Source organism: Pseudenemella bisphenolivorans, assembly GCF_051133435.1.
In the GTDB taxonomy this organism is placed as follows: domain Bacteria; phylum Actinomycetota; class Actinomycetes; order Propionibacteriales; family Propionibacteriaceae; genus JAAYAO01.
Map to the genome: position 1 here is coordinate 112326 of NZ_JBPGNY010000003.1, position 55370 is coordinate 167695.

The 55370-nt window shown below is 67.5% G+C and carries 55 protein-coding genes (2 of these 55 cut by a window edge); 27 read left to right on the forward strand and 28 right to left on the reverse strand.

Going from position 1 to position 55370, the window contains the following annotated elements; all coding sequences use genetic code 11:
- On the reverse strand, positions 1-1837 hold the 5' portion of the coding sequence (locus ACR4XW_RS08005) for an NADP-dependent isocitrate dehydrogenase (protein ID WP_434760022.1). It extends 380 nt beyond the left edge of the window; 1837 of the gene's 2217 nt are visible here — the first part of the coding sequence; its start codon is at positions 1835-1837; the stop codon falls past the left edge of the window.
- A 191-nt stretch (positions 1838-2028) separates the two neighbouring features.
- Here ACR4XW_RS08005 and purU point away from each other — a divergent pair, with 191 nt between their 5' ends.
- The 3 genes from purU (at position 2029) to ACR4XW_RS08020 (ending at position 4784) form a co-directional block, all read left to right on the forward strand.
- Positions 2029-2886, forward strand: coding sequence for a formyltetrahydrofolate deformylase (gene purU / locus ACR4XW_RS08010; RefSeq protein WP_434760421.1), 858 nt, complete (start codon positions 2029-2031; stop codon positions 2884-2886).
- A 123-nt stretch (positions 2887-3009) separates the two neighbouring features.
- Positions 3010-4002: a malate dehydrogenase gene (locus ACR4XW_RS08015; RefSeq protein WP_434760023.1), complete on the forward strand. Its 993-nt coding sequence runs from the start codon at positions 3010-3012 to the stop codon at positions 4000-4002.
- Between the two features lie 149 nt (positions 4003-4151).
- The gene (locus tag ACR4XW_RS08020) at positions 4152-4784 is read left to right on the forward strand and encodes a DUF4190 domain-containing protein (protein ID WP_434760024.1); all 633 of its coding nucleotides are present in this window, start codon (positions 4152-4154) and stop codon (positions 4782-4784) included.
- Positions 4785-4836: 52 nt separating this feature from the next.
- On the opposite strand, the gene ACR4XW_RS08025 is transcribed toward ACR4XW_RS08020, so the two are convergent.
- From ACR4XW_RS08025 to ACR4XW_RS08050, 6 genes are all read right to left on the reverse strand, one after another.
- Positions 4837-5124, reverse strand: coding sequence for a DUF3017 domain-containing protein (locus ACR4XW_RS08025; protein WP_434760025.1), 288 nt, complete (start codon positions 5122-5124; stop codon positions 4837-4839).
- 2 nt (positions 5125-5126) lie between these two features.
- Positions 5127-6002: a bifunctional methylenetetrahydrofolate dehydrogenase/methenyltetrahydrofolate cyclohydrolase gene (locus ACR4XW_RS08030; protein WP_434760026.1), complete on the reverse strand. Its 876-nt coding sequence runs from the start codon at positions 6000-6002 to the stop codon at positions 5127-5129.
- A 13-nt stretch (positions 6003-6015) separates the two neighbouring features.
- Positions 6016-7581: a bifunctional phosphoribosylaminoimidazolecarboxamide formyltransferase/IMP cyclohydrolase gene (gene purH, locus ACR4XW_RS08035; protein WP_434760027.1), complete on the reverse strand. Its 1566-nt coding sequence runs from the start codon at positions 7579-7581 to the stop codon at positions 6016-6018.
- A complete protein-coding gene (gene purN / locus ACR4XW_RS08040) occupies positions 7574-8146 on the reverse strand; it encodes a phosphoribosylglycinamide formyltransferase (protein ID WP_434760028.1) in 573 nt (190 codons plus the stop codon). The genes purH and purN overlap by 8 nt, the downstream gene beginning before the upstream one ends.
- 84 nt (positions 8147-8230) lie before the next feature.
- Positions 8231-10030, reverse strand: a complete 1800-nt coding sequence (locus tag ACR4XW_RS08045) for an ABC transporter ATP-binding protein (RefSeq protein WP_434760029.1) — start codon at positions 10028-10030, stop codon at positions 8231-8233.
- Positions 10027-11817, reverse strand: a complete 1791-nt coding sequence (locus ACR4XW_RS08050; protein ID WP_434760030.1) for an ATP-binding cassette domain-containing protein — start codon at positions 11815-11817, stop codon at positions 10027-10029. The genes ACR4XW_RS08045 and ACR4XW_RS08050 overlap by 4 nt, the downstream gene beginning before the upstream one ends.
- A 55-nt stretch (positions 11818-11872) precedes the next feature.
- On the opposite strand from ACR4XW_RS08050, the gene ACR4XW_RS08055 reads away from it, so the two are divergent.
- Positions 11873-12502: a hypothetical protein gene (locus tag ACR4XW_RS08055; RefSeq protein ID WP_434760031.1), complete on the forward strand. Its 630-nt coding sequence runs from the start codon at positions 11873-11875 to the stop codon at positions 12500-12502.
- Between the two features lie 244 nt (positions 12503-12746).
- On the opposite strand, the gene ACR4XW_RS08060 is transcribed toward ACR4XW_RS08055, so the two are convergent.
- Complete coding sequence (locus ACR4XW_RS08060) at positions 12747-14030, reverse strand: cell division protein PerM (RefSeq protein WP_434760032.1); 1284 nt, start codon at positions 14028-14030, stop codon at positions 12747-12749.
- Between the two features lie 205 nt (positions 14031-14235).
- Between ACR4XW_RS08060 and ACR4XW_RS08065 the strand changes: the two genes are divergently transcribed.
- Positions 14236-16446 carry a hypothetical protein gene (locus ACR4XW_RS08065; protein WP_434760033.1) on the forward strand — a complete coding sequence of 737 codons (2211 nt, stop codon included), beginning with the start codon at positions 14236-14238 and terminating at the stop codon, positions 16444-16446.
- A gap of 233 nt (positions 16447-16679) precedes the next feature.
- Here ACR4XW_RS08065 and sucD read toward each other — a convergent pair whose 3' ends face one another.
- Both sucD and sucC read right to left on the reverse strand, forming a co-directional pair.
- Complete coding sequence (gene sucD, locus ACR4XW_RS08070) at positions 16680-17573, reverse strand: succinate--CoA ligase subunit alpha (RefSeq protein WP_434760034.1); 894 nt, start codon at positions 17571-17573, stop codon at positions 16680-16682.
- A 15-nt stretch (positions 17574-17588) separates the two neighbouring features.
- Positions 17589-18764: an ADP-forming succinate--CoA ligase subunit beta gene (gene sucC / locus ACR4XW_RS08075; protein WP_434760035.1), complete on the reverse strand. Its 1176-nt coding sequence runs from the start codon at positions 18762-18764 to the stop codon at positions 17589-17591.
- A gap of 566 nt (positions 18765-19330) precedes the next feature.
- Between sucC and ACR4XW_RS08080 the strand changes: the two genes are divergently transcribed.
- Positions 19331-20440 carry a M23 family metallopeptidase gene (locus ACR4XW_RS08080; protein WP_434760036.1) on the forward strand — a complete coding sequence of 370 codons (1110 nt, stop codon included), beginning with the start codon at positions 19331-19333 and terminating at the stop codon, positions 20438-20440.
- 94 nt (positions 20441-20534) lie between these two features.
- On the opposite strand, the gene pcrA is transcribed toward ACR4XW_RS08080, so the two are convergent.
- Entirely contained in the window at positions 20535-22985 is a 2451-nt protein-coding gene (gene pcrA, locus ACR4XW_RS08085) for a DNA helicase PcrA (RefSeq protein ID WP_434760037.1), read from the reverse strand.
- A 43-nt stretch (positions 22986-23028) separates the two neighbouring features.
- Between pcrA and ACR4XW_RS08090 the strand changes: the two genes are divergently transcribed.
- Positions 23029-24333 carry a phospholipase D-like domain-containing protein gene (locus tag ACR4XW_RS08090; RefSeq protein WP_434760038.1) on the forward strand — a complete coding sequence of 435 codons (1305 nt, stop codon included), beginning with the start codon at positions 23029-23031 and terminating at the stop codon, positions 24331-24333.
- Between the two features lie 61 nt (positions 24334-24394).
- Here ACR4XW_RS08090 and ACR4XW_RS08095 read toward each other — a convergent pair whose 3' ends face one another.
- Positions 24395-24739, reverse strand: a complete 345-nt coding sequence (locus tag ACR4XW_RS08095) for a hypothetical protein (RefSeq protein WP_434760039.1) — start codon at positions 24737-24739, stop codon at positions 24395-24397.
- 92 nt (positions 24740-24831) lie between these two features.
- Here ACR4XW_RS08095 and ACR4XW_RS08100 point away from each other — a divergent pair, with 92 nt between their 5' ends.
- Positions 24832-25107: a GlsB/YeaQ/YmgE family stress response membrane protein gene (locus tag ACR4XW_RS08100; protein WP_434760040.1), complete on the forward strand. Its 276-nt coding sequence runs from the start codon at positions 24832-24834 to the stop codon at positions 25105-25107.
- A 127-nt stretch (positions 25108-25234) separates the two neighbouring features.
- On the opposite strand, the gene ACR4XW_RS08105 is transcribed toward ACR4XW_RS08100, so the two are convergent.
- Positions 25235-25900 (reverse strand): response regulator, encoded by a 666-nt coding sequence (locus ACR4XW_RS08105; RefSeq protein ID WP_434760041.1) that lies wholly within the window; start codon positions 25898-25900, stop codon positions 25235-25237.
- Complete coding sequence (locus tag ACR4XW_RS08110) at positions 25897-27222, reverse strand: ATP-binding protein (RefSeq protein ID WP_434760042.1); 1326 nt, start codon at positions 27220-27222, stop codon at positions 25897-25899. The genes ACR4XW_RS08105 and ACR4XW_RS08110 overlap by 4 nt, the downstream gene beginning before the upstream one ends.
- Positions 27223-27357: 135 nt before the next feature.
- Here ACR4XW_RS08110 and ACR4XW_RS08115 point away from each other — a divergent pair, with 135 nt between their 5' ends.
- Genes ACR4XW_RS08115 through ACR4XW_RS08125 form a run of 3 tightly spaced genes read left to right on the forward strand, consistent with a single transcriptional unit; the run spans position 27358 to position 29413 of the window.
- The gene (locus ACR4XW_RS08115; RefSeq protein ID WP_434760043.1) at positions 27358-28875 is read left to right on the forward strand and encodes a PspC domain-containing protein; all 1518 of its coding nucleotides are present in this window, start codon (positions 27358-27360) and stop codon (positions 28873-28875) included.
- Positions 28872-29054: a hypothetical protein gene (locus ACR4XW_RS08120; protein WP_434760044.1), complete on the forward strand. Its 183-nt coding sequence runs from the start codon at positions 28872-28874 to the stop codon at positions 29052-29054. Before ACR4XW_RS08115 ends, ACR4XW_RS08120 begins: the two co-directional genes overlap by 4 nt.
- Positions 29054-29413, forward strand: a complete 360-nt coding sequence (locus tag ACR4XW_RS08125) for a PspC domain-containing protein (RefSeq protein WP_434760045.1) — start codon at positions 29054-29056, stop codon at positions 29411-29413. The genes ACR4XW_RS08120 and ACR4XW_RS08125 overlap by 1 nt, the downstream gene beginning before the upstream one ends.
- 108 nt (positions 29414-29521) lie before the next feature.
- On the opposite strand, the gene guaA is transcribed toward ACR4XW_RS08125, so the two are convergent.
- Positions 29522-31078: a glutamine-hydrolyzing GMP synthase gene (gene guaA, locus ACR4XW_RS08130; RefSeq protein ID WP_434760046.1), complete on the reverse strand. Its 1557-nt coding sequence runs from the start codon at positions 31076-31078 to the stop codon at positions 29522-29524.
- Between the two features lie 164 nt (positions 31079-31242).
- Here guaA and cysK point away from each other — a divergent pair, with 164 nt between their 5' ends.
- Genes cysK through ACR4XW_RS08145 form a run of 3 tightly spaced genes read left to right on the forward strand, consistent with a single transcriptional unit; the run spans position 31243 to position 33123 of the window.
- Complete coding sequence (gene cysK / locus ACR4XW_RS08135) at positions 31243-32172, forward strand: cysteine synthase A (RefSeq protein WP_434760047.1); 930 nt, start codon at positions 31243-31245, stop codon at positions 32170-32172.
- Entirely contained in the window at positions 32172-32774 is a 603-nt protein-coding gene (gene epsC, locus ACR4XW_RS08140; protein ID WP_434760048.1) for a serine O-acetyltransferase EpsC, read from the forward strand. The genes cysK and epsC overlap by 1 nt, the downstream gene beginning before the upstream one ends.
- A 46-nt stretch (positions 32775-32820) precedes the next feature.
- Positions 32821-33123 (forward strand): chorismate mutase, encoded by a 303-nt coding sequence (locus ACR4XW_RS08145; RefSeq protein WP_434760049.1) that lies wholly within the window; start codon positions 32821-32823, stop codon positions 33121-33123.
- Positions 33124-33213: 90 nt separating this feature from the next.
- On the opposite strand, the gene ACR4XW_RS08150 is transcribed toward ACR4XW_RS08145, so the two are convergent.
- On the reverse strand, positions 33214-34008 hold the full coding sequence (locus tag ACR4XW_RS08150; protein WP_434760050.1) for an SDR family NAD(P)-dependent oxidoreductase: 795 nt from the start codon (positions 34006-34008) through the stop codon (positions 33214-33216).
- 536 nt (positions 34009-34544) lie between these two features.
- Here ACR4XW_RS08150 and ACR4XW_RS08155 point away from each other — a divergent pair.
- From ACR4XW_RS08155 to ACR4XW_RS08165, 3 genes are all read left to right on the forward strand, one after another.
- Positions 34545-34952, forward strand: a complete 408-nt coding sequence (locus ACR4XW_RS08155) for a hypothetical protein (RefSeq protein WP_434760051.1) — start codon at positions 34545-34547, stop codon at positions 34950-34952.
- Positions 34949-35134, forward strand: coding sequence for a hypothetical protein (locus ACR4XW_RS08160; RefSeq protein ID WP_434760052.1), 186 nt, complete (start codon positions 34949-34951; stop codon positions 35132-35134). Before ACR4XW_RS08155 ends, ACR4XW_RS08160 begins: the two co-directional genes overlap by 4 nt.
- Positions 35135-35211: 77 nt before the next feature.
- Positions 35212-36045 carry a hypothetical protein gene (locus ACR4XW_RS08165; protein ID WP_434760053.1) on the forward strand — a complete coding sequence of 278 codons (834 nt, stop codon included), beginning with the start codon at positions 35212-35214 and terminating at the stop codon, positions 36043-36045.
- A gap of 62 nt (positions 36046-36107) precedes the next feature.
- On the opposite strand, the gene ACR4XW_RS08170 is transcribed toward ACR4XW_RS08165, so the two are convergent.
- Together ACR4XW_RS08170 and guaB are read right to left on the reverse strand one after the other, a co-directional pair.
- The gene (locus ACR4XW_RS08170) at positions 36108-37214 is read right to left on the reverse strand and encodes a GuaB3 family IMP dehydrogenase-related protein (protein WP_434760054.1); all 1107 of its coding nucleotides are present in this window, start codon (positions 37212-37214) and stop codon (positions 36108-36110) included.
- An 11-nt stretch (positions 37215-37225) separates the two neighbouring features.
- The gene (gene guaB / locus ACR4XW_RS08175; RefSeq protein ID WP_434760055.1) at positions 37226-38740 is read right to left on the reverse strand and encodes an IMP dehydrogenase; all 1515 of its coding nucleotides are present in this window, start codon (positions 38738-38740) and stop codon (positions 37226-37228) included.
- Positions 38741-38880: 140 nt separating this feature from the next.
- On the opposite strand from guaB, the gene ACR4XW_RS08180 reads away from it, so the two are divergent.
- Positions 38881-39729 (forward strand): DUF2510 domain-containing protein, encoded by an 849-nt coding sequence (locus ACR4XW_RS08180; RefSeq protein ID WP_434760056.1) that lies wholly within the window; start codon positions 38881-38883, stop codon positions 39727-39729.
- A gap of 24 nt (positions 39730-39753) precedes the next feature.
- Here ACR4XW_RS08180 and ACR4XW_RS08185 read toward each other — a convergent pair whose 3' ends face one another.
- The 5 genes from ACR4XW_RS08185 to ACR4XW_RS08205 form a co-directional block, all read right to left on the reverse strand.
- Entirely contained in the window at positions 39754-40170 is a 417-nt protein-coding gene (locus ACR4XW_RS08185; RefSeq protein WP_434760057.1) for a hypothetical protein, read from the reverse strand.
- Between the two features lie 297 nt (positions 40171-40467).
- The gene (locus ACR4XW_RS08190; RefSeq protein ID WP_434760058.1) at positions 40468-41280 is read right to left on the reverse strand and encodes a spermidine synthase; all 813 of its coding nucleotides are present in this window, start codon (positions 41278-41280) and stop codon (positions 40468-40470) included.
- A 77-nt stretch (positions 41281-41357) separates the two neighbouring features.
- On the reverse strand, positions 41358-41822 hold the full coding sequence (locus ACR4XW_RS08195) for a PTS sugar transporter subunit IIA (protein WP_434760059.1): 465 nt from the start codon (positions 41820-41822) through the stop codon (positions 41358-41360).
- On the reverse strand, positions 41822-43330 hold the full coding sequence (locus ACR4XW_RS08200) for a PTS galactitol transporter subunit IIC (RefSeq protein WP_434760060.1): 1509 nt from the start codon (positions 43328-43330) through the stop codon (positions 41822-41824). Before ACR4XW_RS08200 ends, ACR4XW_RS08195 begins: the two co-directional genes overlap by 1 nt.
- Before the next feature lie 31 nt (positions 43331-43361).
- On the reverse strand, positions 43362-43637 hold the full coding sequence (locus ACR4XW_RS08205; RefSeq protein WP_434760061.1) for a PTS sugar transporter subunit IIB: 276 nt from the start codon (positions 43635-43637) through the stop codon (positions 43362-43364).
- A gap of 340 nt (positions 43638-43977) precedes the next feature.
- On the opposite strand from ACR4XW_RS08205, the gene ACR4XW_RS08210 reads away from it, so the two are divergent.
- From ACR4XW_RS08210 to ACR4XW_RS08245, 8 genes are all read left to right on the forward strand, one after another.
- Entirely contained in the window at positions 43978-44763 is a 786-nt protein-coding gene (locus tag ACR4XW_RS08210) for a DeoR/GlpR family DNA-binding transcription regulator (RefSeq protein ID WP_434760062.1), read from the forward strand.
- Positions 44750-45202, forward strand: a complete 453-nt coding sequence (locus ACR4XW_RS08215) for a PTS sugar transporter subunit IIA (protein WP_434760063.1) — start codon at positions 44750-44752, stop codon at positions 45200-45202. The genes ACR4XW_RS08210 and ACR4XW_RS08215 overlap by 14 nt, the downstream gene beginning before the upstream one ends.
- 43 nt (positions 45203-45245) lie before the next feature.
- Positions 45246-45521: a PTS galactitol transporter subunit IIB gene (gene gatB, locus ACR4XW_RS08220; RefSeq protein ID WP_434760064.1), complete on the forward strand. Its 276-nt coding sequence runs from the start codon at positions 45246-45248 to the stop codon at positions 45519-45521.
- A gap of 84 nt (positions 45522-45605) precedes the next feature.
- A complete protein-coding gene (locus ACR4XW_RS08225) occupies positions 45606-46973 on the forward strand; it encodes a PTS galactitol transporter subunit IIC (protein WP_434760065.1) in 1368 nt (455 codons plus the stop codon).
- Between the two features lie 8 nt (positions 46974-46981).
- Positions 46982-48040 (forward strand): galactitol-1-phosphate 5-dehydrogenase, encoded by a 1059-nt coding sequence (locus tag ACR4XW_RS08230; protein WP_434760066.1) that lies wholly within the window; start codon positions 46982-46984, stop codon positions 48038-48040.
- A gap of 11 nt (positions 48041-48051) precedes the next feature.
- The gene (locus tag ACR4XW_RS08235) at positions 48052-48972 is read left to right on the forward strand and encodes a 1-phosphofructokinase family hexose kinase (RefSeq protein ID WP_434760067.1); all 921 of its coding nucleotides are present in this window, start codon (positions 48052-48054) and stop codon (positions 48970-48972) included.
- Positions 48973-48975: 3 nt separating this feature from the next.
- A complete protein-coding gene (locus ACR4XW_RS08240; RefSeq protein WP_434760068.1) occupies positions 48976-49830 on the forward strand; it encodes a class II fructose-bisphosphate aldolase in 855 nt (284 codons plus the stop codon).
- A 111-nt stretch (positions 49831-49941) separates the two neighbouring features.
- Entirely contained in the window at positions 49942-50706 is a 765-nt protein-coding gene (locus ACR4XW_RS08245; RefSeq protein WP_434760069.1) for a CPBP family glutamic-type intramembrane protease, read from the forward strand.
- Positions 50707-50730: 24 nt separating this feature from the next.
- Here ACR4XW_RS08245 and ACR4XW_RS08250 read toward each other — a convergent pair whose 3' ends face one another.
- The 5 genes from ACR4XW_RS08250 to ACR4XW_RS08270 form a co-directional block, all read right to left on the reverse strand.
- Positions 50731-50886 carry a lmo0937 family membrane protein gene (locus ACR4XW_RS08250; RefSeq protein WP_434760070.1) on the reverse strand — a complete coding sequence of 52 codons (156 nt, stop codon included), beginning with the start codon at positions 50884-50886 and terminating at the stop codon, positions 50731-50733.
- Positions 50887-50979: 93 nt separating this feature from the next.
- Complete coding sequence (locus ACR4XW_RS08255) at positions 50980-51585, reverse strand: response regulator transcription factor (RefSeq protein ID WP_434760071.1); 606 nt, start codon at positions 51583-51585, stop codon at positions 50980-50982.
- A complete protein-coding gene (locus ACR4XW_RS08260) occupies positions 51582-52745 on the reverse strand; it encodes a sensor histidine kinase (protein WP_434760072.1) in 1164 nt (387 codons plus the stop codon). The genes ACR4XW_RS08255 and ACR4XW_RS08260 overlap by 4 nt, the downstream gene beginning before the upstream one ends.
- Positions 52742-53698: a CPBP family intramembrane glutamic endopeptidase gene (locus ACR4XW_RS08265; RefSeq protein ID WP_434760073.1), complete on the reverse strand. Its 957-nt coding sequence runs from the start codon at positions 53696-53698 to the stop codon at positions 52742-52744. Before ACR4XW_RS08265 ends, ACR4XW_RS08260 begins: the two co-directional genes overlap by 4 nt.
- Positions 53699-53788: 90 nt before the next feature.
- Complete coding sequence (locus ACR4XW_RS08270) at positions 53789-55132, reverse strand: amidase family protein (protein WP_434760074.1); 1344 nt, start codon at positions 55130-55132, stop codon at positions 53789-53791.
- Positions 55133-55199: 67 nt separating this feature from the next.
- Between ACR4XW_RS08270 and ACR4XW_RS08275 the strand changes: the two genes are divergently transcribed.
- On the forward strand, positions 55200-55370 hold the start of the coding sequence (locus ACR4XW_RS08275; RefSeq protein WP_434760075.1) for a GyrI-like domain-containing protein. It continues 459 nt past the right edge of the window; 171 of the gene's 630 nt are visible here — the first part of the coding sequence; the start codon lies at positions 55200-55202; the stop codon falls past the right edge of the window.

Consider the following 55370-nt stretch of genomic DNA (forward strand, 5'->3'; position numbering starts at 1 on the left):
GATGGCGGAAGCTCTCGGCCAGGGCCATGAACTCACCCAGCGAATCCCAACGCAGGTGGTTCTCGGCCACCAACTGCTGGACGTGCTTGGGTGCCGAACCGCCGGCACCGGTCTCGAACAGGCCACCGCCGTTCATCAGCGGCACCACCGACAGCATCTTGGCCGAGGTACCCAGTTCCAGAATCGGGAACAGGTCGGTGAGGTAATCGCGCAGCACGTTGCCGGTCACCGAGATGGTGTCCTTGCCCTCGCGGATTCGGTCGACCGAGAACTTGGCGGCCTCCTCCGGGGTCATGATCCGGATGTCCAGGCCGTCGGTGTCGTGTTCGGGCAGGTAGGCGTTGACCTTCTCGATCAGGTTCGCGTCGTGGGCGCGGTCGGCGTCCAGCCAGAACACCGCCGGGGTGTCGGAGACCCGGGCGCGGGTCACGGCCAGCTTCACCCAGTCGCGGATCGGGGCGTCCTTGGTCTGGCAGGCGCGCCAGATGTCACCGGTCTCGACCTCGTGCGACATCAGCACCTCACCGGCGGCGTTGACGACCTGCACCTTGCCGGGGGCGGTGATCTCGAAGGTCTTGTCGTGGCTGCCGTATTCCTCGGCCTTCTGGGCCATCAGCCCGACATTGGGTACCGAGCCCATGGTGCGCGGATCGTAGGCACCGTTGGCCCGGCAGTCGTCGATGACGACCTGGTAGACCCCGGCGTAGCTGGAGTCGGGCAGCACCGCGAGGGTGTCGTGTTCCTCACCGTCGGGGCCCCACATGTGGCCCGAGGTGCGGATCATGGCCGGCATCGAGGCGTCCACGATCACATCGGAGGGCACGTGCAGGTTGGTGATGCCCTTGTCGGAGTTCACCATCGCCAGGCGGGGGCCGTCGGCCAGACCCTGCTCGATCGCGGCCTTGATCTCGGCGCCGTTGTCGACCTTGTCCAGGCCGGCCAGGATGCCACCCAGACCGTCGTTGGCCGACAGCCCGGCGGCGGCCAGATCGGCGCCGTACTTGTCGAAGACCTCGGGCAGGAAGGCCTTGATCACGTGGCCGAAGATGATCGGGTCGGAGACCTTCATCATGGTGGCCTTCAGGTGCACCGAGAACAGCACATCGAGTTCCTTGGCCTTGGCGATCTGCTCGGCCAGGAAGGCGTCGAGGGCCGCAGCCCGCATCACGGTGCCGTCGACGACCTCACCGGCGAGCACCTTGAGGTCGTCCTTCAGTGCGGTGACGGTGCCGTCGGCGGCCACGTGCTCGATGCGCAGCACATCGTCGGACTCCAGCACCACCGACTGCTCGTTGGAGCGGAAGTCGTCTGCGCCCATGGTGGCGACATTGGTCTTCGAGTCGGCGGTCCAGGCACCCATCGAGTGCGGGTGGTTGCGGGCGAAGTTCTTCACCGCGGCCGGGGCGCGCCGGTCGGAGTTGCCCTCGCGCAGCACCGGGTTGACCGCCGAACCCTTGACCTTGTCGTACCGGGCTTGGATCTCACGCTCTTCGTCGGTGCGCGGCTCGTCGGGGTAGTCGGGCAGGTCGTAGCCCTGCGACTGCAGTTCGGCGATGGCCGCCTTGAGCTGGGGCACCGAGGCCGAGATGTTCGGCAGCTTGATGATGTTGGCTTCGGGGGTCTTCGCCAACTCACCCAACTCGGTCAGCGCGTCACCGATGCGCTGCTCGTCGGTCAACCGGTCGGGGAACTGGGCGATGATCCGGCCCGCCAGGGAGATGTCCCGAGTTTCCAGATCGACCCCGGCCGTGGACGCAAACGCCTGCACGATCGGCAGGAAGGAATACGTGGCGAGCAGTGGCGCCTCGTCGGTGTGCGTGTAAATGATCTTGCCCATGTGGCGAAGCTCCCTCGTTGGATCGTCGAGGCGCGCGTCTTGCCGCGGCGCACGCCCGTCCCAGCTTAGCGGTGACCGGCGGCACGGCCGAAGTCGTCCGCGGTGCCGCCGGTACTGTCCGGGGGTGTGGTTCTGCGCACCGAACGCTGCCCGGAAAGGGCTGCCGACGCACTAGGCTCGGCCAAATGAGCATGAGCCCCAGCGACCGCCCGCAGCAGTGGGTGCTGTCCCTCACCTGCCCCGACCAACCCGGCATCGTGCATGCACTCACCGGGGCGATCGTGGCCGCCGGCGGCAATATCACCGAGCTGCAGCAGTTCAGTTCGGCCGACACCGGACGGTTCTTCACCCGGATCCAGGTCGAGGACGCCGGTCACGACGAGTTGCGCGCCGAACTGGAACCGGTCTGCGCCGGGCTGGAGGCCTCCTGGCATCTGGACGAGTTCGGACGTCCGGTGCGCACCCTGGTGCTGGCCTCCAAGGCCGGGCACTGTCTGAACGACCTGCTGTTCCGCCAGCGGGCCGGCCACCTGCCGATCACCATTCCCACGGTGCTGAGCAATCACGACGTGCTGGCACCGTTGGCCGGTTTCTACGGGGTGCCCTTCGAGTCGCATGTGGTCACCCCCGAGACCAAGGACGATGTCGAGGACCGGATTCTGCACCTGGTTGCCGAGCACGACATCGAACTGGTGGTGCTGGCCCGGTACATGCAGATTCTCTCGCCGCGGTTGTGCGAGGCCCTGGCAGGTAGGGCGATCAACATCCACCACTCCTTCCTGCCCGGCTTCAAGGGCGCCAACCCCTACCGGCAGGCCCACCAGCGTGGCGTGAAGCTGATCGGTGCCACCGCCCACTTCGTCACCAGCGACCTGGACGAGGGCCCGATCATCGAGCAGAACGTGGTACGGGTCGACCACACCCGCAGCCCGCACCAGTTGATGTCGATCGGGCAGGATCAGGAGTCGGCGACGCTGACCGAGGCGGTCAAGTTGTTCGCCGAACACCGGGTGCTGTTGGACGGCGTGCGCACGATCGTCTTCCACTAGCCGCCCGGACGGGACGGGTTCGTTGACCCGCGGGCACCCCGAGGAAGGCCGATCCGATGCTGCTAGCGTCGGATTGTGACGGCCGCAACCCGCGGCGCCCCTCGCCCACCAAGGAGACACCACGTGAGTAACACTCCAGTCAAAGTCGCTGTAACCGGTGCGGCCGGTCAAATCTGCTACAGCCTGCTCTTCCGCATCGCCAGTGGTGCGCTGCTCGGCCCCGACCAGCCGGTGCAGTTGCAGTTGCTGGAGATCACCCCCGCCCTGAAGGCCCTCGAGGGTGTGGTGATGGAACTCGACGACTGCGCTTTCTCGACGCTGGCCGGCGTGGAGATCGGCGACGACCCGAAGAAGGTCTTCGAGGGCACCAACCTGGCCCTGCTGGTGGGCGCCAAGCCGCGCGGCCCGGGTATGGAGCGCTCCGACCTGCTGCGCGACAACGGTGCGATCTTCACCGCCCAGGGCAAGGCCCTCAACGATGTGGCCGCCGACGACGTGCGGGTGCTGGTGACCGGTAACCCGGCCAACACCAACGCGCTGATCGCGCTGAGCAATGCCCCCGACATCCCGGCCGAGCGCTTCAACGCGCTGACCCGCCTGGACCACAACCGGGCGATCTCGCAGTTGGCCGCCAAGACCGGGACGACCGTCGACCGGATCAAGAAGATGACCATCTGGGGCAACCACTCCGCCACCCAGTACCCCGACCTGTTCCACGCCGAGGTCGACGGCAAGATCGCCGCCGAAGTCGTGAACGACCAGGCATGGCTGGAGAACGAGTTCATCCCGACCGTGGCCAAGCGTGGCGCCGCGATCATCGAGGCCCGGGGCTCGTCCTCGGCCGCCTCGGCCGCCAACGCCACCATCGAGCACATGCGCGACTGGGTGCTGGGCACCCCCGAGGGCGACTGGGTCTCGATGGCGGTGCCGTCCGACGGTTCCTACGGCGTGCCCGAGGGCATCGTCTCGTCCTTCCCCTGCACCGTGACCGATGGCAAGTACAGCATCGTCCAGGGTCTGGAGATCGACGACTTCTCCCGCTCCAAGATCGACGCCTCGGTGGCCGAACTGTCCGAGGAGCGCGATGCGGTGCGTGAGTTGGGTCTGATTTCCTGACCCATCACCGCCGGTGAGCACCCCGGCAAGCATCGATTCCCAGGTCCCGTCCGCACCCCGCGGGCGGGACCTGAATCGTCTTCACCAGCACCGTCGGGCCGATTCGGCCGTAGTTGGGACTGACCGGTTCTTGAGCCACAATGGAGCCCATGAGTTCGAACGCCTCCCCCCACCCGGATGCGGGTAATCCGAATCCCTACAGCCGTGAAGCGGCACCGGGGCAGGGTCTGGGCGAAGAGAACCGCGAATTGGGGCCGGACGAGATCGCGGCCGCGACGGCTTGGGCCGCTTCCCTGCAACAGCAGTCGAACCCCGCCGATTCGGCCTACGCGGCCGAGGCCTATGCCGATCCCTACGTGGCCTATGCCGACCCGTACCTGGATCAGCAGCCGTGGAATCCGTACAGTGCCGACCCCTATGCCGCGCCGCACCCTTATGCCGGCCAGCATCCGGCGACGAATCCCTACACCCAGGTCAATCCCTATACGGCAGTGACCCCGGCCCAGGGGTACGGGCTGTACACGCCCTACCCGCCGGTGCGGCCCAACCACCCGATGGCGGTGCCGTCGTTCGTGATCAGCCTGATCAGCTACATGGTGTGCCCACTGTTGGGCGTGGTCGGCATGGTGATGGGCATCAACGCGGTGAACGCGACCAATGCCGAACCGGAGAAGTACGGCGGCAAGGGCATGGCGATCGCCGGCCTGGTCCTGGGTGGGATCACCACCCTGATCAGCCTCTTCTTCGTCTTCTTCATCTTCCTGGGCGCGGTGGCTTGGTGACCACCATGCAGATGGGCCGGATGCAGTGACGCCCGAGGCGGTGCTGGTTGGATCAGAGCCGAGCCAGCACCAGCACCAGCAGGCCCACCCCGCACACCAGCAGGAAGATCACATCGAAGATCCGCCCGCGCACCGCCAACAGGCCCACCTCGCGCCGCGGTAACACCAGGCGCAGCAGGGCGCCCAACAACAGGCCGCCGGAAAAGACCAGCAACCCGACCGGCCACCACCACCAGGCCAGCACCAGACCGGTCAGCACCACCGCCAGCACCAGCAGCAGCGGCCACTGTTTCTGGGTCAGGGCGGCGGCTCGCGCGGCCAGTCGGGCTTCCTCGGGCATCGTCAGCCGTTCGCCTCGGCGGCGTCGACAACATCGTTCGCTTCAGCGGCGTCAACAACATTGCGCAGCAGCATCGCCCGGGTCATCGGACCCACCCCGCCGGGCACCGGGGCCACCAGCCGGGCCTTCTCCCACACACTCGGGTGCAGGTCACCGACCAGGCCATCATCAGTACGGGTGATACCGACATCGACCAGCACCGACCCGTCCTTGACCATGTCGGCGGTGATCAGCCCGGGTGATCCGGCGGCGGCGATCACGATGTCGGCGGCGCGGGTGTGGGCGGCCAGATCCCGGGTGCCGGTGTGGCACAGGGTGACGGTGGCGTTCTCCGAGCGGCGGGTCAGCAACAGTCCCATCGGACGGCCGACCGTGGTGCCGCGACCCACCACGCAGACCTCGGCCCCGTTGAGTTCCACGTCGTAGCGGCGCAGCAGTTCGATGATGCCGCGCGGGGTGCACGGCAGCGGGCCGGGCTCGCCCAGCACCAGCCGACCCAGGTTGGCCGGGTGCAGACCGTCGGCGTCCTTGTTCGGATCGATCAGGCCGAGCGCCCAGTTGTCGTCCAGATGGCCGGGCAGCGGCAACTGCACGATGTAGCCGGTGCAGGCCGGGTCGGCGTTCAACTCGTTGATCCGCGCCTCGACATCGGCCGCGGAGGCGTCGGCGGGCAGTTCGACCTTGATCGAGGCGATCCCGACCTGTTCGCAGTCGCGGTGCTTGCCGCGCACATAGGAGTGCGAACCGGGGTCGTCGCCCACCAGCACGGTGCCCAGGCCCGGCACCACCCCGCGTTCGCGCAGGGTGGCCACCCGGGCGGCGAGTTCGTCCTTGATCTGTGCGGCGGTTGCCTTGCCGTCGAGTTTCTCCGCGGTCATCGCGTCGCTCCAATCAGTGGAAGAAGTGGCGGGTGCCGGTCAGGTACATGGTGACCCCGGCGGCCTTGACGGCCTCGATCACCTCGGCGTCGCGCACCGAACCACCGGGCTGGACGACCGCGCGCACACCGGCGTCGAGCAGGATCTGCAGACCGTCGGCGAACGGGAAGAAGGCATCGGAGGCTGCGACCGAGCCGCGGGCCCGGTCGGCACCGGCACGTTCCACCGCGAGTCGGGCCGAGTCGACCCGGTTCACCTGGCCCATCCCGACCCCCACCGAGGCCCGGTCGTGGGCGAGCAGGATCGCGTTCGACTTGACCGCCCGGCAGGCCCGCCAGGCGAATCGCAGGTCGGCCAGGGTGGCCTCGTCGGCGGCTTCCCCGGCGGCCAGGGTCCAGCTCGCCGGGTCGTCACCGGGGGCGTCCAGTTGGTCGGGGGCCTGCAGCAGCGCACCGCCGGAGATCGGGTGCAGGGTGCGGTCGCGATGGGTGTAGGCCGGCACAGTGAGCAGCCGGATGTTCTTCTTGCGGCTCAGGATCTCCAGGGCGCCGTCCTCGTAGCCGGGGGCGAGCACCACTTCGGTGAAGATCTCGGCGACCGCTTCGGCCATCTCGACACTGACCGGACGGTTGGTCGCGATCACCCCGCCGAAGGCCGACACCGGGTCGCAGGCGTGCGCCTTGCGGTGGGCCTCGGCGATGTCTGCGCCGACCGCGATGCCACACGGGTTGGCGTGCTTGATGATCGCCACCGCCGGATCGTCGAAGTCATAGGCGGCGCGGTAGGCGGCCTCACCGTCGGTGTAGTTGTTGAAGCTCATCTCCTTGCCGTGCAGCAACTCGGCCTGCACGATGCCCGCGGGGCCGGGCGCGTAGTTGTACAGCGCGGCCGGCTGATGGGAGTTCTCGCCGTACCGCAGGGAGCCGATCTTGGTCCAGGACGCCCCCAGCCAGTCGGGGAACAGCGGGTCGTCGCCGGTGGCCACGGTCGACTTCATCCAGGAGGCGACCGCGATGTCGTAGTTGGCGGTGTGCACGAAGGCGTCGGCGGCCAGGGCGCGGCGCTGCTCCAAGGTGTAGCCGCCGGCGGCCAGCGCCGCGGTGAGCCCGTCGTACTGCTCGACCGAGGTCAGCACCGCCACCGAGGGGTGGTTCTTCGCCGCGGCGCGCACCATGGTCGGCCCGCCGATGTCGATCTGTTCGATGCATTCATCGGGGGCCGCACCGGAGGCGACGGTTTCGGTGAAGGGGTAGAGGTTGACCACCACCAGGTCGAAGGGGGTGATGTTCAGGTCGGAGAGTTGCTGCTGGTGATCATCCAGTCGACGGTCGGCCAGAATGCCGGCGTGGACGTGCGGGTGCAGGGTCTTGACCCGGCCGTCCAGACATTCGGCGAAGCCGGTGACCTCCTCGATGCCGGTGACCGCGATACCGGCGTCGGCCAGGGTGCGGGCGGTGGAGCCGGTGGAGACGATCTCCACCCCGGCGTCTGCGAGCAGCCGGCCGAGTTCGGTGAGGCGGGTCTTGTCGTAGACCGACACCAGGGCGCGGCGCAGCGGAATGATCATGTCCTCAGTCATTTTTCTCCTCGGCCAATGCGGCCACCGTGTCGACGAGCAGTTCTCGTTCCACAATCTTGATGCGTTCGTGCAGGCTTTCGACCGTGTCCCCCGGCCAGACCTCGACCGCCTGCTGGGCGATGATCTTGCCGGTGTCGACCCCGGCGTCGACATAGAACACCGTGGCGCCGGTGACCTTCACCCCGTGGGCCAGGGCGTCGGCGGGGGCCTGCATACCGGGGAAGGCCGGCAACAGGGAGGGGTGGGTGTTGATCATCCGGCCGTCGAACTCAGCCAGGAAGGTCTCCCCGACCAGCTTCATGAACCCGGCCGAGACCACCAGGTCGGGACGGTGTGCGGCCACCAGTTCGGTGAGTTCGGCATCCCAGCGGGCGCGGTCTTCGCCCTTGCGGTAGGGGTGGACGAAGGTGGGCACCCCGGCCTCGGTCGCCCGCACCAGCCCGTGGGCGTCGGCGCGGTCGGAGCCGACGGCAACCACCTCGGCCGGGTATCCGCCGTGGTTCACGGCGTCCAGCAGGGCTTGCAACAACGTCCCCGAACCGGAGACCAGCACCACGATGCGCACCCGGTCAGCCTATCCGGCCCACGGTGGGGTTGGTCGAATGCGCGGACGCGCGGACCCGGGTCACGACGCCGCCCTACCCAGCGATCACCGGTATCCGGCGGCCTGCAGTCCGTACAGCTCGGCGTACGTGCCCCCGGCGGCGAGCAGTTGCTCGTGCGTGCCCACCTCGGCCACGGCGCCGTCGGCCATGACCACCACCAGGTCGGCCGCCGAGACGGTCGAGAAGCGGTGCGTCACCAGCACCGTGATGCCACCGTTGTCGCGGGTCCGGCGGGCGGCCTCGGCGTACCCGTCGAACAGGGCGTGCTCGGTCGCCGGGTCGAGCGCCGAGGTCGGCTCGTCGAGAACGAGCAGCAGCGGATGACGGCGCATCATGCCGCGCGCGATCGCCAGACGCTGCCACTGACCACCCGACAGCCCGACACCGCCCCACTCCGGGCCGAGCTGGGTCTCCAGCCCGTTCGGCAGAGCCGTCAGAACGTCGCTCGCGGCCGCCCGCTCCAGCGCCCCGTGGACGACGTCATCGGTGGGCTCCTGCTGCAGGTCGCCCAAGGAGATCGCCTCCCGGGCGGTGAGCTCGAAGCGCGCGTGGTCTTGGAACGCCCCGGCACTGTGCTCGCGCCAGACGGCCAGGACGAGCGTGGTCAACGGCGTGCCGTCGACCGTGATCTCGCCCGCGTCGAGGTCGTACATGCCGGTCAGCACGTTGACCAGCGTCGACTTGCCGGCCCCATTCTCACCCACCACGGCGACCGTCGACCCGGCGGGCAGATCCAGTGAAAAACGTTGGAACGTCGGCGTGCTCGCACCCGGGTAGGTGAAGGTCACATCACGCAGCCGGATGCCATGCCGTAGCTTCGCCGGCGGTGACGCCGTGCCGGTGTAGCGCGCCGTGACCTCCTCGGCGTAGCGCTCCAGCCACAGCGCCCGCCGGCCGATGCGCGTCATCCGCGCGGCCAGCTGGGTCACCCACAGCATCGACCCCGACGACTCGCGCAGGGCGGAGACCACCAGCAGGGCGGCAGCCACCGTGCCGGCCGACACCCGGCCGGCCAGAGCGTCGGCCACCAACCACCAAAGCACGGCACCGGCGGCAAGCAGGTAGACGGTGCTCAAGATCGAGGCGAGCAGGCTGCTGCGCACGGCGGCGGATGCCTGAGGACGGCGCCAGGCCAGGACGGCGTGACCGACGCGGGCCGCCATCCGGTCGCGGGCGCCCATCACCCGCAGTTCACTCGCCGGCGCCGCCGTCGTGAGCGACTCCATCAGGTGGTTGCTCAACCGGCCGTCGGCCGCCGAGTCGGTCTCCGCCCGGGCATCCCACCGGGCGGTCAGGCGTACCGAGTACGCGATCGGAAGGACGACGAGCAGGAGCAGCAGCAGCCGGGGGTCAACCGCCCACGCCACGACGAAACCGGTGATCGGGGTGGCAAGGTTGTTGAGCACGTTGACGAACGACTGGAAGGCCATACCCATCGCGCCGCGGCGCTCGGTGAGGGTCTGCAGGCGGTCGCGGTGCGCCGGGTCGACGAGGTGGTCCATCGTGGGCGTGCCACCGCTGAGTCGGGCACTGCGCTGGTCGAACTCGAAACCCATCCGGTCGTTGACGATCATCCGGCTGTGCACGCCGAGCAACGTCACCAAGAAGACGAGGCCGTGCGAGGCGATCAGCCCACCGGCACCCCAGGCCACGGCAGGCAGCCGCTGCTCGACGACACCGGCGACAACCAGCCCCACGAACAGCGGGGTCAGCGATTCCAGCACCCGGCCGAGCACCTCGAGCAGGCTGATGAGGACGGCGAGCGGGCTGGAGCGCCAGCTGGCAGCGATGACGAAGCGCGTCGACGCCCAGGCCGACGGCTCGGCGACCGTGCGGCTGCTCATCGGGCGGCCTCCTCGTGGCGGAACCGGCTGGCCTGCAGGGTGAACATCTGCGCGTACTCGCCGCCGGCAGCCAACAGCTGCTCGTGCGGGCCGTCCTCGACCACGCCGTGCGGCCCCAGAACGACGATGCGCTCGGCGTGCCGCATGCTCGAGAGCCGGTGGCTGACCAGGATCGTCGTCATGCCACGGGTGGTGGCCAGAAAGTGCTCGAAGATCTCGGCCTCGACCCGCACGTCCAGCGCCGCCGTCGGCTCGTCGAGCACGAGCACCCCGGCCCCGGCCTCGACGGCAGCGAAAGCCCGCGCCAGCGCGATCCGTTGCCACTGACCGCCGGAGAGGTCGGTGCCGCCGGCATACCCCGGGTCGAGCGGGACGTCGAGCGAGCCCACCCGGTGCAGGACGTCGGTCGCCGCGGCTGAACGCAGCGCCGAGTGCGCCTGCTCGTCGGTGCCGCCGTCCACCCCGAGCAGCACGTTCTCACGCAGCGACAGGTGGTAGCGCACGAAGTCCTGGAAGATCACGGCCACCCGGCGTCGGGTCACGTCATCGGTGAACGGGTCGGCGTCGTCGACGCGCACCGTGCCCGATGACGGCGGGTACAACCCGGCCAGCAGCTTGATGAGCGTGGACTTGCCGACACCATTGACTCCGACTACGGCCACCGACTGACCGGCGGGGACCGTCAGCGACAGCCCCCGGAACACCGGCGTCCCCCGACCGGGGTAGGTGAACGAGACGTCGTCCAGCCGGATGCCGGCCGCGCGTCCGACCACGTCGTCCGGGAGATCGGAGGCCACGGGAACACTTGCTGCAGAGGCGGACTCGAGCTCTGCCAGTCGGACGGCGTATACGCGCGCCCGCGCAGCCTGAGCTGAGGTGTCGCCGAGCGGGCCGAACGAGCGCATCCCGGCCATCGCCTGCAGCGCCGCCAGCAGCACGGCGGTCGACACCCCACCCAGCCACGCCTGACGCACCAGCAGCCCGATCGCTGCACCGGTCACCAGCAGCACCAATAACCCGGCGGCGAGGGCGGGCCGCAGCGCCCGGTTGCGGCGGGCCTGCATACCGGCCTGCGCGGTCAACCAGATCGTGGCGTGCCGGCCGGCCAGGTGCTCGGTGAGCCCGAACAGCCGCACCTCCTTGCCGGCCGCCCGCTCGGTGAGCAGGTGGTGCAGGTACTGCGTGCGTCGCCCGTCGATCGAGGCGTTGTCGAGCAGGTCGCGCTGGATCGTCGAGATGTACCCGGTGAAGACGCGCCCGAAGAGCACCTGGACGGCGATCAGTGCGACGACGGGCACCCACGACCAGCGCGCGAGCAGCACGACGGCCGCCACACCGGTGGTGCGGACGTAGAGGCTGCGCCACACCTCCGGGATGCAGAACAGCCCGAAGTGCCCGCGCAGGTCGTCCAGCAGCGCGGTGAGCCGGCCGGACTCGGCGGGATCCTCCAGGTGGGCGATGCCGTGAGGAGCGTTGGCCAGCAACGCGATTCGCCGATGTTGGTCGGCGGAGACCTGACGCTGGTGCGCGGCCGCCAGGGCGATGAGCAGGTTGACCGCCACCGGCTGGACGACGAGCGCCGCCACCGTGAGCGCGAGCAGTTGGTGCACTCGGTCGGCCGTACCACCGGTGGCGAGTGCCCCGACAAGCTCGGCCGTCCCCCACATTGTCAGGTAGGTCGAGACACCGCTGAACAGCACGAGCAGCCAGCCGGTCGCCGTGAGCACGGGGGAGGCGGCCCACATGCCGGCCCAGAAGGTGCGTTCGCGACGCCAGGAGGAGTGCATGCGCAGAACGCTAGGAAGGCACCTACTTCGACTACCAGTGGCATAGTCTGAGTAGATGAAGAACGAGCTGCACGTCGACGACCCCGCCCTGGCCAAGGCTCTGACCGCTCAGGTGGGCTCGGACTTCCTGTCGCCGTACTTCGACCAGGCGCGCAGCGTGCGAGAGGCCTGTGACTACCTCGACCAGCCGATGGGCAAGGTGCATTACTGGACCCGCCGGTGGCACGACCTCGGGGCCTTGGAGATCGTCGAACGTGTGCCGCGCAAGGGCCGCGCGATCGCCCGATACCGTTGTGTGGCCCGCGAGTTCGTGATCACCCACGAGCTGCTGCCTGAGACCTTGCTCGCGCAGCAGTTGCAGCGCACCAACCAGCGGCTGCTCGACGGCCTGTTGACGTCGGTGCCGCAGATGGCCTACGAGGGCCGCCTCACGATCCACCAGCCGCCGGGGCAACGCAGCGTGACGCACGACCGGACCACACTCGACGGCAGCAATGAGAGCAGCTCGCTCAGCTCATCCTTCCAACTGCTGCTGACCGAGCAGGAGGCTCGGCAACTGCGCGCCGAGCTGAACGCCGTCCGAGACCGCTGGCTGGAGCGGGCCGGTGGCCGGGACCGCCGGCTGCGGCACCAGGGGTACACCCTCTCGCTCACCGTGCTGGCGACCACACCGCTCGATCGCTGACGGCGGAGCCGGCAGTCCCGGTGCGTGCCCAGGAACTGCCACGCCTTGTCCCAGTCCCACGCGGCGCCGCCGACATCCCACATCGTGCGTACCCCTCCTGCTGCAACCAGCCTGTTTGTTGCCCAGCATCGCCGTATGCAGCTTCGCGACGCGAAAACGGGCCAGTTCCAGCAGCCGGGCGCGCAGAGGTAAGTCCGGGGCTGCTCGAAGTCGAGCCCCGCAAGCCGCGGAGACCGGACGGTCCCTATTCCCGGGTTTCCTCGGAGTCGCTCTCCACACCAACCACAGTGCGCAGGCGTCGTAGGCGCAGCAGACCGATCACCAGGCCGGTGACCACCCCGCTGATGCCCAGCACGCCCAGCGACATGATCAGCAGTTCCAGTAGCCGGGGGCCGACCCCGACCAGGTGTTCGGTGCCCAGGTCACCACCGCTGACCGCGGCCAGGGCGACGAACACCAGAGCAGCGAGCAACCCGGCCAGGCCGCCGATCAGGGCGGTCTCGTCGAATCGTGCCCGGGGGCGTTGCCGGACGGTCCAGGTCGCGGCCACCACACCACCGAGGGCCCCGCCCAGTAGCCACCACAGCGGGTGAACCGAGTTGACCCCTTCGGACGGCAGGGCGCCCAGCACCGGAATCGCCGGCAACAGACCCAGGTCGGTCACCGCCGGGGAGACGACCGATTCGACGCCGAAGGTGAACCCGGCGCCGAGCATCCAGGAGCCGGTCCACAGCACCGCGTTGGGCAGGAAGAGTGCCTGGAGGACCCACAACAGGACGGTGCCGGCGGTGTTGGCCTCCAGGGATTGCGCCAGCTCATCGACCCGTTGCCAGTGCATGATCACCGCCGCGACCAGAATCGCCAGGCTCAACAGCAACAGGGTCGCGACCGAGGCCATCGTGCCGTGCACCACTGCCGGCCAGGGACGCGGCAGTCGCGACAGCCAGCGGTAACGGGCCCCGCGGGCAGCGCCCAACCAACCGAAGATGGCGGCCAGTACCGCAGCCCCCAGGAAGGCCCGGGCGGCCTGTTCCCCACCGCCGACCCACACCGCAGCCACGGCGGGCCCGATCACGTAGCCGAGAACCACCCACCCGGTCGCCCGCCGGGCGGCCCGGGCCCGATCGCGTTCGGTGGGGTCATTGCTGCCGGCCAGCTCCTGGCGGGCGGCGAAGGTCGCGACCGCGTGCACCATCACCGAGAAGAGCAGGGTGAGCCCCAGCGGAATCACCGTCCACTTCATCGGCCCGGCCTCGAACCCGCCGCCGTGGCCGGCCACCCAGGCTCCGGTGGCGATTTGGAGGGCATCGGTGAGGCTGCCCACCCGCGCGGTGAGCCAGGCGGCAACCACCAGTCCGGCAACCAGAATCCAGCCTCCGGCGGCGGCCACCAGACCGCCGAAGAAGCCGGCGAGAGTCGGCGGCATCACCCGATCGCTGATGGGTTCGTCGGGGCTGTCGTCATGGTCGGCGGTGGTGACCGCCAACGTGATCTGGGGGCCGCGACGGCGGCTGGAGCCGGTACTCATGTCGGCTCCATGCTCACCCCTGCCGGCACCCTGACTCGCAATGACACGCCTGATGCCGGTAAACTTCCGTGCGCTAGAGATCCAAGAGAGGTCTGGGCGGGCATTACCTTTGCCCTCTGTCGTCACACCAGGCACACTGGGGAACAACTCAGGCTGCTCGGGAGTTGTCCCTTGGTCGACTTCCACGCCGTCGAGAGGAGAAGCAGTGGTCGAAGGCAGCGAGACACCGCGCCCCCGGCGGGCGTTCTCGACCGACGACTCCTCCGGCAACGACCGTGAAGAGGTGCGAGGTCGCCGCGGCGTCTGGCCCGAGGCCGACCAGGACGAGGAGCCCGCACCGGTATCCCGGCGCGCGTGGACCGAACCCGAGCCCACTGCAGAACCTTCGATCCAACAGGTCTCTGCCCCGGCCCGCCGGGTGATGATCACCCCGGCTCAGACCGCCGACGATTCCGCCGAGCCCGACGACAGCACCCGGCTGCAACCCGACCGCTGGGACGATGCCGATGATGCGGCGCCCGTGGGCCGTCGCGGCCACTACGCCGTCCCGCCCACCGCGGCTGTGACCGGCCCCGAGGCCGGCGGCTCCCCGGCCGATGGGGCCCCGTCCGATCAGACGGTGCTGCGCGGTGGCGACCAGTCGGCGCAGGAGATCCCCGACGACCAGACCGTGCTGCGTTCGGCGCCCGCCCAGCAGCCGCGTGGTGGGCAGCCTCCGGCCGAGCAGGCACGCGCTCAGGAACCGCAGCATGTCGGGCCCACCGCACAGGGCCCCACAGCACAGAGCTCCCCAGCACAGAGCCCCGCGACCCCGGCCCGGCCCGGCACGCCCGCCTCGGCCGCCGGCCCCGCATCGGCTCCCACCCCCGCAGCCGCACCCGACGACGCGACCGTGATGCGGCCACCGCCGATGCCGACCCTGCAGCCGCCGACCTACGCCAATCAGCCCGCCCCGGCACCGCAGGAACCCGCCCCCGAGTCCGTGGGCCCGGTGCCGGCCGCGAAGATCGCCGGCCCGCCGCGTCCCCCGTCGATGCTGAAGAACAAGGGCAAGCGCGGCACCCCGACCCGGGCCAAGGAAGGGCACCTGGTCGAATGGGATGCCCCGACCGATTCGAGCCTCGACAAGCGCACCCGATTCTCGCTGTCCCTGGCCGGTGTCGCCGCGCTGGTGATCATCGCGGTGGCCATCGGCTATGCGGTGATCAGCGGACGGGATCCTGGCGTGGCGACCGAACCGCCGCAGGGTTCGGAAACACCCGGGGTCACCCGTCCGCCCGAGCCCTTCCCGTCCGAGCGGATGATGCTCACCGACACCGCTGCCAAGCAGATCAGCGATCAGCCCTGGAAGGTCTCGCTCACCCAGGACGGGTTGACCGACGAGTCCCCGCGGCCGACCTGTGTTCGGCTTTCGGTGGACGGTGCCCCGGTGCCCCGAGCGACGATGTTGCGCACCCTGACCACCGGTGACGACGGCGCCACCGCACTGCATGTGGTCGACACCTATGGCTCTGCCGAAGAGGCCGCCCAGGTGTTCGCCAGCCGGGCCACCCAGTTGGGTGCCTGCGACAAGGAACCCACCCTGATCACCGGTGGCTACACGGTCAGCGACGTCGGCAACGAGGCCACCGGCATCACCACCGAGGTGCAGGACGACAAGGGCATTCGGCACACGATTCTGATCACCCGCACCGGTACTGCGGTCAACATCATCGACATCGCCCAGCCCAAGCAGCCGGTGTCGATGTCCGGAGTGGTCAAGGCGATGGCCGGAGTGGTCGACGCCCAGTGCAATGCCGCGGTCGGGCTGTGCAGCCTCACCCCGAAGATCGCGCAGGCTCCCCCGCCGGCGGACGGCGGTGACCCCGGCTTCCTGAGCACCGCGGACATCCCCCGGATCACCTCCGGTGCGGGATCCTGGTCGGCGAACCCGGCCACCACCGAGGTGAACGTGATTGGCTCGCAGTGTGAGGGCGTGTCGTCGTGGAGCGCGGTGAAGAACGCCGACGACTCCCGGCAGACCACCTTCCTGCTGATGGACGACCCGGCCAGTCCGACCGCCTTCGGGATGGACGAGGTGCTGTTGTCGATGAACAGCCAGGGTGCGGCCAAGACTTTCGTCGCCGACTTCAAGAAGTCGATGGACAAGTGCAGCGACCGAATGCTCACCGCCAAGGTGTCCAAGGCCGAACCGATCACCGGTCACGGTGCCGGTGGCGCCGAGGTCTCGGGCTATGCCTACAACGTCACCCAGAAGTCCGGTAAGAACGATGTGAAGTACCGGGTCGGCATCGTGGCCTCCAACAGCACCGTCGCTTACCTGGTGCTGCCGATCGAAGGCGAGTTCGACTTCTCCGACGCCCAGTGGAAGCAGGTCGTCTCCCGCGCCGGCGAGCGCGCCTCCCAGGTGCGCTGAGGCGACCGCACCTCCCCCAGACCTTTGGGCCCGACACCGGGACACCCGGTACCAAAACCCCCAACTCACCCACCCGATTCGACCCCGAACCACCGAATTGCCGGGCTGAGTTGGCGATTTTGGTACCGGCACAGCAGTGGAGTGCCCCCGAATGGGCGAGTGCTCGCACATGGAGCCGAACATGAAAGTGCCCCCGCCCGGTTCATCCGGGGCGGGGGCACCTGTGGCTGAAATCAGCCGGCGAGGCCCTGCATGATCTCGCGCATCAGCTGCGCGGTCTCCGACGGGGTCTTGCCAACCTTCACACCGACGGCCTCCAGCGCCTCCTTCTTGGCGGCGGCGGTGCCGGCCGAGCCGGTCACGATGGCTCCGGCGTGGCCCATGGTCTTGCCCTCGGGCGCCATGAAGCCGGCCACGTAGCCGACCACCGGCTTGGTGACGTTGGCCTTGATGAACTCCGCGGCCCGCTCCTCGGCGTCGCCACCGATCTCACCGATCATCACGATCGCATCGGTCTCCGGGTCGGCCTCGAAGGCCTGCAGAGCATCGATGTGGGTGGTGCCGATAACCGGGTCGCCACCGATACCGATCGCGGTGGAGAAGCCGAACTCACGCAGCTCGTACATCATCTGGTAGGTCAGGGTGCCCGACTTCGACACCAGGCCGATCCGTCCCGGGCCGGCGATGTCGGCCGGGATGATGCCGGCGTTCGACTTGCCCGGGCTGATGATGCCGGGGCAGTTCGGGCCGATCAGGCGGGTGGTGCCCGAGGCCTGGGCGTGGGCGAAGAACTCCGCGGTGTCCTTCACCGCGACACCCTCGGTGATCACCACTGCCAGCGGGATCTTGGCGTCGATCGCCTCGAAGACGGCGTCGCGGGTGAACTTGGCCGGCACGAAGATGACCGACACGTTGGCGCCGGTTTCCTTCATCGCCTCGGCGACCGAACCGAAGACCGGAACCTTCACGCCGTCGTTGAACTCGACGACCTCGCCGGCCTTGCGGGGGTTCACGCCGCCCACGACATTGCTGCCGGAGGTGAGCATGCGCTGGGTGTGCTTCATGCCCTCCGAGCCGGTCATGCCCTGGACGATGATCTTGGAGTCGTTGTCAAGAAAAATAGCCATGGCTCTTCGTCTTCCTTACTTCGCGTTCGCGGCCAGCTCGGCAGCCTTGCGGGCCGCGCCGTCCATGGTCTCTTCGATGCTGATCAGCGGGTGGTTGAACTCGGCCAGAATGCGACGGCCCTCGTCGACGTTGTTGCCGTCGATCCGCACCACGATCGGCTTGCTCGCCTCGTCGCCGAGCATCTTCATCGCGGTGACGATGCCGTTGGCGACCGCATCACAGGAAGTAATGCCACCGAAGACGTTCACGAACACCGACTTCACCCCGGCATCGCCGATGATCACGCCGAGACCGTTCGACATCACCTCGGCGCTCGCGCCGCCACCGATGTCGAGGAAGTTGGCCGGGCCGGCACCGCCGCCGATGTCCTCACCGGCGTAGGCGACGACGTCCAGGGTGCTCATCACCAGGCCGGCACCGTTACCGATGATGCCGACGTTGCCGTCCAGCTTCACGTAGTTGAGGTCGAGCTCCTGGGCCATGATCTCCAGCGGATCGGTGGCCGAAAGGTCTTCCAGGGCCTCGTGGCCGGCCTGACGGAAGCGGGCGTTGTCGTCCAGCGAAACCTTGCCGTCGAGGGCGACGATCTTGCCGTCACCGGTCTTCACCAGCGGGTTCACCTCGACCAGGGTGGCGTCCTCGGCGGTGTAGACCTCACCGAGCTTCACCAGCACGTCGGCGATGGCCTCACGGTCGGCCTCGTCGAAACCGGCGGCGGCGACGATCTCATCGGCCTTGGCCCGGTCCAGACCCACCAGCGGGTCGACCTCGATGCGGGCCAGCGCGTCGGGACGCTCCTCGGCGAGCTGCTCGATCTCCATGCCGCCTTCCTTGCTGCACATCGCAAGGTAGGTGCGGTTGGCGCGGTCCAGCAGCAGCGAGAAGTAGTACTCCTCCTTGATGTCGGCGCCCTCGGCGATCATCACGGTGTGCACGGTGTGCCCCTTGATGTCCATCCCGAGGATTTCCTGGGCGCGCTCGGCGGCTTCGTCCGGGCTCTTGGCCAGCTTCACGCCCCCGGCCTTACCCCGGCCACCGGTCTTCACCTGGGCCTTGACAACAACTACCGGCGATCCGATCTGTTCGGCGGCGGCTTTGGCCTCCGCGGGCGTGGTGGCGGTGATGCCTTTAAGCACCGGCACGCCATGCGCCTCGAACATGTCGCGCGCCTGGTATTCAAAGAGGTCCACGACGGCTCCGTCCTGTTTCACTCGGGGCCTGGATGTGCCCCTGGGGTGTTCATTACAAAGGCAGGACGAGCCGCCCTGCCGTACCGGGGGAAGCCTAACCGGCTTACCGAACCACAGCCACAAGTGGTCCACTCACGAGACGTGACTCCCCTCACATCGAAATCGGGCCCGATGGCCGCCCTGGGGAGATCTCCGCAGTGCCTGGTTCGGCCGACCCCGACCCCTCGTCCGAGCTCGATCAACACCGGCGATTCCCAGGTGAGCGGGACAGGACCGGACGCAACTATGTCTCCGCGCGCGCTTCGACTAGGGTTGGTCAGCGGAGACCCTCGGGTTCGGACCGCACGGGGAATCCCGGCGCGTGAATCCTCACCGGGGGCGTGCGATCGAGTGCGATCCCGCTCGGCCGGCTCGGGGCCAGAGGGTGGTGTGCGTTACATCACTCTAAGATTCCCTCAGACTCGATTTGCCTGACAGTTACCCTTCCGTTATCTTCGAAACGTCGCTGCTCGCCGCGTCCATTTCGCGCGGGTGTGCGTCGAACGTTGTCAACTAGGGAGTGTTGGATGCAATCACCATTCCGGCGCGCACGGGCCAAGCGGGCTGCAGGCGCCGAATTGGACGGGTTGAAGCCCACGGCCATGATCGACGAGACCGTCCGCGGCTACCTGTCGCACGGACTGCTCGGAGTCGCCATCGGTGCCTTGGGGCTGGCCGTCGCCGGCGGGGTTGCGCTCACCGGTAGCGCACAGGCCACCGAGGTGAGCACCCAGTCGACCAGCATGATGGCGGGCACCGCACAGCGGGCCGAGCCGCTCCCTCAGGCTCAGGACGTCGATCGCGAGACCCAGGCCGAACGTCAGGCCCAGGACGCACCGCACAACGCCGAGGACGGCGAGAGCTCCGACGGCACTCTGGACCGTTACAACCGCGATGGCGGCACCAGCCGTACCAATGCGGTGCGGGCCGAGTTGCAGCGCGGGGTCTCCCAGCAGATCGCCAAGGAACGCACCAGCTCCCTGGAGGACAAGGGCGAGCAGGTCTCGCAGACCTCCCGCACCGCGGTGCAGAAGTCGCGCTCGGAGCAGATCGCCGAGCAGCGCAAGGCCATTCAGGCCGAGCAGCAGCGCTTGGAAGAAGAGAAGCGCCGCAAGGAAGAGGAAGCCCGCCGCAAGGCCGATGAGCGCAAGCAGGGCACCCTGACCAAGAGTTCGGCCCCGGTCGAGGGCTACTCCGCCCCGGTCTACTCCGGTGAGGCCACCGGCGCCGGTGGCGCCAAGCCGATCGCCCGCTACACCATCGCCGCGCGTTGGGGTCAGGTCGGTGCGTGGTCGCGGTACCACACCGGCATCGACCTGTCGGCCCCGATCGGCACCCCGGTGATGGCTGCCGCCGACGGCACCGTGAAGGCGCCCAACGGTGGCGGCTGGGCCGGTGTGCACGTGGTCATCCAGCACGGTGGCGACGCCACCCTGTACGCCCACCTGAACCAGGCCACCGTCCGCCCGGGCCAGACCGTCAAGGCCGGCCAGGTGATCGGCTTCGTCGGGATGACCGGCCGTACCTTCGGCCCGCACCTGCACTTCGAGTACTACCCGTCGGCCGGCGGCACCAGCAACCCCTACTCCACCAGCGATCCGTACTCCTGGATGCTGACCAAGGGCGTTCGCCTCTGACCGCACCCCAAGACCGACCGAAGCCCCCGGACGAGCACTGCTCCCGGGGGCTTCGTCGTTGCCGGGCCCGGAAGGCTCGGTTCCGTCCCGAGCCTCAGAGCTTCTCGAGCGGGGCGTGGGCCAGGGACAGCCGCTTGGTGCCGGCGGAACCGAAGTCGACGTCGGCGGTGGTCTTGTCCCCCGACCCGGCGGTGGCGAGCACGGTGCCCATTCCGAAAACCGAGTGCAGCACCCGGTCACCGACCTCGACCGAGGACAAGGTGTTCGGCCGGGGCTTGTTGCGCGCCGCCGGCATGCTGGGCACGGCCGGGGCGTTCCAACTCGACGAACCGCGTCCACCGGCGGCCGACCAGGAGGCCGAACTGCGCGACGCGGCCCGCGATGCCCAACTGGCCACCGCTCCCCCGGTACGGCGCCAGTCGATGAACCGGTCGGGCACATCGGACAGGAACCTGCTCGGCGGGTTGTACTGGGGTGATCCCCAGGCGGTGCGGGTCTGGGCCCGGGTGAGGTAGAGCCGTTGCCGGGCCCGGGTGATGCCGACGTAGGCGAGCCTGCGTTCTTCCTCGAGTTCCTTCGGGTCGGCCAGCGAACGCTGGTGCGGGAACACCCCGTCCTCCATCCCGGTCAGAAACACGGTGTCGAACTCCAGGCCCTTGGCGGTGTGCAGGGTCATCAGGGTGACCACACCCCCACCCTCGGCGTCGGCATCGGGAATCTGATCCGAATCGGCCACCAGGGCGATGCGTTCCAGGAAGGCCGCCAGGGAGTCGTCGGGTTCGGCGGCCGGTTCGGCCAACTCCCGGGCCAGGTCATCGGCCTCACCCGGTACGTCCGGCAGTTCGGTGACATGGGCCGCGGCGACGAACTCCGAGGCAACCGCAATGAGCTCGACCAGGTTCTCCAGCCGGGTCTCGTCCTGCGGGTCGGTGGAGGTGCGCAACTCCTCCAGGTAGCCGGACTCCTCCAGGATGGAGGTCAGGATCTCGTCGGCCGGCACCCCCTCGGCGACCATCGCCTCATGGGCGTCCATCAGTTCGGCGAAGCCGGCCAACTGTTTCGTCGACCGGGTGGCCAGGCCCAGTTCGTCCCCGCGACGCAGCGCATCGCCGAAGCTGATCCGGTGCCGGGAGGCGAACTCCTCCACCGCGGCCTCGGAGCGATCACCGATGCCACGTTTCGGCACGTTCAGGATTCGCCGCATCGAGACCTCGTCGTCGCGGTTGGCGATCGCGCGCAGGTAGGAGATTGCGTCGCGGATCTCCTTGCGTTCGTAGAACCGCACCCCGCCGACGACCTTGTAGGGCATGCCGACTCGGATGAACACTTCTTCGAAGGACCGGGACTGGGCATTGGTGCGGTAGAACACCGCGGCCTGCCCGTAGGTGGTTTTGCCCTCGTCGACCAGCCGGTCGAGCTCGGTGGCGATGAACTGGGCTTCGTCGTTGTCGGTGTCGGCCACCCAGCCGGTGATCAACTCGCCGTCACCGGCATCGGACCACAGCCGCTTGGCGGGACGGTCGGGGTTGTGCGAGATCACCGCATTGGCCGCCGACAAGATGGTTTGGGTGGAGCGGTAGTTCTGCTCCAGCACGATCGTGCGGGCGCCGGGGAAGTCGGCCTCGAAGTCGAGGATGTTGCGGATCGTGGCACCCCGGAAGGCGTAGATCGACTGGTCGGAGTCACCGACCACCATCAACTCCGGGGGCTCCACGGCGTGCTCGACCGGGTCGGTGGGTTCGCCACAGAGTTCTCGGATCAGCGCGTACTGGGCGTGGTTGGTGTCCTGGTACTCATCGACCAGCACATGCCGGAACCGCCGCCGGTACTGTTCGCGCACATCGGCGAAGGCCTGCAACAGATGCACCGTGGTCATGATCAGGTCGTCGAAATCCAGCGCGTTCGCGGCGGTCAGCCGCTGCTGGTAGATCCGGTAGGCCTCGGCCATCGTCTCGGCGATCGGGCCCTGGGCCTGTTGGCTCGCGGTCTCGTGGTCGACCAGTTCGTTCTTGTGGTTCGACACCCAGTTCAGCACCCCGCGCGGGGTGAACCGCTTGGGGTCGGCCCCCATTTCGCGCAGCACCAGCCCCATCAACCGTTTGGCGTCGGTGTCGTCGTAGATCGAGAAGGTGCGGGCCAGCCCGAACCGTCCGATCTCGGCGCGCAGAATGCGCACACAGGCCGAGTGGAAGGTCGACACCCACATCAGCCGGGCCCGATTGCCCACCAGATCGACCACCCGCGAGCGCATCTCGGCGGCCGCCTTGTTGGTGAAGGTGATCGCCAGGATCGACCCGGGGTGCACCTTGCGTTCGGCCACCAGGTGGGCGATCCGATGGGTGAGCACCCGGGTCTTGCCCGACCCGGCTCCGGCGACCACCAGTACCGGCGAACCGGCGTGGGTGACCGCTGCGGCCTGGGGTTCGTTGAGCCCTTCGAGCAGGTCGATCGGCCGGCGTCGCGAGGGGCCCTCGGACGGCTCGGCGGTGGGCAGGTCGGCCAGCGGGAACAGGGCCGGTGGCGTGCTGGATTCGGTTCCGGTCATGACGGGGCCAGCCTAATCGGATCGGCCCACTATCGTGGTACCCATGGCGTCGGCTGAGGAATCCTCCACCACGGTTCGCAGAACCGGGAACCGAGCGACCCGCGATTGGGGTTGGGTGCGCAGGGTTTCGGCGCGCACGATCGTCCGCCGCGTGATCGGTGCGGTCGCCGCGCTGCAATTGGCCGTGATCGCGGCCCTGCAGGTGGTGGCCTGGCGCCGTAAGCGTCGCCGGCCGGCGGTGACCTTCCCGTCCGTGCCACCGGTGCCCTTCGACGCCGGGGATACCGAGGTCGAGATCTTCACCTACGGTCAGGACCTCTACGACGACATGCTCGCCGAGATCCGCCGGGCGAAACGCACGGTGTTCTTCGAGACCTTCATCTGGAAGGACGATGCCATCGGTCGGGCCTTCAAACGCGAACTGATCGCCGCGGCCGACCGGGGCGTGCAGGTGCACCTGATCTGGGACGAGTTCGCCAACCTGGTGGTGCCGCAGCGGTTCTTCCGGTTCCCCGACAATGTGCACGCGATGAAGCACCCGCTGGTCGGCGGCGGGGTCGGCTTTCTGCATCCGGGCAATGTCGGACGTGACCACCGCAAGGTTCTGGTGATCGATTCCGAGGTGGCCTGGGTGGGCGGCTACAACATCGGCTCGCTGTATGCCACCGAATGGCGCGACACCCACGCGAAGTTCCGCGGCCCGGTGGTCTCCGACCTCGAGAACGCCTTCATCGACTTCTGGAACATGGTGCCCACCCGCCGTCCCAAGCCCCTGCCGGACGTGGCCAAGCGGCACTGGCACGCGAACATGCGGGTGCACCGCAACCTCCCCAGGCACTTCCTGTACCCGATTCGGGGCATGTACTTGGAGGCGATGGATCGGGCGACCCGCAACATCTGGTTGACCCACGCCTACCTGATTCCGGACGACGACATGCAGCGCACCTTGGCCGATGCGGTCGAACGTGGGGTGGATGTGCGGATCATCGTGCCGGCCGAGTCGAACCACATCGAGGCCGACTGGGTTTCGCGCAGTTACTACCGCACGCTGCTGGAGTCGGGGGTGCGGCTGTTTCTGTATCAGAACGCGATGGTGCACTCCAAGACCGCGACGATCGACGGGCAGTGGTCGACGATCGGCACGGCCAACATCGATTCCCTGAGCTTGTTGGTGAACTACGAGATCAACGTCGACATGACCTCGGTGGAGGTGGCCGAGAAGTTGGAGGAGATCTTCGAGGTCGATCTGGGCAACTGCGTGGAGCTCACTCTCGATGAGTGGAACAAACGCAGTCCGCTGCTGAAGCTCTCCGAAGCGTTGCTGCGCCCGTTGCGTCACTTCTTGTGAGGACGCCCCGGGCGCAGCGGATGGATGGGATCAGCAGGTCACCGCAAAGGTGCCGCGTTGATCACCAGAGCACTGCCAAGGCGGCGTTGGCCAGGGTGAGCACCAGCAGAATGGCCCACAACCCCTTGGGGATGAACTCCTTGCGCCGGTTGGCGATCACCAGCACGGTGATCACGATGGTGACCAGCAGCTTGACGCCGATCTTAATGTGGTTGAGGTCTTCGTCGAGGGCGGCCTCGAGAATGCCGACCAGGGCGAGGCCGGTGACCAACTGGGTCAACGCGCCGTGCAGCATGGCCGCGTTGACCACCGGTTGCCGGTCTTTGATTTGAACGAACAGGCCGCCGAAGAGTGCGGCCCAGCCGATGAAGTGCAGCAGAAGAACGATGCCGTGCAGGATTTGCATGGGGTGAAGCTTAGGGCAAGAAATGGACACGATTTGGCTGCAATGTCGACATGGGTACACGAAGCCGGGATTTCAGCGCTAGGCTCATTGGCATGTGGACGATTCTCTTTTATTTGGTCATTGGTCTCCTGGCCGGCGCGATCGCCAAGGCGATCATGCCGGGTAAGCAAGGTGGTGGCATCGTTGCCACCATCATCCTCGGCATCATCGGTGCCTTCGTCGGTGGTTTGCTCGGCAACCTGATCGCCAACGGCGAGCTGAGCTTCGAGTTGAAGTCCGGCTTCTTCGTCTCGTTGATCACCTCGGTGATCGGCGCTCTGATCGTGCTCTTCATCTACGGCAAGGTAACCAAGGGTCGCGCTGCCTGATCCCAACCATCCCTACGACACCGACGCCGGTCACTCCCCCGAGTGGCCGGCGTCGGCATATTCGGCCCCGATGTGTCCGACGTCCGACTGTGATCACCGGTGGACGCGGGCGGTCAGGGGCGGGTACTCAGATCAGGCGGCGGTCGGTGGCCCAGCGGGTCAACTGGTGCCGGTTCGACAGTTGCAACTTGCGCAGCACCGATGAGACGTGGGTCTCGACGGTCTTGACCGAGATGAACAGTTCCTTGGCGATTTCCTTGTAGGCGTAGCCGCGGGCGATCAGCCGCAGCACTTCCCGCTCCCGGTTCGACAGCCGGTCGAGTTCCTCGTCCACCTCGGAGATGTCGATCGCCCCGGAGAAGGCATCCAGCACGAATCCGGCCAGTCGCGGTGAGAACACCGCGTCCCCGTCGGCGACCCGGATGATCGCATCGACCAGTTCGCGCGACTTGATCGACTTGGTGATGTAGCCGCGGGCGCCGGCCCGGATCACCCCGATCACGTCCTCGGCGGCATCGGAGACCGAGAGGGCCAAGAACTTCTGCTCGGGGTTCTTGGCGTGTACCTGCTTGATCACCTCGGTGCCGCCGCCACCGGGCAGGTGGACGTCCAGCAGCACCACGTCGGGTTGGGTGGCCAGGATGGTCTCGACCGCGGTCGCCACGTCCTCACCTTCACCGACCACGCTCACCAGTTGGCCGATCTCGGCCTTCACCCCGGCCCGGAACATGCCGTGATCATCGACCACCACGACCCGAAGATTCGGCCGGGGTTGTTGTGCCTGCTCACTCATCTCGTCCACTCCAGTCGTACTTCGGTGCCCTCCCCGGGCGCCGAGCGAATCCGGGCCGTGCCGCCGTGGCGTTTCATCCGTTCGATGATGCTGCGGCGCACCCCCATTCGATCATGGTCGATGCTGTCGGGGTCGAATCCGCGGCCCCGGTCTCGCACGAAAATCTCCACCAGCGCGTCGCCCACCTCGGCATAGACGTCGATCAGCTCGGCTCCGGAGTGTTTCGCCGCGTTCATCATCGCCTCCCGGGCGGCACGCACCATCGCGGTCAGATCGGGGGTCATCTCCAGGTCACCGACCACCACGAGCTCGATCTCCACCCCGCGTTCGTCCTCGATCTCGGCCGCCGCCCGGGTCAGCGCAGCCTTCAGCGTCGCCTCGTCGGGAATGTCGCCGTAGAGCCAGGTGCGCAGTTCGCGCTCCTGTCGGCGGGCCAGGCTCTGGACGGTTTTCGGGTCGTCGGCGCGGCGCTGGATCAGCGCCAGGGTCTGCAGTACCGAGTCGTGCAGGTGGGCGGCCATGTCGGCGCGCGCATCTGCCCGGACCTTCTCCTCGCGGGCCTGTTGCAGTGAGGTGCGCACCCGAAACAGCCAGGGGGCGGCCACGACGCCGATGCCGGCGATGCCGAGGAAGGTCATCAGCAGTGCTTCGGGGAGTGCTTGGAGGCTGATCCGGCTGGCCAACACCAGGGCGAAGGATGCGCCGATCAGCCCCACGCCCAGGATCAGTCGCAGGATCGAGGCGAGTCGGCCGGGCACCGCCAGGCGGCCCAGCCAGGAGCGGTCGTGCAGGCGGGCGCGTCCCTCGGGCGGGGTGCCGGCGTCGGCCTGGCGCCAGATCAGGGCCACACCCACCCCGGCGAACATGATCGGCCACAGGATCTTGCCCGAGATGCCCAGCCCCACCAGTTGCAGCAGGGCGAACAGGCCGAAGGCGAAGACGATCAGGGCGATCGCCGGGCCCATGTCGGCCCGGCGCTGGGCCGGCTCGGGGGTGTCCTGGGGGGTGCGCAGACCCGAGCGGGTGGCCGAGGCCAGACCGGGTTGGGCAGGTACCGGGTCGCGGCCGGCCAGCGGGCGCATCAGCCACAGCAGGGCGTAGATCACCACGCCGACCATCTCCAGCCCGAGGGCGACGAACATGATCCGCACCACGAGTACCGGCCACCCCAGGTGCGCGGCCAAGCCGGTGCACACTCCACCCAGCCAGCGGCCCTCGGGGATGCGCACCAACCGGGCCGGCAGGCGCGCGGCGGCACCGCCATCGGCCGAGGCGGGCGGCGGCTCCGGCCGAGGCGCCGGAGGAACTACGGAGTGGCTCATGGTGCTTACCAGTCGATCATGCCGCGCGTGGGGACACCAGCGGGGACCTCCCCCGGGTTTCCCGGAACAAAGGCAGGGTCGGTTCAGGGTTGTGCCCCGATGGTGTGACCGCCTCCCCCGGGAGAGGATGGAATCGTGGATCAGATCTGGGGGCTGAAGCGATCGGTCACCGACGCCAAGGTGGTCGGTGTCTGCGCAGCCCTGTCCGAACGCTGGCGGCTGGATCCGCTGGTGGTACGGATGGCCACGGTGATTCTCATGCTCAGCGCCGGTATCGGCGTGGTGTTGTACGTGGCGGCCGGTCTGCTGCTGCCCCGCGAGGGAGAGAACACAGCTCCCCTGGAACGGGCCTTTCCGGTCGTCCGGACCTGGTCGAAGCGCAATCTGTTGGTCGGCACGCTGGTCGTCGCGGCGGTCTTCGCGGTGATGGGTGGCAGCGTCTTCCCGTTGTCGGTGATGCCGGTAATGGTGATCGCCGCTGCGTGGTACTTCGGCTACCAGTTGCCCAAGCAGCGCGCGGTGCAGGCGAGCACCCCGGCCGCTCTCCCAGCACCCGGGATGACGGCGTCCGCAGTGACGGCGCCGACCGTGCCCGTCCGGCCCGGGCCGCAGTTCGGCCCGCAATCGGGCCCGCCTCGGCCGGACCCGCACATCATGCCGCCGCCGCTGCCCGCCGCAGGGGTCGAACCTGCCGTCGCACCTCCGCGTCCACAAACTCCGGACGAGGAACCCAGCCTGGCCGAGATCGTCGCGGAGATGGAGCGCGCCACCGTCGAACAGCGGGTCGAAGATCAGACTCCCGCCCCGCTGGAGGCTGCGCCGGCCGATACCCCCGCGCCGGCAACCGAGGAACGCACGCTGGCCGACATCGTCGCCGAGATGGATCGGAAAACCACGACCCGACAGGCCGAAGATCCTGTCGGCGAACCGTGGCCTCCCGCCGCTCAGTACTCTCGACCGCCCGAAGCTCACTATGTTCCACCGCCCGTGGCTCCGTCCCCGCACGACGATGCGCCCCGCGGTGCTCGACCGTCTCGCAGCAGTTCGAAGGTTGCCCGGCGGCTCCGCCTGATCGTTCTGATCACGATGGTGCTGGCAGTGGGCGGGCTGGCCGCCCTGACGGCCGCCGGTGTCACGGTGGCGCCGGTGATGTGGGCCGCGGTACCGGCCGCAGTCGCGGCCGCTGGTCTGGTGATCTCGGGATGGTTGGGGCGACGTCCGCGCTGGCTGATGGCGATCACCCTGGTCACCACCTTGGTGGCGGTGGGCATCAACTCCTCGCAGTACCTGGCCCAGTTCGACGATCCCCGTCGCTTCGAGGAGCCGATCGTGATCACCGAACTGCCCGGCGACGACATCTCCTCGATGACCCACGACGTCACGGTCGACCTCACCGGGGTGGAACTGAACCAGGATGCCCATCTGGTGGTGCGGGCCAACCTGGGTGACGTCTCGGTGCAGTTGCCGCGTCACGTCAATGTTGTGGTGCACGCCGACTCGCGGATGGGCGAGGTGATCAACCGGGAGTCCGGGGAGAAGATCACCACCGAACCGGCCCGGGTCACCTGGCAGTTCCCCGCCGACCGGGAAGGTGCCCCGACCCTGACCCTCGACCTCAGCTCGGAACTGGGCGATGTGGAGGTACACCGATGAAGAAGGACATTTCGGCGGTGGTCGTCGGATTGATCTGTCTGATGACCTGCCTGGGCCTGATTCTGGGCCCCCCACGTTCCATAGTGACTATTGCGGTTCCCCTCGGGCTGATCGCAATCGGTCTGACCGGACTCTTTCTCGTCCCGGGGAAGAGCAACACCCCTCGAAAGGAAGCATGATGAACCCTCCTGCCAAGCAGCTCGTTCGTAGCGAAACCGACCGGATGCTCAGCGGCGTCTGCGGTGGGATCGCCGAGTACATGAACATCGACGCCACCCTGGTGCGTCTGGGTGTGGCGGTGATCTCGCTGTTCACCGGGGTTGGCATTCTGGCCTACCTGGTCGGTTGGCTGGTGATTCCGACCGCCTCGGGTGGTTCGGTGATCAATCCGTCGCAGAACCCACAGGCCTTCCCGGCCTACCGCGACGACGCGGCCGACAAGTCGCCGCTGGATGACATCTACGGCGATCAGCCGGGCACTCAGGGGCCGGGCTACCAGCAGTCGCCCAACCCCAACGACAAGCCCTTCGCCAACTGATCGCTCAGCTCGGCACCCCCACGTACTCGGCCTCTGTCGAGTCCGTCACCGGCTGAGTCCGGAGTCAACGGCCGCCGCGGTGGATCACCCCATTGCGGCGGCCGTTGCTCACTCCCATTCGATCGTGCCGGGCGGCTTGCTGGTGACGTCCAGCACCACCCGGTTGATCTCGCGCACCTCGTTGGTGATTCGGGTGGAGATCTTCTCCAGCACGTCGTAGGGCAGGCGTGCCCAGTCGGCGGTCATCGCGTCCTCGCTCATCACCGGACGCAGCACCACCGGGTGACCGTAGGTGCGGCTGTCACCCTGCACCCCCACCGATCGGACGTCGGCGAGCAGCACCACCGGGAACTGCCAGATATCGCGGTCCAGGCCGGCGGCGGTGAGTTCTTCGCGGGCGATGAGGTCGGCGCGCCGCAGCAGGTCGAGCCGTTCCCGGGTGACCTCACCGATGATCCGGATGCCCAGGCCCGGGCCCGGGAAGGGATGGCGCCACACCATCTCGGCCGGCAGGCCCAGTTCTTCGCCGACCGCACGAACCTCGTCCTTGAACAGCAGCCGCAGCGGCTCGATCAGGGTGAACTGCAGGTCGTCGGGCAGGCCGCCGACGTTGTGGTGGCTCTTGATCGTGGCCGCACCGCTGCCTTCCCCGGACTCGACCACATCGGGGTAGAGGGTGCCCTGCACCAGAAACTCGATCTCGTGGTCACTGCTGATCTCGCGGGCCGCGGCCTCGAAGGTGCGGATGAACTCCCGACCGATGATCTTGCGCTTGGTCTCCGGGTCGGTCACCCCGGCCAGGTGGCCGAGGAACTGGTCGACCGCGTCGGCCACGAACAGGTCGACCCCGGTTGCGGCGACGAAATCGTTCTCGACCTGTTCGGCCTCCCCGGCACGCAGCAGGCCGTGGTCGACGAAGACGCAGGTGAGTTGGTCACCGATCGCACGCTGCACCAGGGCCGCGGCCACCGCCGAATCGACCCCACCGGACAGCCCGCACAGCACCCGTTTGTCGCCCACCTGTTCGCGCACCGCGGCCACGGTGTCGGCGACGATATTGGCCGGGGTCCAGTCCCGCCGGCAGCCGGCCCAGGTCAGGAAGTTCTCGATCACCTGCTGGCCGTGTTCGCTGTGCAGTACCTCGGGGTGCCATTGCACCCCGGCGAGCATCCGGCCGTCGGTCGCCTCGAAGGCGGCCACCGGGGCGCCCGAGGTGTGCGCCAGGGCGGTGAATCCTTCCGGGGCACGCTGCACCGCATCACCGTGGCTCATCCACACCTTGCAGCCGTCACCGAGTCCCTTGAGCAGTTCGCCCTCGGAGACGACCGTCACCGGGGTGCGGCCGAACTCGCTGAGGCCGGTGCGATCGACTTCCCCGTCCAGGGCGGCGGCCATCGCCTGGAAGCCGTAACAGATGCCCAGCACCGGGATGCCCAGGTCGAACAGGCCCTTGGGCAGGCTCGGGGCACCGTCGGCGTAGACCGACGACGGACCGCCCGACAGCACGATCGCGGCGGGTTCGCGGGCGGCCAGATCCGCGGCCGAGGTCGTGTGCGGCACCACCTCGGAGTAGACCTTCGCCTCACGGACGCGGCGGGCGATGAGCTGGGCGTACTGTGCCCCGAAGTCCATGACGAGGACGGGATGGTGCTGTGCGGTTGTCATGTGCGGCATTCTACGGCCCCCGTCCCGGGGCCGATCCACACCTCGTCGGTGCGGCTCGGAGGCCCGGCTAGCACCGCGATCCGGCGTGATCAAGGGTGCTCAACAGGTGACAATTTCGGCCGATCGGTTACCGGAGGCACCGGTTCTCATGGTTCATTGGGCACATGCGCGTTTTCGAAGATGTCACGAAGGTCGTGGGCAACACCCCGCTGGTCAAGGTCAACCGTTCGGCCGAGGGTGCGGCGGCCAACGTCTACGCCAAGCTCGAGTATGTGAACCCCGGTCACTCGGTGAAGGACCGGATCGGGGTTTCGATCGTCGACGCCGCCGAGGCGGCCGGCGAGTTGAAGCCCGGCGGCACCATCGTCGAGGGAACCTCGGGCAACACCGGTATCGCCTTGGCGATGGTCGGCGCGGCCCGCGGATACCGGGTGGTGCTGGCGATGCCGGAGACCATGTCGGCCGAGCGCAAGGCCGTGCTGAAGGCCTTCGGCGCCGAACTGGTGCTCACCCCCGGCTCGGAGGGCATGAAGGGCGCGGTGGCCAAGGCCAACGAGATCGTCGAGCAGACCGAGGGTGCGATTCTGGCCCGGCAGTTCGACAACCCGGCCAACGTCGAGATCCACCGCAACACCACCGCCGAGGAGATCTGGAACGACACCGACGGTGCGGTCGACATCTTCGTCGGCGGGATCGGCACCGGCGGCACCATCAGCGGTGTCGGCCAGGTGCTCAAGGAGCGCAAGCCCGAGGTGCAGATTGTCGCGGTCGAGCCGGCCGATTCCCCGCTGCTGACCGAGGGCAAGGCCGGTCCGCACAAGATTCAGGGCTTGGGCGCGAACTTCCTGCCGTCGATTCTGGATCGTTCGGTGATCGACGAGGTGATCGACGTCCAGCTCGACGACGCGATCACCACCGCCCGCAGCGCCGGCCCCAAGGACGGACTGCTGATCGGGATTTCGGGCGGTGCTGCCCTGTGGGCCGCCCTCGAGGTCGCCAAGCGTCCCGAGAACGAGGGCAAGAACATCGTGGTGGTACTTCCTGACTTCGGCGAGCGTTACCTGTCGACGGTGCTCTACGCCGACCTGGTCTGATGCGTAACCAGAAGCGCTCCAAGCCCGAGTTGCCCGATTGGGTGGCTCGGGCTCGGGCGCGTTTCAACGAGGATCTCGAAACCGCCTTCGCCCACGACCCGGCCGCCCGCACCCGGATGGAGTTGGTGCTGGCCTACCCGGGGCTGCACGCGATCTGGTTGCACCGGGTGGCCCATGCGATGTGGACGAAGTCGCCGCTGCTGAGATTGCCCGCCCGGGTGCTGTCGCATCTGAACCGGGCCCTGACCGGTATCGAGATTCATCCCGGCGCCCAGTTGGGTCGTCGCTTTTTCATCGATCACGGGATGGGCGTGGTGATCGGTGAGACCGCCGAGGTCGGCGATGACGTGATGCTCTACCACCAGGTCACCCTGGGTGGTCGCACGATGAACCCCGGCAAACGCCACCCCACCTTGGAGGACGGCGTGGTGGTCGGGGCCGGCGCGAAGATTCTCGGGCCGGTGGTGGTCGGGGCCGGGGCGCAGATCGGGGCGAATGCGGTCGTGACGCGCAGTGTCAACTCCGGGCACACCGTGCTCGGCGTGCCGGGCAAGCCCCGCGACCCGAGTGAAATCTCGGTGGAACCCGAGTGGTTCATCTGATTGCGCACGCCGAGATCAGCGGTCAGCATGCCCTAGGCTGCCTGGCATGAGCGACCCCACCGAAGCGGCTCGGGCCGAATTGCTGCGGTTGCGCGGCACCATCGACAATCTGGACGCAGCCCTGGTGCACCTGCTGGCCGAACGGTTCAAGACCACCCAGCAGGTTGGCCGGTTGAAGGCCCGGCACGGTTTTCCGCCCGCCGACCCGGCCCGGGAGAGTCGTCAGATCGAGCGGTTGCGTCAGTTGGCGGCCGAGGCCGAGTTGGACCCGGAGTTTGCCGAAAAGTTCTTGAACTTCATCGTCCGTGAAGTGGTGCGACATCACGAGGCGATCGCCCGCGAACAGTGACTTCCGGCCGGTATGGATGTCGGCCGACCGAAAGGTCAGGGGCCTCCCCCGCGCAATGCGTGGAGAGGCCCCTGACCGGGTAGGGCTCGTTCAGTCCCGCGGCGGCAGCAACTTGAGGGAGTGCTCGTAGATCTGCTGCAGCACCTTCGCGCGGTCGGGGCTGCGCCGGGCGCTCATGCTTTCCTCGTTGCCGTCGGAGAACTTCACCGGGCTGGTGCCGAAGTTCTCGAAAGCGTCGCGGGCCACGTCCGCCGGGTCGGAGACGACCATGCCCGGAATATCGAAGTTCAGGCCGGCACGCTCCATGGCCGGGGTACGCACCACACCGAGCACCAGCTCCATCACGTCGACGTTGTACTTGCGCAATTCCAGCCACATGCTCTCGGTGAAGACACTCTTGAAGGCCTTGGCGGCGGCGTAGACGCTGATCTCGGCCGAGCCACTCAGGCCCGCGCCGGAACCGGACACCAAGATGCCGCCGCGGCCACGATCGGCAAGACGCTTGCCGAAGTACTGCATCAGACGCATGGTGGCGCCGATGTTCAGGTCGACGACCTTCTGGAACTTCTCGAGATCACCGGTGATGAACTCGTGGCCGTAGGTATTGGCGCCCGGGTTGTGGAAGTAGAAGCCGATGTCGAGATCCTTGGTGGCCTCGATGATGTCGTCCATCGATGCCGGGTCGGTGAGGTCGACCGAGACGGTACGGACCTCGACACCCTTGGCGCGCACGGCTTCGGCCGCCGCGGCCAGTGGTTCGGGCTTGCGGGCGATGAGGACGGAGTTGATCCCCACGTCAGCCAGCAACAGCGCGAACTCCGGACCCACACCTTCCGAGCCGCCGGCAATGACAGCCCACGGTCCATATTTTTCCACGTCGAACATGAACGATCCTTTCGATGGGTTGATTCGGGGTATTGGTGATATTCGGAGCGTGCAGGAAGTAATTCCCAGAGAGTCTCGAGTGCACCTCGACAACCTCATTACAGAAGGCGGATTCCCGCCGAAACAAATAGCGTCGATCCGGTGAGGTGACCTTGAGCGCATCAGCTCAACAGGCCCGCCACCAACCCTCCAAAGACTTCCTGGCGCATACGAAAGGGACCCTTCTCTGAACCACGTTGATCACCAAATCTCAACGGAAGTTAGCAGCGATACAGAAAGCTGGAAAGAAGTATTCCCAGTGGCGCGTCATTGCCATACTCATGAGCCCAACGGGATGATTTCCAGCAAACTCCGCAAGCCAGTAATGCTGTTCTCTACTGAATTCTTCGACACCGCAGAGCTTTTCAAGAGCGCGTGATCGGGGTGTCTGTGCGCCCAAGGGTTGTCCATCGCGGACTTCGGCCCAGCGCGTGCATCGGGCCTCTTGCTACAGTCAACCTCTCGATAGGCCCTTGGCATCGGAAGGGTGGGTACCTGTGAGCACACGCGCCGCCACACCGCCTGCTGCGGCGACCCCGGCGTCCAGTGCCCCGGACCGATTCATGCACCGGGTACTGCGTACCTCGAAGCCTACGAAAGCCGGTGATGCCGCGGCCCACCGAGCGTTTCGCATCTCACTGGTGATCTCCGCGGTGCGCTGCCTGGCCACCTACCTGCTGGTGCCGATCCTGATCCCGCTGGTGAACGTGGCCGGAGTCGTGGCCGCTCCGATCGGCATCGCGTTGTGTGCGGTCGCTGTGGTGAACGGCATCATCGCCCTGCGCCGATTCTGGACGGCCGATCACAAGCAGAAGTGGCTCTACACCTGGTTCATGGTGGCCGTGTTCGCGGTACTCGCCATTGCCCTGGTCGCCGACATCAACAGATTGGTCAACGGAGCATGACCCAGCACAAGAACGAGCCGCTCGAGACCGACCCCGACGACACCGTCGGCGAGGACGCCGAGGTCGATTCCCCCGCCGAGACCGCGTCCGATGACCTGTCGGCACGCGGCTGGGTCACCATCGGACTCTTCGTGGTGATCGCGGTGATCTTCCTCGTGGTGTGCCTACCGCTGATCGTGTGATGAACTCATCCAACCCGGCAGCCGCCCGCCCGTGGTGGACGGGGCTGGCGTGCGGGATCATCGCGGGGGTACTGGGCTTGGGGCCGTGGCTGTTTTCCGGCCGTCGGCTGCCCCTGCAGAATCTGTGGGCGGAACAGACCCTGCCCGAGGACATGCCCTGGGCGATGCTGCCCATCAATCAGTACTACCTGCTGTTGCTGGTCGCCCTACTGACTGTCGGTGGACTTCTGGCCGGTCTGGCGGGTCACCTGATCCGTGCCCCACGTTGGGCCGTGCATGTCGGCGTGTTGGTGATTCAAGGCGTCGCGGCGGTGCAATCGCTGATGGTGGTCGCCGGCGGACTCAATACCGCCGACACCCGCGCGCAGATTTATCTCTCCGCGATGACCTCCGTTGTGCTCTTCGGCATGGCCCTGACCCACATGGTCATCTGGCTGATTCTGCGCAACGGTCGCGCTTCGACCGCGATCGCTGTCGGCCTGGCAGCGTTTCCGATCACGGAGTGGATCACCGAATGGTTCCGGCTGGCCGCCGGACCGATTGGGGCCCCGGTGGAGGTGACCACCTGGATGCCGTGGCTGCCCGCCCTGATCGCTGGCGTCGCGCTCGGCTGGTGCGGGTGGCGACCTCCGTCCCGCCTCACCGCCTGGGTACTGAACCTGCTCGTGCTCTGGCTCGGATCGGCCCTGATCACCGCCGTACAGATGGTGGCGGGCAGCCGCGCCATCCTGGGTCGGGGCGCCGAGGCCGTCACCGCGTTCGTGGACTTCCTGCTGGCCGGGCTCGGCCCGGCGGGGACGGGCCTGTATCTACTCCTGGCGGCCCTGGCGATCGCCTTGATCGTGTTCGCGCTGCGCACTGTGTGGTTCCGACATCGGAACCAGTCCGGCCCGAACCCACGAGGGCGCTGAACGGCACAGCAAATATCGTCGCGGTAACTCGCTCAGCGCCCTCGTAGGACAGCTTCGGGAAACTAGCTGCGCAACACCACCTGCACCCGCTGGAACTCCTTCACCTCGGTGTAGCCGGTGGTGGCCATCGCCCGGCGCAACGCTCCGGCGAGGTTCATCGTGCCGTCGGGCACGTGCGAGGGGCCCAGCAGCACTTCTTCGATGGTGCCCAGGGCCTCGAACTTGACCCGCTCACCGCGCGGCAGGTTCGGGTGCCAGGCCTCGGCACCCCAGTGGTAACCCTTGCCGGGTGCCTCGGTGGCCCGGGCCAGCGGAGAGCCGACCATCACCGCATCGGCACCGCAGGCGATCGCCTTGGCGATATCGCCCGAGCGGCCGACCGCCCCGTCGGCGATCACGTGCACATAGCGGCCACCCGATTCGTCCAGGTAATCCCGGCGGGCCTCGGCGACATCGGAGATCGCGGTCGCCATCGGCACCTCGATGCCGAGGACGTCGCGGGTGGTGTGGGCAGCCCCACCACCGAACCCGACCAGCACCCCGGCGGCACCGGTGCGCATCAGGTGCAGGGCGGCGGTGTAGGTGGCCACGCCACCGACCATCACCGGCACCTCGATGTCGTAGATGAACTTCTTCAGGTTGAGCGGCTCCTGCTGCGAGGAGACGTGCTCGGCCGACACCGTGGTGCCGCGAATCACGAAGAAGTCAGGTGCGGCACGCACCACCACGTCGGCGAACTCCTGGGTGTTCTGCGGCGACAGCGCACCAGCCACCGGCACATCGGCATCGCGAATCTGCTTCAGCCGTTCGGTGATCAGCTCGGGCTGGATCGGCTCGAGGTAGAGCTCCTGCATCCGGGTGGTGGCGGCCACCGGATCACCGATGCCGGCCAGTTCCTCCAGCAGCGGGGTGGGGTCCTCGTAGCGGGTCCACAGGCCCTCGAGGTTCAACACCCCGAGCCCGCCGAGGCGGCCGACCTCGATCGCGGTGGCCGGGGACATGATCGAGTCCATCGGTGCGGCGACCATCGGGAGTTCGAAGGACTGCGCGTCGATCTGCCAATTCAGCGACACCTCCTCCGGGCCCCGGGTGCGGCGCGCCGGGACGATCGCCACCTCGTCCAGCGAGAAGGCGCGCTCGGCACGCTTGGATCTACCGATGTCAATCATGTGTCAGCTCCTCAGCCCGCGTAGTTCGGGGCTTCGACGGTCATTTGAATGTCGTGGGGGTGGGATTCGCGCAGCCCCGCCGAGGTGATCCGGGTGAACCGGCCACGGCTGTGCAGTTCGGGAATCGTGCGCGCCCCGGTGTAGAACATCGACTGCCGCAACCCGCCGATCAGCTGGTAGGAGACCTGCGACAGCGGCCCCCGGTAGGAGACCTGCCCCTCGATGCCCTCGGCGATGATCTTGTCATCACTGGTGACGTCGCCCTGGAAGTAACGGTCCTTGGAGTAGGACGTGCGGCCGCGGGCGGCCATCGCACCCAGCGAGCCCATGCCCCGGTACGACTTGTACTGCTTGCCGTTGATGAACACCAGCTCCCCGGGCGATTCCTCACAGCCGGCCAGCAGGGATCCGAGCATCACCGAGTCGGCCCCGGCCACCAGAGCCTTGGCGATATCACCGGAGTACTGCAGACCGCCGTCGCCGATCACCGGCACCCCGGCCGGACGGCAGGCCGCTGCCGCGGCGTGGATGGCGGTCACCTGCGGCACCCCGACCCCGGCCACCACCCGGGTGGTGCAGATCGATCCGGGCCCGACGCCGACCTTGACCGCGTCGGCACCGGCCTCGACCAGGGCCTTGGCGCCCTCGTAGGAGGCGACGTTGCCGCCGACGATGTCGACGTTCTTCGCGGCCGGTTCGGCCTTCAGCCGGCGGATCATGTCGATTTCACCGCGGGAGTGACCGTGGGCGGTGTCGACCACCAGCAGGTCGACGCCCTGTTCGATCAGTGCCATCGCGCGATCCCAGGCGTCGCCGTAGAACCCGATCGCCGCACCGACCCGCAGCCGGCCCTGGTCGTCCTTGGTGGCCAGCGGGTACTCGTCGGCCTTGACGTAATCCTTCAGCGTGATCAGGCCCTGCAGCCGGCCCTGTTCGTCGACCAGGGGCAGCTTCTCGATCTTGTGCTTGGCCAGCAGCCCCATCGCGTCCTCGCTGCTGATCCCGACCGGGCCGGTGACCAGCGGCATCTTGGTCATCACCTCGTGGACGGGACGTTCGGGGTCGTTCTCGAAGCGCAGGTCACGGTTGGTGATGATGCCGAGCAGCATCATCTCGTCGTCGACCACCGGTACCCCGGAGATCCGGAAGTGCCCACACAACTCGTCCACCTCACGCAGGGTCGCGTCCGGGGAGATGGTGATCGGGGCGGCAACCATGCCGGCCTCGGAGCGCTTCACCTGATCGACCATGCCGGCCTGCTGCTCGATCGACATATTGCGGTGCAGGATGCCGATGCCGCCCTGGCGGGCCATCGCCACCGCCATCCGGTGCTCGGTGACGGTGTCCATCGCCGAGCTGACCAGGGGCACTTTCATCGTGATGTTGCGGCTGATGCGGGTTTCGGTATCGACCTCGGACGGGATCACATCGGTTTCCTGCGGCACCAACAGCACGTCGTCGAAGGTCAACCCCATCGGGGCGAACGCCTCCGGCACGCCGGCTCCGGTCAAACCTGGCTCGGACATACTCACCTCTCGGCAGTTGCGGGACCCGGACCATGCTACCCCTCGGCACACCGGCCGCGAGCCGCCGATCAGCCACCTGCCGATCGGCCCACCGGGAAGTTCGGCGGTCTTTCGAGCCCGCGGCTATCTATCCTCGAACCATGAGCGCACCAGGATGGTTTCCCGACCCGGCCGGCACCCCGGGCCGGTTCCGGTACTGGGACGGGAAGACCTGGTCGCAGGTCACCACCGACAACCCGGCCGGCACCCCTCCCCCGCCCCCGTCCGGAGGGGCCGGTGGCCCCGGCGCACCGGGCGGACGCAGCAAGCTGTTGTGGCCGATTCTCGGTGTGGTGGTGGCCTTGGCCCTGATCGCCTCGGTGGTGTGGGTGGTCGGCAATCTGCGCGGTGGTGGCGGTGATGGCCCGGGAACCAGTGGCCGCAAACCCAGCCCCAGCCAGGATGTCTGCCCCCAGGACGACACCCCGATCGAGTCCCGCACGCCGCAGCCCAATGACGGCCGGGTCCACGGCGGACGATTGTCCTTTCCGAAACAAGGGCCGCCGTGGAGTGCGCCGAAGCCGGACAACCGGATCGCCTTCGGTCGCGACGCGACTCACCAGGACATCGTGATCGAGCAGGATCCGACCTGGGTGGCCGGCATCTTCGTCGCCGATCTGGTGGCCGGGGACGGTTTCTTCGGGCCGGAACAGGGCGCTGCGGTGGTGCTGAAGTGCATCACCGGAAGCTTCTACGGCGACACCGACATCAGCCGCGACGACCAGCGCAGCGAAGCCATCAAGGTCGACGGCCACGATGCCTGGGTGATCGAAACCTGGCTCGGGTTCGACGTGCCCGGGGTGGAGGCCAAGCGCGAGTACGTGATCGTGGTGATCGTGGAGACCGAACCGGGCGCGGCCGCGGTGTACTTCGCCTCGATTCCGGAGAACGCCGAGCAGTACATCAAACCGGCGCAGGATCTGATCGGACAGTTGAAGGTCAGCGACTGAGTGGTTGAGGGACGAAGCGGTAGTTCAGACACCGGACGCTGACCGGCCGTCCACGGGGTCGTCGTACCAGGCCGATGAGCTGGGCACCCACACCAGGGCCAGGCAGATGCCGATGTGCAGCACCGCGAAGGCCCACCACCACCAGTCGCCGCGCAGCCACCAGATCGCGAAGCCGACCGTGACCACGCCGAGCGCGGTGTACATCACCCGCATCGCGGCCTTGCGGTACAGCATCAGCACCGCCATCACGATCGCGGCGGTGGGCAGCAACAACAGCGGGATCGCCAAGCCCTGACTGAGCCGGTGGTTCGCCGCCGACATGATCCGGTACAGGCCGCCGGCAGCCAGATCCTGGGTGTCCAGCGCCCCGATGCCGGTGGCGATGAACAGCCAACCGATCAGCACCGCGAAGATCCATTCGATCGAGGCCACGACCGTCATCAGAATGCTCACCGTCATCGCGATCGGACGGGGTCGTGACGCGGGTGGCGGTGGTGGACGATGCCCCGGTGGCCGCTGCGGTGGCAGGCCGCGAACCCGGAGTTCCTCGGGGCGTTGCGCGGGCCTGCCTTGAGGCGGGCGTCCGGGTGCGGGTCGTCCGGGCGTCTGTCCGGGCACCGGACGAGGGGTGGGGGTGACCGGCGGGCGACCTTGGGGGTGTGGAGGTGGCGGCTGGGTCACCCGACCAGTCTGCCATGCACCACCGACCGGCCGGGACCACACCAACTCACACCCGGCTCAGAACCAACTGGTCGACCCGTTCGGCGGTTCGGGGGACGGCTCGGGGGCCGCGTCGCTGAACGGGGCGGCGTGGCCGACGAACCGGTCGAGGTGTTTGCCCGCCACGATCCGGTACGGGAACGCGGCCGAGGCTGCCTTGCGCTGCAGAGTCTGTTCCGGCAGCCCGGTGGCGGACGCGAAAACCAGCAGGTTGCCGAAGCGTTTGCCTTTCAGAGTGCCCGGTTCGGCACTGAGCAGTACGTGCCGCCACAACATCCGGGCCCCGGCCAGCACCCGGCGGGTGTAGCGCAGGTCGCGGTGATCGGTGAGGTTCACGATCGCCATCCCGTCCGGACGCAGTACTCGGCGCAGGTCGCCGAAGAAGCCGACGGTGGTGAGTTCGGCCGGTACCTGGGTGCCGGAGAAGGCGTCCACGATCACCACATCGGCGTAGTCGTCCGGCATCGCCGCGATCCCGGCCCGTCCGTCGATCGGGCGCACCTTGATGCCCGAATGCCTGGGCAGCGGAATGGTGGCGCGCACCTCCTCGATCAGTTCCACATCGGGCTCGAGCACGATCTGGGCCGAGGTGGGCCGGGTGGTGGCGACGTAGCGCGGCAGGGTCATGCCCGCTCCCCCGATGTGCACCACCCGAATCCGTTGCCCCTCGGGAGCGAAGGCGTCCACCGCGTCGGCGATGCGTTGGACGTAGTCGAACAGCAGCAGGTCGGGACGGTCGGGGTCGACGTAGGAGTGATCGGCGTGACCCAACCGCACCATCCACGCACCCGGGTTGTTCGGGTCCGCTTCGACGCGTGGGTGTTCGGCCATGGGGGAAACCATGCCGCAAATTGCCCGGTCCCCGCACCAGGACGGTGACGGGGACCGAGCGGTGATCGTGAACGGAGTCAGCTCTCGGCGCTGAACACCGCGGTGGCGCGGCGTTGCAGATCCTCACCACCGTGGGCTTCGAGCAGGCGGTTCATCGCCTCCTCGTCCTGCACCGCGGCGAGCACCGAGGTGAGGGCGTCCATGTGCCCGTCGGCCGATTGCACCAGCAGCATCACAACCAATTGGACGGCGACGGTGTTGCCCGAGCCACCCATTTCACCGAACTCGACCGGTTCGGCGAGCCGGGCCACGCCCAGACCGGTGATCAGGGCGTGCTCGGGGTCGGCGTGCGGAATGGCGACCGGAACCTTGGTGGGCAGGCCGGTGGGGAACTTGCTTTCCCGATCGGCCAGTGCCTTGGGGAAGGCTTCGGTGGCGTACCCGAGACGTACCGCCTCCCGGCCGAGGGTGTCGAGCACCTCCGACCAGGAGGAGGCCTTCAGGCCGTCCAGGCACAGGCCGTCCAGTGGCGCCAGTGTCATCACGACTCCTTGGTGGGTTCGTCGGCGACGGGGGCATCCGCGGAGGCGTCAGCAGGTGGTGCCTCGTCCACCTTCGCGGTCTCGTCGGCCTTGGCGGTCTCATCGGCCTTGGCCGCCTCGGCAGCCTCGGCCTCGGCGCGCTGGGCCCGTTCCCGACGCCGGGTGACCATCATGATGCCGATGGTTCCGGCCAGCACCAGGCCGAAGACGATCAGGATCGCCCACAGCCCCAGCCCGGCCGCCCCCATGAACAAGCCGGTGAGCGGGTTGGCGCCGTCGACCAGGGACGAAATGGTGGCGCCCTCGTCGACGTCGAAGCCCGAGTTGCGAGCCACGTTGGTGAAGGTCGGGGCGATGGCGGTGGCGATGAACAGGCCGCCGCCGATCAGCACCGTCGCACCCAGGATCGAGCGGATGATGTTGCCCCGGAAGATCGGCACCATGATCGCGACGATGAACGGCAGGGTGGCCAGGTCGACCAGCGGCACGACCTGGTTGCCGAGCGGGGCCAGGGCCACCGCGATCAGCAGCGTGATCGGCACCATGAGCAGCGAGGTGGCGATCACCGAGGGGTTGCCGACCGCGATCGCCGAGTCCAGACCGATGTAGAACGAACGGCCCGGGAAACGCTTCTGGACGAAGGAGCGCGCGGCCTCCGAGATCGGCATCAGCCCTTCCATCAGCAGCGACACCATCCGTGGCAGCAGCACCATGGTGGCGGCCAGCGACATCGCCAGGGTCAGGATCGCGGCCGAGTTGGTCTGGAAGTCCGACAGCCCGTAGCCGAGCAGGCCGATGATCAGACCGAGCACCAGACCCATGATCATGGTTTCACCGAACATGCCGAAGCGCTTCTGGATGGCCGCCGGCGTCGCGTCCAGCTTGCGCAGGCCGGGGATCCGGTCGAACAGCCAGTTCAGCGGCATCGCGAGCAAACCGTAGGGAACCGAGGTGCCGTGCGGGAAGGATATGCCGGGGAGCTTGAAGTACTTCTGCACCACCGGGGCGGTGAGGTCGGCCAGGGCCAGCATCAGCATCAGGTGGAATCCGGCCGAGGCCACACCGAGCCAGAAGTTGTCGGTCAGCGAACCGACCAGGGCGCCGATCAGTGCGGAGTGCCAGTAGTTCCACAGGTCGATGTCGAAGGTTCGGGTGAGCCCGATCGCGAGCAGAACCACGTTGACCAACAGGCCGAACGGGATGATGATCGCGCCGATCGTCGATCCGAAGGCGATCGCCGCCGAGGACGGCCAGCCGACGTCGACCACCGACAGGTTCACCCCGAAGTTCTCGGCCATGCCCTTGGCGGCCGGGGACACGACGTTGCCCAACAGGCCGATCACCAGGTTGATGCCGATGAAGCCGATGCCGATCATGATGCCGGCGCGGAAAGCCTTGGCGAACTTCAGCCCGAGGATGAGCCCGAAGATCGTGATGAGCACCGGCAGAACCACCGATGCGCCCAAGGTGTTGATGTAGGACGAAATGCTGGAAAGTACGTTTTCCATGTCACTCCTGTGGGGAAGAGCACCGCTGGGGTCAGCTCAGGTGCTTGTCGATCTCTTCGAATACCGCTTCTTCACCGACCCCGGTCAACAGCGGGAGGGCGGCCACGGACGGGACGGTGACCGATTCGGGCACTTCGGTCGTCGCGACGATCAGGTCGGCATCGACGTTGCCGCCGATGAGGTCCATCACCTTGCCCTGGCTGACGTCGGCGTCGATACCCTTGGCGGCCAAGTGCTCGCGCACCTTGCTGACCACCACGGTCGAGGTTGCGACACCGGTTCCACAAACCACGAGGATGCGCTTCACGAGACTCTCCTTCGAGTCGTATTGTTTGCACATATTTGCAAACGTTGTGACATTTTCTTGCGCAAGACGCTAGCACTCGCTCAGCACCGAGCACCAGAGGCCCGGCGGTGATAACCGCGGGCCGTAACCGGATCGAAAAGCGCAACGATCGACGCCGGGCGCATACCGGGCCGGCGACACGCGCCGTGGGATCCCTCGCCACACGAATTCCCACGTCCCAGATACCCCCATGCAACAAGAAGACCCTTACTGCAAGCTATTCCCAACCAGATGGTTGCGTTTTACTTGGGATTCTGTCAGACTCCATTGGTGTCGGGAAGACCAAAGGAGGTGGCTTGGCATGGACATCGACGAACGCCAAGCGAAAATCACCGAAGTGGTCTGGTCGCGCAAGAAGATCAAAGCGCTGACCCTGGCGAAGATGTTCGGAGTCTCGGCCGAGACGATTCGCAAGGACTTGATCGATCTGGAACAACAGGGCCGCATCGTCAAAGTCCACGGCGGGGCCCAAGCACCGAACAACGCCCGCGAGAGTGCCTACGAGCGGCGGCGATCCATCAACACCGCGGCCAAGCGCGCCGTCGCCGCGGCGGCTCTGGCCGAGATCACCGAGGACTCGGTGATCTTCCTCGACTACGGGACGACGACCTTTGCTCTGGCCGAGGCTCTGTTGCGGTACACCCGTCCATTGACCGTCTACACGAACTCGATGCCGATCATGCAAACGTTGGCGGCCAACGACAACATCGAGGTCGTGGTGCTGGGCGGGGTGCTGCGCACCAACGAACGCTCCCTGTGGGGGCCGATAGCCTCCGACACCCTCGATCGCCTGCACTTCGATCAGGGCTTCTTCGGCTGCGCGGGCGTCCACCCGGAAGCCGGCATCACCAATCCCCATGCTTTCGAAGCCGCCGTGTCGCGCAAGGCACTGTTGCGCAGCGCGACAGCGGTGGTGGTGACCGACGCCAGCAAGCACAACACCATTGCCGTCAACAAAGTGGCCGATCTCGATGAGATCGACCTGTTGATCACCACTTCCCAGATCGACCCGGCCCTGACCACCGCCCTGGACGCCGCCGACGTGGAAGTGGTGGTCGCTCAGGAGGACACCGATGGAATTCCATGAACACCTGATGTTCCCCAACCTCACCACCCCGAGCCGGGACGAGTTGCTCCAGACCTTGGGGAAAGCCGTCATCGATGCGGGTTATGCCCGCGATGACTATGTCACCGGCCTGCAGGAGCGCGAAGCCGAGTTCCCCACCGGACTTCCCATCTCCGGCGGGGTGGCGATCCCACACACATCAGCCGAATACGCCAAGGGCGACACGATCGCCGTGGCCACCCTGGTCGACCCCGTCACATTTCACGAGATGGGTGGGGACGAGGATTCCGAGGTCGAGACCCACACGGTATTCCTCCTGGTTTTCAGCGACCCGTCCGAGCACGTCACGCTGCTGTCCCGCCTGGTCAAGCTCCTGCAGGACCAAGCATTCGTCAACACCGTCCGCGAAGCACCCGATGCCGCGACGCTGACCCGGATCCTCTCGGATCACATCTTGTGACTGATCGTCCAACCAACACCCGAATCCGACAAAGGAGTCACCCATGAAGCGAGTCCTAGTGGCCTGTGGCGGCGCGGTCGCCACCTCGACGATCGCCGCCGACCGTGTGCGCGAACTGCTGAAGGAGCACAAGATCCCGGCGGATGTCCAGCAATGCCGGATCAGTGAACTCGGCAGCCAGGCCGACCGGGCCGACCTGATCATCACCACCGCCAAGGTGAGCCGCGACTACGGCGTGCCGGTCATCCACGGCATCGCGTTCGTGTCCGGCGTGGGCATCGAGAAGACCGAGGAACAGATCCTCGAGGCCCTCAAGTAAGCAATTGGGTGGGTGCCGCCTCCGGGCAGGGAAGCGGCACCCGATTCATCCTTCGGAAAGGATTCATGAATTATGGACGCCTTCTTGTCCGCAATCCAATACATCGTTGACCTCGGCCCGAGCGTCATGCTTCCCCTGGTCATCATCATCATCGGACTGATCCTGCGCCAGGGCATCGGCAAGTCGGTCAAGGCCGGCCTCACCATCGGTGTCGGCTTCGTCGGCATCGGACTGGTCGTGGGCCTGCTGACCGATGCCCTCGGCCCCGCCGCGAAGGCCATGGCAGAGAACTTCAACCTCGGGCTCAACGTGGTGGACCTCGGGTGGCCCGGTACCTCACCGATGGCCTGGGCCTCCCCGATGGGCCTGATCGCCATTCCGGTGGCGATCGCGGTCAACATCATCATGTTGTTGATTCGCGGAACCCGCGTTCTGAACGTGGACATCTGGAACATCTGGCACATGGCCTTCACCGGGGCCCTGTTGCAGATCGCCACCGGCAGCTTCTGGTGGGGCATCGTCGGCGTCATCGTGCACGCCGTGATCGCCTACAAACTCGGTGACATGTGGGGCCCGGTGACCGACAAGTTCTTCGGTTTGGAAGGTGTCGCGATTCCGCACGGCACCTCGGCCTACATGGGCATCATCGCGACCCCGATCAACGACCTGCTGGACAAGATCCCCGGCATCCGCAAGATCGACGTCAACACCGAGAAGTTGGAAGAGAAGGTCGGCCCCTTCGGTGAGCCGCTGATCATCGGGACGGTCCTGGGCGTCGTCATCGGCCTGCTCGCCCGCTACCCCATCGGTGAATCGCTGCAGCTCGGCGTCCAGATGGGCGCGGTGATGCTGCTGATGCCGATGGTGGTCAAGCTCATCATGCAGGGCCTGCTGCCGATCGCCGATGCTGCGCGGTCCATCCTGCAGAAGCGCTTCAAGTCGGGCAACTACCGCATCGGTCTGGACCCCGCTCTGCTGCTGGGCCACCCGCAGGTCATCTCGGCCAGCCTGATCTTCGTGCCCCTGACGATCGTGATCGCGGCCCTGGTTCCCGGCAACCGGGTGCTGCCCTTCGGCGACCTCGCAACGATCGGCTTCTTCGTCGCGATCGCCGTGGGCGTGCACAAGGGCAACCTCTTCCGCACCCTGATCTCCGGCTCGGTGATCATGGTGATCACCGTCTGGATCGCCAACCAGATGATCGGTCTGCAGACCGAACTGGCCAAGAACGTCGGGCTGCTCGGCAACGCCTCGGAGGTCTCCTCACTGGACCAGGCGGGTAGCCCCATCACCTACCTGCTCGCCAAGGCCGGCGATCTCAGCATCGGCTGGTTCGTGATCCTGGCGCTGTACGTGTTCAGCTTCGTGTACACCTACATCAAGTTCCGGCGCGGCACGCTCTACGTCGAACCGGCCGAAGCAGGCGTCGGCGTTGACGAGGCCTCGAAGTGAGCCAGGTCATGAGCGACAACCTGATGACAGCGGTCGCGGTGACCGGCAAGGAGCAGTTCACGATCGCGGAAACCGGTCTTCCGGCTGTTGGTCCGACCGATGTCCTGGTGAAGGTGGCCTACTGCGGGGTGTGCGGCTCGGACATCCCCCGGTACTTTGATGGTGCGGTACACCAGTTCCCGCAAGTACTGGGCCATGAGTTCTCCGGGATCGTCGAGACGGTCGGGGCCGACGTCAACACCGTCCGGCCCGGAGATCGGGTGGCCGTCGCTCCCCTGGTGCCCTGTCACGATTGCACCCAGTGCGACACCGGACACCCGTCCCTGTGTGGTCACTACTCGTTCATCGGGTCACGCCAACAGGGCGCCCTGGCCGAGTATGTGGCAGCGCCGGCCCGCAACGTCGTGCCGGTGGGTGACCTGAGCCTGCGCAGCGCTGCCCTGATCGAGCCACTGACGGTGGCCATCCATGGTGTGGATCGTGCTCGTGACGTCACCGGACGGGACGCGGTCGTGCTCGGCGGCGGGGTGATCGGGTTGATGACCCTGATCACCCTGCGCGCCCGGGGTGCCCGCACCATCTCGGTGGTCGACATCAACCCCTGGGTGCTGCAGATGGCCGAGAAGTTCGGCGCCACCCACACGGTGAACTCCTTGGAGGTCGATCCGGTGGAGCATTGCGCCCGCATCGGCGCACCACATTTGACCGTGGAGACGGCGGGCGCGGTGGTCACCCGTCAACAGGCGCTGCGGCTGGCCGGCCGGGCCGGCGAGATCGTGCTGGTCGGCACGCCCACCGCCGAGTTGGGGTTGTCGGTGGCCGACTACGAACAGATCCTGCGCAAGGAACTCAGCATCCACGGTTCGTGGATGTCCTACTCCGCCCCATTCCCCGGCCCGGAGTGGGCCGAGGCGATCGACCTGTTGCGCACCAGCGAGCACGATCCCGAAGCCCTGATCACGCATGAGTTCGCTCTCGATCAGGCAGCCGAGGGCTTCCAGGTCTTGCGTGACCCACAGGCGCATCGGCTGAAGGTCATGTTCCGTGCCGGAGGTGAGACCTCTTGAGGGTCCATTGCGTGACACCCAACCCGGCCCTCGACATCACGTATCGCTTGGCCGACTGGCGTCTGCATGCGGTGAATCGGGTCGCGACGGTGGAGGAGCGTCCCGGCGGCAAGGGCGTCAATGTGGCCAGACTTCTGGCCGCGCATGACGTCCCGGCGACCGTCCACGGCTTCTGCGGCGGCACTTCGGGGCATCGCCTGACCACCTTGCTGCACGAGTTCGCGCCCGGTCTGGAACAGCGATGGACCGAAGCCGACGTCGAGACCCGTCGCACCATCGCCGTCGTCGATGCGCACGACACGACCATGTTCAACGAACCCGGTGACCCAGTGACCGACCGGGATTGGGCCGGTCTGATTGATCAGCTCGCACAGTCGTGCGCACCGGGTGATGTCGTCACCGTCAGCGGTTCCCTCCCCCAGGGGTCCTCCCCGGACCGCCTGTCCGAGCTGGTGCAGGCGGTTCGGGGCAAGGGCGCACTGATTGTCGTGGACACGTCCGGGCCGGCGCTGCTGGCGGCATCAGCGGCCGGGGCGCATGTGCTCAAACCCAACCACCACGAACTGGCCGAGGTCACCGAGACCAACAGCATCGGCCAGGGCATCACCGCCCTGCTGAACCACGGCGCCGTGGCCGTGCTCGTTTCCCGCGGCGCCGATGGCCTGGTGCTCGGCACCGCCGAGGCATCCCACAGCGCACGGCTCGACCGCCCCCTGACGGGCAATCCCACCGGGGCCGGGGACGCCGTGGTTGCCGCCGTGGCCGCGGGCTTGGTCAGCGACGACCGGGCACCGGTGGCCGATCGCCTCCTGGCCGCACTGCCGTCGGCGGTTGCGTGGTCTGCTGCAGCGGTGCTCGCACCCGTGGCCGGCGAGATGGATCTCGATCGGGCTGCCGAACTCATCCGGTCGGTGACAGTGAAGGAACGATAGGCAATGTTGGCTCCCCTGAAGAATCTGGCCCTCGAAGCCCGCGCCGCAGGACGCGGGTTGGGTGCCTTCAACGTGATCCACTTGGAGCACGCCGAGATCTTGGTGCACGCTGCCGAGCAGGTCGGTCTGCCGATCGTGCTGCAGATCAGCGAGAACGCCGTCAAGTTCCACCACGGGCAGCTCGCCCCGCTGGCCAAGGCGACCTTGGAGATTGCCCGCAACACTCCTGCCCGGGTGGCGGTTCATCTGGACCACGCCAAGGATCTTGATCTGGTGCGGCAGGCGATCGGCCTCGGCTTCAGTTCGGTGATGTACGACGGATCGCACCTACCGGACGACGAGAACCGGAACACGACCCGATTGGTTGCCGGTTGGTGTCACGACAACGGGGTCACGATCGAGGCCGAACTCGGCGAGGTGGGTGGCAAGGACGGGGCACACGCACCCGGAGCACGCACCGACCCCGACGATGCTCACCAGTTCGTCGCCGACACCGGGGTGGATCTGTTGGCCGTCGCGGTCGGGTCCTCGCACGCCATGACCACCCGGGATGCCTCCCTGGACCTGGAGTTGATCGCCCAGTTGGCCGACAAGGTACCCGTGCCTCTGGTGCTGCACGGTTCCTCCGGCGTCAGCGATGAGAACATGGCAGCGGCCATCAGGGCCGGCATGACCAAGATCAACGTGTCCACGCACTTGAATCGGATCTACACCGAGCAGATCCGCCGCACCCTGGCGGAGAACCCCGATGTGGTGGATTCCCGCAAGTGGTCCAAGCCGGCCGCCCGGGCAATGCAGGACGAGGTACAACGCCTGTTGCTGCACTATCGGGCCCAGGTCGACGCCGGGACGGGCTGAGGTCGGGCAACACGAGTCGGCATCCGTCCCGGGCATGACGCGCAAGGGCCCCAATCGCCCAACCATCCGCGGTCGGGGCGCGTTGGGCCTCGGCGCCGCCATACTGACCCCATGACGACTGCTGCGGAGCCTTCCCCCTTGCATCGAGTTCCGGCCGTGCGCTGGCAGCCGGGCCGAGACACCCTGTGGGCTGGGCTCTCGATTCCGTTGATGTGGGCGGTGTACTGGGGCAACACCATGCTCGGCAACCAGCAGTCGTTGCTCGCCCTGGGCTTGTGGTTCGTGGTGGGCAACCTGGTGGTGTGCACCCTGCTGCCGGCTTGGGTGGTGACCCGGGTCGCCGGCGAGGGTTGGGCCGGGTTGGGGTTCACCAAACGCCGCTGGTGGCTGGCGCTGGGCCTGACCTTGTTCTTCGGGCTGGGCAGCCTGCCGTTCTACTTCCAGCAGGCGGCCGCGGCCGGCGTCGCACCGGTCGAGCATCTGGCCTACAACCTGGTGATTCTGTGGGAGCCGCTGTTCGTGGCCGGGTTCCTGCAACTGCGGTTCACCAGGGCCTTCGGGTGGTTGCCCGGGATCATTCTGGCGACCCTGGGGTTTGCCGCCTACCACGTGGGTTCGGTGCCGGCGGTGGTGCTGGCGACCTTCGTCGGTTCGGGGTTGACCTATTGCGTGCTGATGGCCTTCACCCGCAACATCTGGACGTTGTTCCCGTTGGCAGCGGGGGTGTCGTCGGCCATCGGAACCCTGCAGGCGGGCCTGTCCTTCGAGTGGTCGACCTTCTGGATGGGTCTGGTGGTGCTGGTCTTCCAGGTGCTGATTCTGGTGGCGGTGTTCGCTCGACGTCCGCGGACAACGGAAAACCCGGGCCATCGGTGAGGACGGCCCGGGTCTTCTCGGGGCTCAGACGTTGCGGCGGCCGGTGATCAGGTTGATCACCAGGATGATCACGGCCACGACCAGCAGCAGGTGAATCAGGCCGCCGACGATGTCGGCGATGAATCCGATCAGCCACAGCGCCACGATCACCGCGAGCACGATCCAAAGAATGCGGGCCATGAGGTTCCTCTCGTCCGGGCGTTGGCGTTGCGGCCAATTCTATCTGCTCGGCCCATGGCAGGACGGTGGACGCACCGACTTCTGCTGCGGGGCTCAGATCCAGCCGTTCTCGGCAGCAATCCGGACGGCTTCGTGCCGGTTGGCCGCACCCAGCTTGGCCACCGCGGCGCTGAGGTAGTTGCGCACCGTTCCCTTCGACAGCGCGGCCCGTTCGGCGATCTCCTCCACCGGGGCGCCGTCGCGGGCATAGGCCAACACATCGGCTTCGCGCGGCGACAGGGGTGAATCACCGGCTCCGATCGCCTCGGCGGCCAGTTCCGGGTCGACATGCCGTCCACCCGCGGCGACGGTGCGGACCACCTCGGCCAGGGTCGCCGCCGAGACGGTCTTGGGCAGGAAGCCGCGCACCCCGGCGGCCAGGGCCGACTTGAGGTAACCGGGGCGTCCGTGCGAGGTGACGATGATGCAGCGGCAGTCGGGCAGATCCACCGCCAGGGTGCGGGCGACCGCGATGCCGTCCGGGTCGGGCATCTGCAGGTCGAGCAACGCCACATCGGGTTGGTGTTTGCGCGCTGCGGCGAGGGCCTCGGCACCGGAGGCCGCCCGGGCCACCACTTCGATGTCATCCTCCAGGGTCAGCAGCCCGGCCAGAGCATCGCGGATCAGGTTCTCGTCGTCGGCGAGCAGCACGCGAATCATGCGCGAACCTCCTGGTTGAGCGGAATCGAAGCGGTGAGCACGAACCAGTCCCCGTCGCGCTCGGCCTCCAAGGTGCCACCGATCTCGGCCAGGCGGGCCCGCATCGAATCCAGCCCGGTACCGGTCGAGGTACTCGTCGACGGGGCCGAGGCACCGTCGTTGGTCAGGGTCAGCGCGACCTCGTCGTCGGCGACCGAGGTGGTGATGGTGACCTGGGTGGCGCGGGAATGGCGCAGGATATTGGTGACGCCCTCGCGGATCACCCAGGCCAGGGTCGGTGCCCAGGCCCGGGGCATCTCGTCCCCGGTGATCACGCATTCGATTCCGGCCGAGGTCAACAGCGCCCGGGCCCCGGTGAGTTCGTCGTCCCAGCCTGCGACGCGTTCGCCACTCACCACCCGGCGCACCTCGGCGCCGGCCGAGTTCGAGATCCGGCGGATCTGGGCCATCTCGTCGGCGGCCTGCTCGTGGTGTCCGCGACGGGCCAGTTCGGAGGCCAGTTCGGATTTCACCGAGATGGTGGCCAGGGTGCGGCCGAACACATCGTGCAGGTCGCGGGAAATCCGCAACCGTTCCTCGGCCAGCACCAGTTGTGCCTCGGTCTCGTGGGCCTGTTGGAGTTGGCCCAGCACTCCGAGCATCCAGCCGCTGGACCAACCCGCCCACAGCATGAACAGAAAGACGATCAGGCCGAGGATCCACTGGCCGAACCCGAAGACCGTCAGGCCGGCCACCAGGATGATCGCCACCGCGCTGATCACCGTGATGGTGCGGGCACTGAGCACGGGACTGATGGCCGCCATGGCCAGGGCCACCGGCATGGTGGCCGCCACGGCCCCGCTGGGGGTGTCCTGCAACAGCCACGCCAGTGCCGCGGTCATCACCGCCACCGACACCGCCCAGCCGACGAGGAACAGCGGCGACCAGGCCGGTTGCCGGTGCAGCACCCCATCGAGGCTGCGTCGGGCGACCAGGACGTTGAGGACGGTCACCACCAGCGACCAGGCGAAAACCGCCACTGCGGCGCGGCGGTCGACCGCGCCGGTGACCAGCAAGCCGGCTTCGAGGGGCAGGGTGACCATCAGGATGTAGAGGGTCCAGCGCACGTAGAGTTCGAACCTACGTGCGCTGATCACCGGCCAGGCGCGCATCGTGCTCATTCGGCCCGCGCCGCCCGCGAAGTACGCCACCACACGATCAGGGCGATCAGCACCAACACCGCGCTGGGAATCAGCATCACCGCCGAGGCCGCACCGACCGAGCGGTCGAAACCGGCGTCGAGGTCCTGACGCAGGGCGACACCGATGGTGAAGGCGAGCGCGTTGTTCACCGCATGCAGCACCACGGCGGCTTCCAGGCCACCGGTGCGCCAGGTGATCAGGGCCAGCGCGACACCGAAGGTGAGGTAGTAGATGTTCAGCCAGGGGTCCAGGGCGAAGTGGGCCAGCATGAACAGCACGCTGCTCACCGCAATGCCGAGAACCAACGCGGCCCGGGGGCCACGTCCCCAACTGGCGGCGATCCGGAAGGCCAGGCCACGGAAGGCGTACTCCTCGCCCATCGACTGCAGCGGTACCAGGGTCAGCGCGATCACGATGTAGGCCAGGGCCTCACCGGGGCCGTATTCGATGCTGGGCTGCGGCATCAGCACCGGGTACACCAGCTGCAGCAGTGCCCACAGGGGCACCACGATCGCCAGGGTGCGTCCGAAGATGTCCCACCGGAAGCGGTTGATGATCGAGTGCAGCGAGACCATCGGCACCTTGAAGAACCACTTCTGCAGCAGCATGCTCCACGGCGTCAGCATGGCCAGAGCGACCATCGCCCCGGCCAGGGTCAGCGGGGTGAGACCGGTGGGCATCTCGCCTCGAATGCCCATCTCGATCAGAAAGGCGGCGCCGCCGATGAACAGCGAGAAGGCGAGCATGCCGCCCATCAACAGCAGCAGGGCGACGATGCCGCGCCAAGCCGCCGGCCGCTCAACCCCGAGGCGCTGGTGGTATTCGTGCGCCGGCAGCGGGGCTCGCACCACCGGGGGCGGCACCGACGGCACGACGGGCGGCTGAACCGCAGGCTGGGCGGGCGGGCGATTGACGTTGACTGTGGTGTTCATGACTCAACGATCCCCCCTCTTTCGGCCCGGCACCGGTGTCTGTGATCACCAGTATTCGTGAAGCTGTCATCGCCCCGATGGTGACATATGTCATGTGTCCGTGCGGTCGACCGGAGTGAGCGGGACGGCGAGCCGACGGGCGACCTCGAGCACCAGGTCGTCACGGCCGTGCGGCCCGATCACCTGCACCGCCAGCGGCAAGCCCTCACGGCTGAGCCCGACGGGCACGCTGGCGGCCGGGTTGCCGGCGAGATTCCAGTAGCCGGTGTAGGTGACCGCCGAGGTTGACTGCAGTTGCGAGGCAAGGGTGCCGAGCCGGTGCAGGGTCGGGGTGGGCGGTGGTAGTTGCGGGGTGACCGGCTGCAGCAACACATCGATGTGTTCGAAGACCGCCTTCATCGCGGCCTCGATCCGGTCGGTGCGGCGCAGGGCCCAGCGCAGCGCGGCGTTGGGCAGCAGCCGGGCCAGCATCGCCGTCTGCCGGGAGCGGCGCTCCACTCTCTGCGGGTACTCCAACCCGTCGATCTCTTCGGCGATGCCGAACCAGTCCTGCACGACCAGGGCGAAGGGGTTGCTGTTCCATCGGGCCGTACCCCGGTGCACCACGTGGCCCTCGGCGGCCAGGGTGCGCGCCGCCCGTTCAACGGCGGCGGCCACCTGCGGGTCGGCCGTCACGCCGGGCACAGAGCAGTCCAGGGTCCAGCCAACGCGTAGTGGCTCGGTGACCGGTGGATTGTTGGGCGCGGGGGCGATGGTGTCCAGCAGCAGACTCAGGTCGTCGACGTCGCGGGCCAGAAGCCCGAAGGTGCCGAGCTTGTGCCACAGGTGCGGTGCCGGGGCCGCGGGCACGCGTCCGCGGGTCGGTTTGATGCCGACGATGCCGGTCCAGGCGGCGGGGATCCGGATCGAACCACCACCGTCACCGCCCAGCGCCAGGGGCACCATGCCGGTGGCCACGGCGACACCCGAGCCACCCGATGAACCACCCGGACTGCGGTCGGCATGCCACGGGTTGCGGGTGGCGCCCCAGGCACCGTCGGTGTAGGGAGCCTGGCCGAACTCGGGCATGTGGGTTTTGCCGACGACGATCGCCCCGGCGCGTTTCAGCCGGGTGACGACCTCGGAGTCGACCGTCGAGGGGGTCTCGTTGGCCGGGGCGCCGAAGGAGGTGACGAGCCCTGCGACGTGGATCTCCTCCTTGATCGCGACGGGGACGCCGAACAGTGGCAGCGCGTCGCGCTCCGCATCGGACAGCGCGTCGAGCTCCGCGGCGTCGGCACGGGCCTCGTCGATGCGCAGTTGGGAGAAGGCCAGGTAGTGGGAGTCGAGCGCGGCGATCCGGTCGAAGACGCGGTCGAGGTGATCGGTGACGGTGGCACGACCCGCACGGAGGGCGTCGGCGAGGGCGCGGGCGCTGAGGTCGAGCAGATCCATGTCGTCCACGCTATCGGCCGCGGTCGGGCAGCGCCTGCGCTGCTGACACGAGCGTTCGGAGGGCATCATGGCGGACAAGATCGACTTCAAGAAGACCCTCGACAGTTATCGGGCTCGACCGGGAGAGTTCCGGATCCTGGACGTGCCGGAGCTGCAGTATCTGATGATGGACGGCTACGGGGATCCGAATACCTCGCCTGCCTACTCGGAGGCGCTCGCGTCCCTGTATCCGGTGGCC

What these genes read in the sequence shown, in the direction of transcription:
- ACR4XW_RS08270 (WP_434760074.1), bottom strand. Translation starts at nt 55,132, where the DNA reads ATGGATCTGCTCGACCTCAGCGCCCGCGCCCTCGCCGACGCCCTCCGT.
- ACR4XW_RS08145 (WP_434760049.1), top strand. Translation starts at nt 32,821, where the DNA reads ATGAGCGACCCCACCGAAGCGGCTCGGGCCGAATTGCTGCGGTTGCGC.
- cysK (WP_434760047.1), top strand. Translation starts at nt 31,243, where the DNA reads ATGCGCGTTTTCGAAGATGTCACGAAGGTCGTGGGCAACACCCCGCTG.
- ACR4XW_RS08170 (WP_434760054.1), bottom strand. Translation starts at nt 37,214, where the DNA reads ATGATTGACATCGGTAGATCCAAGCGTGCCGAGCGCGCCTTCTCGCTG.
- ACR4XW_RS08240 (WP_434760068.1), top strand. Translation starts at nt 48,976, where the DNA reads ATGTTGGCTCCCCTGAAGAATCTGGCCCTCGAAGCCCGCGCCGCAGGA.
- gatB (WP_434760064.1), top strand. Translation starts at nt 45,246, where the DNA reads ATGAAGCGAGTCCTAGTGGCCTGTGGCGGCGCGGTCGCCACCTCGACG.
- ACR4XW_RS08160 (WP_434760052.1), top strand. Translation starts at nt 34,949, where the DNA reads ATGACCCAGCACAAGAACGAGCCGCTCGAGACCGACCCCGACGACACC.
- sucD (WP_434760034.1), bottom strand. Translation starts at nt 17,573, where the DNA reads ATGGCTATTTTTCTTGACAACGACTCCAAGATCATCGTCCAGGGCATG.
- purH (WP_434760027.1), bottom strand. Translation starts at nt 7,581, where the DNA reads ATGACTGAGGACATGATCATTCCGCTGCGCCGCGCCCTGGTGTCGGTC.
- ACR4XW_RS08190 (WP_434760058.1), bottom strand. Translation starts at nt 41,280, where the DNA reads ATGGCCGAACACCCACGCGTCGAAGCGGACCCGAACAACCCGGGTGCG.
- ACR4XW_RS08195 (WP_434760059.1), bottom strand. Translation starts at nt 41,822, where the DNA reads ATGACACTGGCGCCACTGGACGGCCTGTGCCTGGACGGCCTGAAGGCC.
- ACR4XW_RS08100 (WP_434760040.1), top strand. Translation starts at nt 24,832, where the DNA reads ATGTGGACGATTCTCTTTTATTTGGTCATTGGTCTCCTGGCCGGCGCG.
- epsC (WP_434760048.1), top strand. Translation starts at nt 32,172, where the DNA reads ATGCGTAACCAGAAGCGCTCCAAGCCCGAGTTGCCCGATTGGGTGGCT.
- ACR4XW_RS08105 (WP_434760041.1), bottom strand. Translation starts at nt 25,900, where the DNA reads ATGAGTGAGCAGGCACAACAACCCCGGCCGAATCTTCGGGTCGTGGTG.
- ACR4XW_RS08025 (WP_434760025.1), bottom strand. Translation starts at nt 5,124, where the DNA reads ATGCCCGAGGAAGCCCGACTGGCCGCGCGAGCCGCCGCCCTGACCCAG.
- ACR4XW_RS08060 (WP_434760032.1), bottom strand. Translation starts at nt 14,030, where the DNA reads ATGAGTACCGGCTCCAGCCGCCGTCGCGGCCCCCAGATCACGTTGGCG.
- ACR4XW_RS08125 (WP_434760045.1), top strand. Translation starts at nt 29,054, where the DNA reads ATGAACCCTCCTGCCAAGCAGCTCGTTCGTAGCGAAACCGACCGGATG.
- ACR4XW_RS08250 (WP_434760070.1), bottom strand. Translation starts at nt 50,886, where the DNA reads ATGGCCCGCATTCTTTGGATCGTGCTCGCGGTGATCGTGGCGCTGTGG.
- ACR4XW_RS08230 (WP_434760066.1), top strand. Translation starts at nt 46,982, where the DNA reads ATGAGCGACAACCTGATGACAGCGGTCGCGGTGACCGGCAAGGAGCAG.
- ACR4XW_RS08150 (WP_434760050.1), bottom strand. Translation starts at nt 34,008, where the DNA reads ATGTTCGACGTGGAAAAATATGGACCGTGGGCTGTCATTGCCGGCGGC.
- guaA (WP_434760046.1), bottom strand. Translation starts at nt 31,078, where the DNA reads ATGACAACCGCACAGCACCATCCCGTCCTCGTCATGGACTTCGGGGCA.
- ACR4XW_RS08255 (WP_434760071.1), bottom strand. Translation starts at nt 51,585, where the DNA reads ATGATTCGCGTGCTGCTCGCCGACGACGAGAACCTGATCCGCGATGCT.
- ACR4XW_RS08080 (WP_434760036.1), top strand. Translation starts at nt 19,331, where the DNA reads ATGCAATCACCATTCCGGCGCGCACGGGCCAAGCGGGCTGCAGGCGCC.
- ACR4XW_RS08260 (WP_434760072.1), bottom strand. Translation starts at nt 52,745, where the DNA reads ATGAGCACGATGCGCGCCTGGCCGGTGATCAGCGCACGTAGGTTCGAA.
- ACR4XW_RS08120 (WP_434760044.1), top strand. Translation starts at nt 28,872, where the DNA reads ATGAAGAAGGACATTTCGGCGGTGGTCGTCGGATTGATCTGTCTGATG.
- ACR4XW_RS08030 (WP_434760026.1), bottom strand. Translation starts at nt 6,002, where the DNA reads ATGACCGCGGAGAAACTCGACGGCAAGGCAACCGCCGCACAGATCAAG.
- ACR4XW_RS08055 (WP_434760031.1), top strand. Translation starts at nt 11,873, where the DNA reads ATGAAGAACGAGCTGCACGTCGACGACCCCGCCCTGGCCAAGGCTCTG.
- ACR4XW_RS08045 (WP_434760029.1), bottom strand. Translation starts at nt 10,030, where the DNA reads ATGAGCAGCCGCACGGTCGCCGAGCCGTCGGCCTGGGCGTCGACGCGC.
- ACR4XW_RS08210 (WP_434760062.1), top strand. Translation starts at nt 43,978, where the DNA reads ATGGACATCGACGAACGCCAAGCGAAAATCACCGAAGTGGTCTGGTCG.
- ACR4XW_RS08090 (WP_434760038.1), top strand. Translation starts at nt 23,029, where the DNA reads ATGGCGTCGGCTGAGGAATCCTCCACCACGGTTCGCAGAACCGGGAAC.
- ACR4XW_RS08180 (WP_434760056.1), top strand. Translation starts at nt 38,881, where the DNA reads ATGAGCGCACCAGGATGGTTTCCCGACCCGGCCGGCACCCCGGGCCGG.
- ACR4XW_RS08095 (WP_434760039.1), bottom strand. Translation starts at nt 24,739, where the DNA reads ATGCAAATCCTGCACGGCATCGTTCTTCTGCTGCACTTCATCGGCTGG.
- ACR4XW_RS08110 (WP_434760042.1), bottom strand. Translation starts at nt 27,222, where the DNA reads ATGAGCCACTCCGTAGTTCCTCCGGCGCCTCGGCCGGAGCCGCCGCCC.
- ACR4XW_RS08050 (WP_434760030.1), bottom strand. Translation starts at nt 11,817, where the DNA reads ATGCACTCCTCCTGGCGTCGCGAACGCACCTTCTGGGCCGGCATGTGG.
- guaB (WP_434760055.1), bottom strand. Translation starts at nt 38,740, where the DNA reads ATGTCCGAGCCAGGTTTGACCGGAGCCGGCGTGCCGGAGGCGTTCGCC.
- ACR4XW_RS08245 (WP_434760069.1), top strand. Translation starts at nt 49,942, where the DNA reads ATGACGACTGCTGCGGAGCCTTCCCCCTTGCATCGAGTTCCGGCCGTG.
- ACR4XW_RS08215 (WP_434760063.1), top strand. Translation starts at nt 44,750, where the DNA reads ATGGAATTCCATGAACACCTGATGTTCCCCAACCTCACCACCCCGAGC.
- ACR4XW_RS08185 (WP_434760057.1), bottom strand. Translation starts at nt 40,170, where the DNA reads ATGACGGTCGTGGCCTCGATCGAATGGATCTTCGCGGTGCTGATCGGT.
- ACR4XW_RS08265 (WP_434760073.1), bottom strand. Translation starts at nt 53,698, where the DNA reads ATGAACACCACAGTCAACGTCAATCGCCCGCCCGCCCAGCCTGCGGTT.
- ACR4XW_RS08200 (WP_434760060.1), bottom strand. Translation starts at nt 43,330, where the DNA reads ATGGAAAACGTACTTTCCAGCATTTCGTCCTACATCAACACCTTGGGC.
- purU (WP_434760421.1), top strand. Translation starts at nt 2,029, where the DNA reads ATGAGCCCCAGCGACCGCCCGCAGCAGTGGGTGCTGTCCCTCACCTGC.
- pcrA (WP_434760037.1), bottom strand. Translation starts at nt 22,985, where the DNA reads ATGACCGGAACCGAATCCAGCACGCCACCGGCCCTGTTCCCGCTGGCC.
- ACR4XW_RS08020 (WP_434760024.1), top strand. Translation starts at nt 4,152, where the DNA reads ATGAGTTCGAACGCCTCCCCCCACCCGGATGCGGGTAATCCGAATCCC.